71 protein-coding genes, 1 tRNA gene and 1 pseudogene (2 of these 73 cut by a window edge) are annotated in these 51928 nt (G+C 57.5%); 28 read left to right on the top strand and 45 right to left on the bottom strand.

What is annotated here, in order from left to right:
• Window positions 1-304, bottom strand: the 5' portion of a protein-coding gene (locus tag ACSQ87_RS12980) for a Dyp-type peroxidase (RefSeq protein WP_223432530.1). It extends 584 nt beyond the left edge of the window; the window shows 304 of its 888 coding nt (coding positions 1-304); the start codon lies at window positions 302-304; its stop codon lies beyond the left edge, outside the window.
• A gap of 334 nt (window positions 305-638) precedes the next feature.
• Here ACSQ87_RS12980 and ACSQ87_RS12975 point away from each other — a divergent pair, with 334 nt between their 5' ends.
• A complete protein-coding gene (locus ACSQ87_RS12975; RefSeq protein WP_223432531.1) occupies window positions 639-2264 on the top strand; it encodes an NADP-dependent glyceraldehyde-3-phosphate dehydrogenase in 1626 nt (541 codons plus the stop codon).
• Window positions 2265-2311: 47 nt separating this feature from the next.
• Window positions 2312-3352 (top strand): FUSC family protein, encoded by a 1041-nt coding sequence (locus ACSQ87_RS12970; RefSeq protein WP_223432532.1) that lies wholly within the window; start codon window positions 2312-2314, stop codon window positions 3350-3352.
• 14 nt (window positions 3353-3366) lie between these two features.
• Here the strand turns inward: ACSQ87_RS12970 and ACSQ87_RS12965 are convergent, their stop codons facing one another.
• Window positions 3367-4263, bottom strand: coding sequence for a DMT family transporter (locus tag ACSQ87_RS12965; protein ID WP_223432533.1), 897 nt, complete (start codon window positions 4261-4263; stop codon window positions 3367-3369).
• A 135-nt stretch (window positions 4264-4398) separates the two neighbouring features.
• Here ACSQ87_RS12965 and ACSQ87_RS12960 point away from each other — a divergent pair, with 135 nt between their 5' ends.
• Window positions 4399-4836, top strand: coding sequence for an Lrp/AsnC family transcriptional regulator (locus ACSQ87_RS12960; protein WP_008155029.1), 438 nt, complete (start codon window positions 4399-4401; stop codon window positions 4834-4836).
• 64 nt (window positions 4837-4900) lie between these two features.
• On the opposite strand, the gene ACSQ87_RS12955 is transcribed toward ACSQ87_RS12960, so the two are convergent.
• Window positions 4901-5572, bottom strand: a complete 672-nt coding sequence (locus ACSQ87_RS12955; RefSeq protein WP_223432534.1) for a Bax inhibitor-1/YccA family protein — start codon at window positions 5570-5572, stop codon at window positions 4901-4903.
• A 122-nt stretch (window positions 5573-5694) separates the two neighbouring features.
• On the opposite strand from ACSQ87_RS12955, the gene ACSQ87_RS12950 reads away from it, so the two are divergent.
• Both ACSQ87_RS12950 and ACSQ87_RS12945 read left to right on the top strand, forming a co-directional pair.
• Window positions 5695-5782, top strand: a tRNA-Ser gene (locus ACSQ87_RS12950).
• A gap of 204 nt (window positions 5783-5986) precedes the next feature.
• On the top strand, window positions 5987-6196 hold the full coding sequence (locus ACSQ87_RS12945; RefSeq protein WP_436273662.1) for a hypothetical protein: 210 nt from the start codon (window positions 5987-5989) through the stop codon (window positions 6194-6196).
• Between the two features lie 288 nt (window positions 6197-6484).
• Here ACSQ87_RS12945 and ACSQ87_RS12940 read toward each other — a convergent pair whose 3' ends face one another.
• Window positions 6485-6610 (bottom strand): hypothetical protein, encoded by a 126-nt coding sequence (locus tag ACSQ87_RS12940; RefSeq protein WP_436273661.1) that lies wholly within the window; start codon window positions 6608-6610, stop codon window positions 6485-6487.
• A 372-nt stretch (window positions 6611-6982) separates the two neighbouring features.
• Between ACSQ87_RS12940 and ACSQ87_RS12935 the strand changes: the two genes are divergently transcribed.
• Both ACSQ87_RS12935 and ACSQ87_RS12930 read left to right on the top strand, forming a co-directional pair.
• A complete protein-coding gene (locus ACSQ87_RS12935; RefSeq protein ID WP_436273660.1) occupies window positions 6983-7918 on the top strand; it encodes an AraC family transcriptional regulator in 936 nt (311 codons plus the stop codon).
• On the top strand, window positions 7879-8265 hold the full coding sequence (locus ACSQ87_RS12930; RefSeq protein WP_436273659.1) for a cupin domain-containing protein: 387 nt from the start codon (window positions 7879-7881) through the stop codon (window positions 8263-8265). The genes ACSQ87_RS12935 and ACSQ87_RS12930 overlap by 40 nt, the downstream gene beginning before the upstream one ends.
• A 108-nt stretch (window positions 8266-8373) precedes the next feature.
• Here ACSQ87_RS12930 and ACSQ87_RS12925 read toward each other — a convergent pair.
• The 8 genes and pseudogenes from ACSQ87_RS12925 to ACSQ87_RS12890 form a co-directional block, all read right to left on the bottom strand.
• Window positions 8374-8721 (bottom strand): annotated as a pseudogene (locus ACSQ87_RS12925) (SAM-dependent methyltransferase); the annotation flags it as partial.
• A 162-nt stretch (window positions 8722-8883) separates the two neighbouring features.
• Window positions 8884-9399, bottom strand: a complete 516-nt coding sequence (locus tag ACSQ87_RS12920; RefSeq protein ID WP_436273658.1) for a lysis system i-spanin subunit Rz — start codon at window positions 9397-9399, stop codon at window positions 8884-8886.
• Window positions 9396-9821 carry a cell wall hydrolase gene (locus ACSQ87_RS12915; protein WP_436273657.1) on the bottom strand — a complete coding sequence of 142 codons (426 nt, stop codon included), beginning with the start codon at window positions 9819-9821 and terminating at the stop codon, window positions 9396-9398. Before ACSQ87_RS12915 ends, ACSQ87_RS12920 begins: the two co-directional genes overlap by 4 nt.
• 58 nt (window positions 9822-9879) lie before the next feature.
• Entirely contained in the window at window positions 9880-10338 is a 459-nt protein-coding gene (locus tag ACSQ87_RS12910; RefSeq protein WP_436273656.1) for a phage tail assembly chaperone, read from the bottom strand.
• 12 nt (window positions 10339-10350) lie between these two features.
• Window positions 10351-11547, bottom strand: a complete 1197-nt coding sequence (locus ACSQ87_RS12905) for a hypothetical protein (protein ID WP_436273655.1) — start codon at window positions 11545-11547, stop codon at window positions 10351-10353.
• A gap of 3 nt (window positions 11548-11550) precedes the next feature.
• Window positions 11551-14760 carry a host specificity protein J gene (locus ACSQ87_RS12900; RefSeq protein WP_436273654.1) on the bottom strand — a complete coding sequence of 1070 codons (3210 nt, stop codon included), beginning with the start codon at window positions 14758-14760 and terminating at the stop codon, window positions 11551-11553.
• Window positions 14757-15377, bottom strand: coding sequence for a tail assembly protein (locus ACSQ87_RS12895; RefSeq protein WP_436273653.1), 621 nt, complete (start codon window positions 15375-15377; stop codon window positions 14757-14759). The genes ACSQ87_RS12900 and ACSQ87_RS12895 overlap by 4 nt, the downstream gene beginning before the upstream one ends.
• 54 nt (window positions 15378-15431) lie before the next feature.
• Complete coding sequence (locus tag ACSQ87_RS12890; RefSeq protein ID WP_436273652.1) at window positions 15432-15779, bottom strand: hypothetical protein; 348 nt, start codon at window positions 15777-15779, stop codon at window positions 15432-15434.
• Here ACSQ87_RS12890 and ACSQ87_RS12885 point away from each other — a divergent pair.
• Entirely contained in the window at window positions 15778-16461 is a 684-nt protein-coding gene (locus ACSQ87_RS12885; RefSeq protein ID WP_436273651.1) for a hypothetical protein, read from the top strand. The genes ACSQ87_RS12890 and ACSQ87_RS12885 overlap by 2 nt on opposite strands.
• A 137-nt stretch (window positions 16462-16598) precedes the next feature.
• Window positions 16599-17237 (top strand): hypothetical protein, encoded by a 639-nt coding sequence (locus tag ACSQ87_RS12880; protein WP_436273650.1) that lies wholly within the window; start codon window positions 16599-16601, stop codon window positions 17235-17237.
• A 19-nt stretch (window positions 17238-17256) separates the two neighbouring features.
• On the opposite strand, the gene ACSQ87_RS12875 is transcribed toward ACSQ87_RS12880, so the two are convergent.
• The 14 genes from ACSQ87_RS12875 to ACSQ87_RS12810 all read right to left on the bottom strand — a co-directional run bounded on the left by ACSQ87_RS12875 (window position 17257) and on the right by ACSQ87_RS12810 (window position 27340).
• Window positions 17257-17988 (bottom strand): C40 family peptidase, encoded by a 732-nt coding sequence (locus ACSQ87_RS12875; protein ID WP_436273649.1) that lies wholly within the window; start codon window positions 17986-17988, stop codon window positions 17257-17259.
• A gap of 2 nt (window positions 17989-17990) precedes the next feature.
• The gene (locus tag ACSQ87_RS12870; protein WP_150655827.1) at window positions 17991-18683 is read right to left on the bottom strand and encodes a phage minor tail protein L; all 693 of its coding nucleotides are present in this window, start codon (window positions 18681-18683) and stop codon (window positions 17991-17993) included.
• On the bottom strand, window positions 18680-19009 hold the full coding sequence (locus tag ACSQ87_RS12865) for a phage tail protein (protein ID WP_436273648.1): 330 nt from the start codon (window positions 19007-19009) through the stop codon (window positions 18680-18682). Before ACSQ87_RS12865 ends, ACSQ87_RS12870 begins: the two co-directional genes overlap by 4 nt.
• 9 nt (window positions 19010-19018) lie before the next feature.
• Window positions 19019-22027, bottom strand: coding sequence for a phage tail tape measure protein (locus ACSQ87_RS12860; RefSeq protein WP_436273647.1), 3009 nt, complete (start codon window positions 22025-22027; stop codon window positions 19019-19021).
• A 27-nt stretch (window positions 22028-22054) separates the two neighbouring features.
• On the bottom strand, window positions 22055-22321 hold the full coding sequence (locus ACSQ87_RS12855; protein WP_223429967.1) for a DUF1799 domain-containing protein: 267 nt from the start codon (window positions 22319-22321) through the stop codon (window positions 22055-22057).
• A 53-nt stretch (window positions 22322-22374) separates the two neighbouring features.
• A complete protein-coding gene (locus tag ACSQ87_RS12850) occupies window positions 22375-22758 on the bottom strand; it encodes a phage tail assembly chaperone (RefSeq protein WP_223429969.1) in 384 nt (127 codons plus the stop codon).
• A gap of 9 nt (window positions 22759-22767) precedes the next feature.
• Window positions 22768-23415, bottom strand: a complete 648-nt coding sequence (locus ACSQ87_RS12845; protein WP_436273646.1) for a phage tail protein — start codon at window positions 23413-23415, stop codon at window positions 22768-22770.
• Window positions 23416-23486: 71 nt separating this feature from the next.
• The gene (locus tag ACSQ87_RS12840) at window positions 23487-23903 is read right to left on the bottom strand and encodes a phage tail terminator-like protein (RefSeq protein ID WP_436273645.1); all 417 of its coding nucleotides are present in this window, start codon (window positions 23901-23903) and stop codon (window positions 23487-23489) included.
• The gene (locus ACSQ87_RS12835; RefSeq protein ID WP_223429973.1) at window positions 23900-24496 is read right to left on the bottom strand and encodes a hypothetical protein; all 597 of its coding nucleotides are present in this window, start codon (window positions 24494-24496) and stop codon (window positions 23900-23902) included. Before ACSQ87_RS12835 ends, ACSQ87_RS12840 begins: the two co-directional genes overlap by 4 nt.
• Window positions 24493-24864: a hypothetical protein gene (locus ACSQ87_RS12830; RefSeq protein ID WP_436273644.1), complete on the bottom strand. Its 372-nt coding sequence runs from the start codon at window positions 24862-24864 to the stop codon at window positions 24493-24495. The genes ACSQ87_RS12835 and ACSQ87_RS12830 overlap by 4 nt, the downstream gene beginning before the upstream one ends.
• A gap of 15 nt (window positions 24865-24879) precedes the next feature.
• Window positions 24880-25380, bottom strand: a complete 501-nt coding sequence (locus ACSQ87_RS12825; RefSeq protein ID WP_436273643.1) for a DnaT-like ssDNA-binding protein — start codon at window positions 25378-25380, stop codon at window positions 24880-24882.
• A 3-nt stretch (window positions 25381-25383) separates the two neighbouring features.
• Window positions 25384-25599, bottom strand: a complete 216-nt coding sequence (locus ACSQ87_RS12820) for a hypothetical protein (protein WP_046047652.1) — start codon at window positions 25597-25599, stop codon at window positions 25384-25386.
• Window positions 25600-25652: 53 nt separating this feature from the next.
• Window positions 25653-26621, bottom strand: a complete 969-nt coding sequence (locus ACSQ87_RS12815; RefSeq protein WP_046048554.1) for a major capsid protein — start codon at window positions 26619-26621, stop codon at window positions 25653-25655.
• 11 nt (window positions 26622-26632) lie between these two features.
• Window positions 26633-27340: a hypothetical protein gene (locus ACSQ87_RS12810; protein WP_436273642.1), complete on the bottom strand. Its 708-nt coding sequence runs from the start codon at window positions 27338-27340 to the stop codon at window positions 26633-26635.
• Between the two features lie 237 nt (window positions 27341-27577).
• On the opposite strand from ACSQ87_RS12810, the gene ACSQ87_RS12805 reads away from it, so the two are divergent.
• The gene (locus ACSQ87_RS12805; protein WP_436273641.1) at window positions 27578-28018 is read left to right on the top strand and encodes a hypothetical protein; all 441 of its coding nucleotides are present in this window, start codon (window positions 27578-27580) and stop codon (window positions 28016-28018) included.
• On the opposite strand, the gene ACSQ87_RS12800 is transcribed toward ACSQ87_RS12805, so the two are convergent.
• The 6 genes from ACSQ87_RS12800 to ACSQ87_RS12775 form a co-directional block, all read right to left on the bottom strand.
• Window positions 27992-29077 (bottom strand): minor capsid protein, encoded by a 1086-nt coding sequence (locus tag ACSQ87_RS12800; protein ID WP_436273640.1) that lies wholly within the window; start codon window positions 29075-29077, stop codon window positions 27992-27994. The two genes, ACSQ87_RS12805 and ACSQ87_RS12800, sit on opposite strands and share 27 nt — an antisense overlap.
• Window positions 29052-30512 carry a DUF4055 domain-containing protein gene (locus tag ACSQ87_RS12795; RefSeq protein WP_436273639.1) on the bottom strand — a complete coding sequence of 487 codons (1461 nt, stop codon included), beginning with the start codon at window positions 30510-30512 and terminating at the stop codon, window positions 29052-29054. Before ACSQ87_RS12795 ends, ACSQ87_RS12800 begins: the two co-directional genes overlap by 26 nt.
• The gene (locus tag ACSQ87_RS12790) at window positions 30509-31810 is read right to left on the bottom strand and encodes a terminase large subunit domain-containing protein (RefSeq protein ID WP_436273638.1); all 1302 of its coding nucleotides are present in this window, start codon (window positions 31808-31810) and stop codon (window positions 30509-30511) included. Before ACSQ87_RS12790 ends, ACSQ87_RS12795 begins: the two co-directional genes overlap by 4 nt.
• A complete protein-coding gene (locus ACSQ87_RS12785) occupies window positions 31797-32258 on the bottom strand; it encodes a DUF2280 domain-containing protein (protein WP_436273637.1) in 462 nt (153 codons plus the stop codon). The genes ACSQ87_RS12790 and ACSQ87_RS12785 overlap by 14 nt, the downstream gene beginning before the upstream one ends.
• 31 nt (window positions 32259-32289) lie before the next feature.
• Window positions 32290-32898 (bottom strand): putative metallopeptidase, encoded by a 609-nt coding sequence (locus ACSQ87_RS12780; RefSeq protein ID WP_436273636.1) that lies wholly within the window; start codon window positions 32896-32898, stop codon window positions 32290-32292.
• Window positions 32899-32998: 100 nt separating this feature from the next.
• Window positions 32999-33190, bottom strand: coding sequence for a hypothetical protein (locus ACSQ87_RS12775; RefSeq protein WP_436273635.1), 192 nt, complete (start codon window positions 33188-33190; stop codon window positions 32999-33001).
• A 119-nt stretch (window positions 33191-33309) separates the two neighbouring features.
• Between ACSQ87_RS12775 and ACSQ87_RS12770 the strand changes: the two genes are divergently transcribed.
• Complete coding sequence (locus ACSQ87_RS12770; protein ID WP_436273634.1) at window positions 33310-33798, top strand: DUF6530 family protein; 489 nt, start codon at window positions 33310-33312, stop codon at window positions 33796-33798.
• A gap of 23 nt (window positions 33799-33821) precedes the next feature.
• Here the strand turns inward: ACSQ87_RS12770 and ACSQ87_RS12765 are convergent, their stop codons facing one another.
• The 11 genes from ACSQ87_RS12765 to ACSQ87_RS12715 form a co-directional block, all read right to left on the bottom strand.
• Window positions 33822-34019, bottom strand: coding sequence for a hypothetical protein (locus ACSQ87_RS12765; RefSeq protein ID WP_436273633.1), 198 nt, complete (start codon window positions 34017-34019; stop codon window positions 33822-33824).
• Between the two features lie 53 nt (window positions 34020-34072).
• Entirely contained in the window at window positions 34073-34405 is a 333-nt protein-coding gene (locus tag ACSQ87_RS12760) for a phage holin, lambda family (protein WP_150634722.1), read from the bottom strand.
• A 770-nt stretch (window positions 34406-35175) separates the two neighbouring features.
• Window positions 35176-35535 (bottom strand): hypothetical protein, encoded by a 360-nt coding sequence (locus tag ACSQ87_RS12755; protein WP_223429990.1) that lies wholly within the window; start codon window positions 35533-35535, stop codon window positions 35176-35178.
• 165 nt (window positions 35536-35700) lie between these two features.
• Window positions 35701-36246 (bottom strand): hypothetical protein, encoded by a 546-nt coding sequence (locus ACSQ87_RS12750; protein WP_223429991.1) that lies wholly within the window; start codon window positions 36244-36246, stop codon window positions 35701-35703.
• Complete coding sequence (locus ACSQ87_RS12745) at window positions 36243-36863, bottom strand: recombination protein NinG (protein WP_436273632.1); 621 nt, start codon at window positions 36861-36863, stop codon at window positions 36243-36245. The genes ACSQ87_RS12750 and ACSQ87_RS12745 overlap by 4 nt, the downstream gene beginning before the upstream one ends.
• Window positions 36860-37447, bottom strand: coding sequence for a DUF1367 family protein (locus ACSQ87_RS12740; protein WP_129444647.1), 588 nt, complete (start codon window positions 37445-37447; stop codon window positions 36860-36862). The genes ACSQ87_RS12745 and ACSQ87_RS12740 overlap by 4 nt, the downstream gene beginning before the upstream one ends.
• On the bottom strand, window positions 37440-38228 hold the full coding sequence (locus ACSQ87_RS12735) for a hypothetical protein (protein ID WP_223429995.1): 789 nt from the start codon (window positions 38226-38228) through the stop codon (window positions 37440-37442). Before ACSQ87_RS12735 ends, ACSQ87_RS12740 begins: the two co-directional genes overlap by 8 nt.
• Window positions 38215-39186 carry a phage replication protein gene (locus tag ACSQ87_RS12730; RefSeq protein WP_223429997.1) on the bottom strand — a complete coding sequence of 324 codons (972 nt, stop codon included), beginning with the start codon at window positions 39184-39186 and terminating at the stop codon, window positions 38215-38217. The genes ACSQ87_RS12735 and ACSQ87_RS12730 overlap by 14 nt, the downstream gene beginning before the upstream one ends.
• Window position 39187: 1 nt before the next feature.
• Window positions 39188-39994, bottom strand: a complete 807-nt coding sequence (locus tag ACSQ87_RS12725) for a Rha family transcriptional regulator (RefSeq protein ID WP_223429998.1) — start codon at window positions 39992-39994, stop codon at window positions 39188-39190.
• 171 nt (window positions 39995-40165) lie between these two features.
• Complete coding sequence (locus tag ACSQ87_RS12720; protein ID WP_223429999.1) at window positions 40166-40588, bottom strand: phage regulatory CII family protein; 423 nt, start codon at window positions 40586-40588, stop codon at window positions 40166-40168.
• Between the two features lie 84 nt (window positions 40589-40672).
• On the bottom strand, window positions 40673-40876 hold the full coding sequence (locus tag ACSQ87_RS12715; RefSeq protein ID WP_223430000.1) for a Cro/CI family transcriptional regulator: 204 nt from the start codon (window positions 40874-40876) through the stop codon (window positions 40673-40675).
• 115 nt (window positions 40877-40991) lie between these two features.
• Here ACSQ87_RS12715 and ACSQ87_RS12710 point away from each other — a divergent pair, with 115 nt between their 5' ends.
• From ACSQ87_RS12710 to ACSQ87_RS12675, 8 genes are all read left to right on the top strand, one after another.
• The gene (locus ACSQ87_RS12710) at window positions 40992-41783 is read left to right on the top strand and encodes a LexA family transcriptional regulator (protein ID WP_223430001.1); all 792 of its coding nucleotides are present in this window, start codon (window positions 40992-40994) and stop codon (window positions 41781-41783) included.
• Window positions 41784-41855: 72 nt separating this feature from the next.
• On the top strand, window positions 41856-42197 hold the full coding sequence (locus ACSQ87_RS12705; RefSeq protein WP_223430002.1) for a hypothetical protein: 342 nt from the start codon (window positions 41856-41858) through the stop codon (window positions 42195-42197).
• Between the two features lie 146 nt (window positions 42198-42343).
• Window positions 42344-42547 carry a hypothetical protein gene (locus tag ACSQ87_RS12700; protein ID WP_223430003.1) on the top strand — a complete coding sequence of 68 codons (204 nt, stop codon included), beginning with the start codon at window positions 42344-42346 and terminating at the stop codon, window positions 42545-42547.
• A gap of 34 nt (window positions 42548-42581) precedes the next feature.
• Window positions 42582-42770 (top strand): hypothetical protein, encoded by a 189-nt coding sequence (locus ACSQ87_RS12695; protein WP_223430004.1) that lies wholly within the window; start codon window positions 42582-42584, stop codon window positions 42768-42770.
• A 268-nt stretch (window positions 42771-43038) separates the two neighbouring features.
• Window positions 43039-43590 (top strand): hypothetical protein, encoded by a 552-nt coding sequence (locus ACSQ87_RS12690; RefSeq protein ID WP_436273631.1) that lies wholly within the window; start codon window positions 43039-43041, stop codon window positions 43588-43590.
• Between the two features lie 89 nt (window positions 43591-43679).
• Window positions 43680-44444: a hypothetical protein gene (locus tag ACSQ87_RS12685; protein WP_223430006.1), complete on the top strand. Its 765-nt coding sequence runs from the start codon at window positions 43680-43682 to the stop codon at window positions 44442-44444.
• Between the two features lie 276 nt (window positions 44445-44720).
• The gene (locus ACSQ87_RS12680; protein WP_436273630.1) at window positions 44721-45134 is read left to right on the top strand and encodes a CBS domain-containing protein; all 414 of its coding nucleotides are present in this window, start codon (window positions 44721-44723) and stop codon (window positions 45132-45134) included.
• A 555-nt stretch (window positions 45135-45689) separates the two neighbouring features.
• On the top strand, window positions 45690-45890 hold the full coding sequence (locus ACSQ87_RS12675) for a hypothetical protein (protein WP_436273629.1): 201 nt from the start codon (window positions 45690-45692) through the stop codon (window positions 45888-45890).
• Here ACSQ87_RS12675 and ACSQ87_RS12670 read toward each other — a convergent pair.
• Together ACSQ87_RS12670 and ACSQ87_RS12665 are read right to left on the bottom strand one after the other, a co-directional pair.
• Complete coding sequence (locus tag ACSQ87_RS12670; protein WP_436273628.1) at window positions 45865-46392, bottom strand: hypothetical protein; 528 nt, start codon at window positions 46390-46392, stop codon at window positions 45865-45867. The genes ACSQ87_RS12675 and ACSQ87_RS12670 overlap by 26 nt on opposite strands.
• Window positions 46393-46998: 606 nt before the next feature.
• Complete coding sequence (locus ACSQ87_RS12665) at window positions 46999-47295, bottom strand: cupin domain-containing protein (protein WP_436273627.1); 297 nt, start codon at window positions 47293-47295, stop codon at window positions 46999-47001.
• 139 nt (window positions 47296-47434) lie between these two features.
• Here ACSQ87_RS12665 and ACSQ87_RS12660 point away from each other — a divergent pair, with 139 nt between their 5' ends.
• The 9 genes from ACSQ87_RS12660 to ACSQ87_RS12620 form a co-directional block, all read left to right on the top strand.
• The gene (locus tag ACSQ87_RS12660; protein ID WP_436273626.1) at window positions 47435-47686 is read left to right on the top strand and encodes a hypothetical protein; all 252 of its coding nucleotides are present in this window, start codon (window positions 47435-47437) and stop codon (window positions 47684-47686) included.
• 21 nt (window positions 47687-47707) lie between these two features.
• The gene (locus tag ACSQ87_RS12655) at window positions 47708-47956 is read left to right on the top strand and encodes a hypothetical protein (RefSeq protein ID WP_436273625.1); all 249 of its coding nucleotides are present in this window, start codon (window positions 47708-47710) and stop codon (window positions 47954-47956) included.
• The gene (locus ACSQ87_RS12650; protein WP_436273624.1) at window positions 47953-48186 is read left to right on the top strand and encodes a hypothetical protein; all 234 of its coding nucleotides are present in this window, start codon (window positions 47953-47955) and stop codon (window positions 48184-48186) included. Before ACSQ87_RS12655 ends, ACSQ87_RS12650 begins: the two co-directional genes overlap by 4 nt.
• Entirely contained in the window at window positions 48183-48377 is a 195-nt protein-coding gene (locus ACSQ87_RS12645) for a hypothetical protein (RefSeq protein ID WP_008075831.1), read from the top strand. The genes ACSQ87_RS12650 and ACSQ87_RS12645 overlap by 4 nt, the downstream gene beginning before the upstream one ends.
• Before the next feature lie 155 nt (window positions 48378-48532).
• Window positions 48533-49693, top strand: coding sequence for a hypothetical protein (locus tag ACSQ87_RS12640; RefSeq protein ID WP_436273623.1), 1161 nt, complete (start codon window positions 48533-48535; stop codon window positions 49691-49693).
• 53 nt (window positions 49694-49746) lie between these two features.
• Window positions 49747-50736: a RecT family recombinase gene (locus ACSQ87_RS12635; RefSeq protein WP_436273622.1), complete on the top strand. Its 990-nt coding sequence runs from the start codon at window positions 49747-49749 to the stop codon at window positions 50734-50736.
• A complete protein-coding gene (locus tag ACSQ87_RS12630) occupies window positions 50736-51398 on the top strand; it encodes a lambda exonuclease family protein (protein ID WP_436273621.1) in 663 nt (220 codons plus the stop codon). Before ACSQ87_RS12635 ends, ACSQ87_RS12630 begins: the two co-directional genes overlap by 1 nt.
• Before the next feature lie 2 nt (window positions 51399-51400).
• The gene (locus ACSQ87_RS12625; RefSeq protein ID WP_436273620.1) at window positions 51401-51643 is read left to right on the top strand and encodes a hypothetical protein; all 243 of its coding nucleotides are present in this window, start codon (window positions 51401-51403) and stop codon (window positions 51641-51643) included.
• Window positions 51640-51928: the 5' portion of a hypothetical protein gene (locus ACSQ87_RS12620; RefSeq protein WP_134420190.1), read on the top strand. It continues 173 nt past the right edge of the window; the window shows 289 of its 462 coding nt (coding positions 1-289); the start codon lies at window positions 51640-51642; its stop codon lies off the right edge, out of view. Before ACSQ87_RS12625 ends, ACSQ87_RS12620 begins: the two co-directional genes overlap by 4 nt.

Raw genomic sequence — 51928 nt, 5'->3', positions numbered from 1 at the left:
TGCTGCGATTGAGCAATTCGCCACGGTCGACACCGTGCAACCAGCACCAGAGCGCGTGCTGGGTCGACGGGTTGTCGACGCCGACACCGGTCAACGCTGGAAAGGCGCGCAGGCCTTCGATTTGCCCCTTGAGGGCCTTGACCAGGGATTCACCGAACCCGACCACTGCCGACTTCCCGTCCACCAGCCCCTTAAGATTCTCCAGCGCAGCCGGCAATGCAGCGGCGGATTCGAGTGCGAAGAACATATGACGGGCTTGAGGCGGAACTGGGGTGGCGAGAATGCCCGGCTGGTAGTAACTCATATGAACTCCTTTGAGAAAGAGCGTGAAGTTTAACCGCAGCATCGGTCGTTGTGTGTTTTCAGGTCAAAAGATCGCCCTGTAGCAGCTGCCGAGCCTGCGAGGCTGCGTTCGGCGGCGAAGCCGTCGTGAAATCGAATATCGCGGTGTGTCAGGAAAACCTTGCGTACCGGGTTTGCGACGGCTTCGCCGCCGAACGCAGCCTCGCAGGCTCGGCAGCTGCTACGACGACCCGCAACGTCGAGCCAAAAAATCATAAGATGAGCCATGACAAGCGAGTCCCAGGTCTGCTAAAACGATTCATCAGTGCATCACCCAATCCAGACGGGGTAGCGACATGACCACAGCACACATCCTTGGCAACCTGTTTCCCGACGCCACCGACATCCCGGAAAAATACCGTCTCGACGGCCAGACCGAGCAGCGTGAATACCTGGTCGACGGCGAGCTGAAAACCTGGTCCGGGCCCCTCGCCCAGGTCCGCAGCCCGGTGTACCTGACGGGTGAAAATGGCGATGAACAAGTGATCCTCGGCAGCACGCCGCTGCTCGACGCCGACACCGCATTGACCGCCCTCGATGCCGCCGTCCGCGCCTATGACCGTGGCCAGGGCCTGTGGCCGACGATGCGCGTGGCCGAGCGCATCCAGCACGTCGAAGCCTTCCTCGGACGCATGCGTGAACAGCGCGAAGCCGTGGTCAAGTTGCTGATGTGGGAAATCGGCAAGAACCTCAAGGACTCGGAGAAAGAGTTCGACCGCACCTGCGATTACATCGTCGACACCATCAACGCGCTCAAGGAACTCGACCGCCGCTCCAGCCGCTTCGAACTGGAACAGGACACCCTCGGCCAGATCCGCCGCGTACCGCTGGGTGTGGCGTTGTGCATGGGACCTTACAACTACCCGTTGAACGAAACCTTCACCACGCTGATTCCGGCGCTGATCATGGGCAACACCGTGGTGTTCAAACCGGCCAAGCTGGGTGTGCTGCTGATTCGTCCGTTGCTGGAAGCGTTCCGCGACAGCTTCCCGGCCGGGGTGATCAACGTGATCTACGGCAGCGGCCGCGAGACCGTCAGCGCGCTGATGGCCAGCGGCAAGATCGACATCTTCGCGTTTATCGGCACCAACAAGGCCGCCAGCGACCTGAAAAAACTCCATCCAAAACCGCACCGCTTGCGTGCGGCGTTGGGCCTGGACGCGAAAAACCCCGGCATCGTGCTGCCCGAGGTGGATCTGGACAACGCGGTCAGCGAAGCGCTTACCGGCTCGCTGTCGTTCAATGGTCAGCGCTGCACCGCGTTGAAAATCCTCTTCGTCCATGAAGACGTGGTCGAGGCGTTCATCGAGAAATTCAACGCCAGACTCGCCAGCCTCAAACCGGGCATGCCGTGGGACAGCGGCGTGGCGCTGACGCCGTTGCCCGAAGCGAGCAAAGTCGATTACCTGCACTCGCTGGTGGCGGATGCCGTCGGCAAAGGCGCCACCGTGGTCAACCCCAACGGCGGTGAAGCCCGCGCTTCGTTCTTCTACCCCGCCGTGCTGTACCCGGTGACGCCGCAGATGCGCGTCTATCAGGAAGAACAGTTCGGCCCGGTCGTGCCGATCGTGCCTTACCGGCATCTGGACACGGTGATCGATTACGTCCTGGAATCGGACTTCGGCCAGCAGCTGAGTATTTTCGGCACCAATCCGGTGGCGGTCGGCCGACTGGTGGATACCTTCGCCAACCAGGTCGGCCGGATCAACCTCAATGCCCAGTGCCAGCGCGGCCCGGACACTTTCCCGTTCAACGGCCGCAAGAACTCCGCCGAAGGTACGCTGTCGGTGCATGATGCGCTGCGGGTGTTTTCGATCCGGACACTGGTGGCGACCAAGTTCCAGGAAACCAACAAAGAACTCATCAGCGAGATCATCAGCGGACGCAGTTCGAGTTTCCTGACCACCGATTACATCTTCTGAGGAGACCGAGCCTGAGCACATTCAGAGCCAATCGACTGCCACCGCTTATGCGCCGAGTGCTGCGTCCGTTGCTGGACCCGTATCGGCGCTATCGCCACGCCCGGGTGATCCACGCGGTGCGCGTGTCGCTGGGATTGCTGGCAACGATCCTGCTGACCACCGGCATCAATCTGCCCCACGGTGAGTGGGCGTCGGTGACGATGCTGGTGGTGATCGGCGGTTTGCAGCACCACGGCAACATCGGAAAAAAAGCCGCCGAACGCGCCATCGGTACCTTGATCGGTGCCGGCGTCGGTTTGCTGCTGGTGGCGCAACAGGCGTGGCTCGGGATGCCGTGGCTGACCTATTTCGCGATGGCCGTGGTGTGCGGGTTCTTCTCGTACCACGCCATCGGCAAGGGCGGTTACACCGCGTTGCTCTCGGCGATTACCGTGTTTATCGTCGCAGGGCATGGCGACAACCCGATCACCGACGGGTTGTGGCGTGGGGTGGATATCCTGATCGGCATCGCCCTGGCCCTGGCGTTTTCTTTCGCCCTGCCGCTCTACGCGGTTTATTCCTGGCGCTACAACCTGGCCGACGCCTTGCGCGACTGCGCGACGATCTACGGGCGCATCATCAATGGCCAATCGGTCACCGATGACGAACACCATAAACTGGTGGGCCGCCTGAACACGGTGATGGTGCAACTGCGCTCGTTGATGCCGTCGGTGTCCAAGGAAGTGCGGATCTCCATGACCGAACTCGACGCCATTCAGCGTCATCTGCGGATGTGTGTCAGCACTTTGGAAATCCTCGGCAACACCCGGCCGGACGCCAGTGACCCCGATGCCATGGCCCATCTGCAATCGGCATTGAAAGCCGAGCATCGGCTGATTCGGGTGCAACTGATCGGTATGGCCCGGGCGCTGAAATCCGGGGCGTCCCAGCGGCTCAGTCGGCCCGTCGAACTGCCGTCGGATTCAAGCCTGACCGAGCCGGTTTACAATCCGCTGGACGGTTACCGGTTATTGGTCCGGCAATTAGCCGCCAACATCGGCGAGATGCGCCAGCGCCTGGCCAAGACGGCACCGCGCTGGAACATCTGACGTTTCTTTACGGCTTACTGCGTCGTCACCGTCCGACGAAACTTAAGGTTCCAACCCTGTTGCATGCCAGCAGCGGCCAACAGAATTGCGGCGACACCGATCCATTGCAGCGGCTCCAGGCGATGGCCGAAAGCGAACCAGTCGACAAAAATCGCTGCAATCGGGTAGATAAAGGACAGCGCACCTGTCAGTGCCGTCGGCAGTTTTTGAATGGCGCCGTAGAGCAGCACATACATCACGCCGGTGTGGACAATGCCCAGGGTTACCAGACTGGCCCACGCGCTCGGCGCTTGCGGCAGTGCCGAAAAGTGCGCGAATGGCGCGAGTAACAGCACGCCGGTGGTGACCTGGACCAACGCGATCAGATGCGGCGGTGTACCGGTCAGGCGCTTGATGATCAACGCGGCAATCGCGTAAAGAAATGCCGCCCCCAGCGCCAGCGCGATGCCCATCAGGTAATCATTGCCGCTCTCGCCCTGCCCGCCATGTGCGCTGACAATCGCCAGCATCCCGAGAAACGAGAGGCCCAGCCAGAACAGTTTCTGCAGGGTGATTTTTTCGTTGAGGAACAACGCGGCCAACCCCACCAACATGAACGGCTGAACGTTGTAAACCGCGGTGCCGATGGCAATCGAGGCGCGGGAGTAAGAAGCAAACAACAGCACCCAGTTGCCGACAATCGCCACGCCGCTGAGCACGGCCAGCAAGAACGTGGTGCGGGTCAGAATGCCGGGGCGCAGAAAGCCGAATGCCGCGCAAATCAGCAACAACGTGCCGGCGCCGAACACGCAACGCCAGAACACTACGTCCAGCACCGGCTGCCCGGACACCAGCACGAACCAGCCGATAGTCCCGGAAATCAGCATGGCGGCGGTCATTTCGAATGACCCGTGACGTATTGTTTTGTCCATCATCAGACTCCTGTGTTTGAGCCCAAAGTATGCCCATCCGCTGGGGGGCTTCTCCAGAGCAAAAAGCAGGCTAAACTCGGTTTCTGCCTTTTTTATCAAGGCGGTTTGAATTAATTGCCTAATAGGGGTTTCGCCATGACCGACGATATCGACCAAGTGCTGATCACGGCATTGATGGAAGACTCACGCCGCTCGCTCAAGGCCCTGGCGCAGATCAGCGGCCTGTCTTCGCCCAGCGTCGCCGAGCGTTTGCGCCGCCTCGAAGAGCGTGGCGTGCTCAAGGGTTACACCGTCGAGATCGACCCCAAATGCTTTGGCTATCAACTCCAGGCCATCGTCCGTATTCGTCCGCTGCCAGGCCAGTTGCAGGAAGTGGAACGGCAGATTCAGGCCATTCCCGAATTTACCGAGTGCGACAAAGTCACTGGTGACGACTGTTTCATCGCCCGCCTGCATGTGCGTTCGATGGAGCAACTGGACACCCTGCTCGACCGTCTAAACACCCACGCAGAAACCAACACGGCGATCGTCAAGAAAACCCCGGTCAAGCGCCGGCTGCCACCGATGGCGTGAGTTTTACCCAAATCGCAGGCAAGAAAAAACCCGCCGAAGCGGGTTTTTTCCTCAAGGCTGACAATTAGTCATCGCGGCTCATGATGCCGAACAGCTGCAACAAGCTGATGAACAGGTTGTAGATCGATACATACAGGCTAATGGTCGCCATGATGTAGTTGCGCTCGCCGCCGTGAATGATGGCGCTGGTCTGGAACAGAATGCAGACCGAGGAGAACAGCACGAAACCTGCGCTGATCGCCAGTTGCAGACCACTGATCTGGAAGAACAGGCTCGCCAGCGTCGCACCCAGCAGCACGAAGAAGCCTGCGGTGATGAAACCACCCAGGAAGCTCATGTCCTTGCGGGTAATCAGCACATAAGCCGACAGACCGCCGAACACCAGTGCCGTCATCGCAAACGCGGAACTGACCACTTCAGCGCCGCCCTGCATGCCCAGGTAACGGTTGAGGATCGGGCCGAGCAGAAAACCCATGAAACCGGTCAGGGCAAATGCCGACACCAGCCCCCAGGCCGAATCACGGAGTTTGTTGGTGAGGAAGAAAAGGCCGTAGAAACCGATCAGCACCACGAAAATGTTCGGGTAGCCGACACGCATCTGCTGAGCGACAAACGCCATCACGCCGCTGAATGCGAGGGTGAGAGCGAGTAAGCCGTAAGTGTTGCGCAGGACGCGGCTAACCTCTAGCTGCTCAGCCTGCACGCTGTTATTAACTGCGTAATCCTGTTCGCGCATGGCGACACTCCTGTTGGTTTGAAACGTTCAGTCGCAAAGATCATAACAGACGCTCTGTAACAAGCTATGCAGAGAGTTTGACAGTGTGTTTCATTCAGGTATTATGGCGCCCGCAACGCAACGGAGGTGTGGCCGAGTGGTTTAAGGCAACGGTCTTGAAAACCGTCGACTGTAACAGGTCCATGAGTTCGAATCCCATCGCCTCCGCCATCTTTATACGACAAAGCCCTGATTTTTTAGGGCTTTGTCGTTTCTGGGGTTTGGGAATCGGCGCAGCTTTTTAGAGGCGTTACAAAACTATTCGGTAACCGTTACAAAACTTTCCGGTTTTTCCCATCCTGCGGCGTCCTGCCGATCGTTAAATATCCTTCATGTAACGCGATGCTACGCTGTCCTCAAAACAGAGGATTTGCGATGCCACATTCAGACCTGCTCCCCTCCCTGCTGTACAAGATCAACGAAAACCAGCTCGCCCTAGAAGCCGCCATCATGGAGATTTCCAATTGGGTCGAGGCCCGCGGCTCGGCCGACGTCGCCGACAACGTACGCGGCGCCCTGGACACGATCGACAAAAATGAGGAGTTCATCAAGCTGACGCTCGCAGTCCTAATGACGCCTGAGTGACAGTTATCGGCCGAGGCTGTGTAAAAACGTTTTTCAGCGCGATTGGAGCCCAGTGTTGGACTGAAAATCGCGTTTCTACGCAAAATCCAGTTCGGCTGAGCAGCCGATAATTTTCAGATTTCGCATAGACGCGCAAACTTCAATTTTGACGAAGCGTTTTTACACACTCTGGGCCAAAAGCTGTCATTCAGCTGTGCCTACGAATTTGAGGACGATTCAAATTGGCTCTCGCCTCGTGTACGAAAAGTGCCTACGCGTCGATCATGCTGCGCTCCTCGGCGGTGTACATCACCGGCCCGGCGCGCTCCAGACGATGATTTCGTAGTCGAAGCGGTTTTCCCGCGCCGCCACGCGCTCCAGACGCATGGACAATGTCTGTTCGTTCAACTGCAGCCCCTTTTTCACCACGAACATCTGGCACCTTTGGCCAGATCGAGGCGCGACTCTGTCGAGCAACGCCGAGCATTTTAAATTCCTGCGACCAAGGCCATGGCTCGACCCGTACCTACCGCTCGCATAGCGTTGGCGGTTCCTTCCGCTGCAAGGGAGATATCCCGTGGCAAACGCCGACATTACCTTCATCCCAGATCCCTGCGCAAAGTCAGGTCATCGCTCAAGCGTTTGGAATCTAGAAGCACTGAGTGCATATCTCGCCGGAGGTGAATCGAAGCACAACGTCGAGTAGCCGCTTTGGGAGCAGACACTGACGTAACCACTCGATGGCTGTATCTTTGCCCTATCAGCGGGCTATCACCGACGCGACACCAGCTTTATCGGATATTACTCATGAATCCAAGCGAATCGAATACATCTACCGACTGGGTAGTGCGAAACTCCTCGCCCGGGCGGGTGGAGCGTATCGAGGCGTGGTTCGGTGGTTATGGCTACGATCCGCACCGCCACGATACCTACTCCATTGGACGCACCCTCTCCGGCGTGCAGAGCTTCCACTACAAGGGCACCATGCGCCATGGCATGCCTGGGAATACGCTCGTCCTGCATCCTGACGAGGTGCATGATTGCATGGCCGGTACCGAGGCAGGCTCCCGCTACCGCATGGCTTACGTTGATCCTGCTTTGATTCAGCAAGTACTTGGTGGTGAGCCATTGCCGTTCATTGTCGGCGGGCTTTCGAGCCATCCACGTTTGTATCGGGCGAGCGAATCCTTTATGCAGGCAATGGATCATCCATTGGACGCTATGGAAGAACAGGACGCGCTGTTCGACCTCGCCATGGCATTACGGGCGGTCGCGGGCAAACCGCGCGGACGCAAGCGTCTGGATTACCGCGCCACCGAACGAGCCAGGGAATTCATCCTAGAGCACCTTCACATGAGCATTACGTTGGAGATGCTCGAGCACGCCAGTGGGCGCGAGCGCTGGAGCCTTTCTCGAGACTTCAGGGTTTTGTATGGCACCAGCCCCTATCGGTTCGTGACTCTGCGGCGCCTGGACCAATTCCGCGGACTGGTCCTCAATGGGTTCACACTGGTGGATGCCGCGTTGGCGGCTGGCTTTCATGACCAGAGCCACATGACCCGCCACTTCACTCGCTGTTACGGAGTGCCGCCGTCGCGTTGGCTGGAGCGGTTGCTGGCACACCGACAACTTGCAGGATCGTACAAGAGTTGCGTGCTACCCCTTCGTTACGCTGACGCCTCCAACTTGATAGAGGATACGTCATGTCTCATTCCCAGAACGGACCGAAACTGCAAACTGTGAACCTGGTGCACAAGGCGTCGAGCATAGATAAACAATGGAGTCCTCGCATCGTCGCTGAGATGAACGACTACCAGTTCAAAGTCGTGCGCATCGAGGGAGAATTCATCTGGCATTCCCACCCGGAAACCGACGAGGCATTCCTCGTACTTGAGGGGGAACTACGTATCGACCTGCCTCATGGCAGCGTATTCGTCGGCCCGGGCGAACTGTTCGTCGTGCCTCGGGGCGTTGAGCATAGGACCGCCTCCGAAGCTGAAACCAAGCTAATGATGATCGAACCTCGAGGGATTCTTAATACCGGCCATGAAGGTGGAGAGCGCACGGCCCAAAACGACGTCTGGATATAAAAAGCTGGCGCCGTCTTGCACAGGGTTGGACGGCGCTCATCCTTTTCTGAACAGCGTTACCATGTCTTCTTGTATCGACCGTTTGCAGCCAAAATCGGCCTTACGCGTCTATGTTCCGGCCGTTTTGCACGTTAACCAAGCTCCCCAGAAAAGGCTGCTGAAGAAACGGGTAGCGTTCCCGAATCCTGCATCATTCAGCAGCTTTTGAACCGCTGCCTCGGAATGTGGTGGGTCGGCGCCTTGAAGGATTTTCCCAAGCTTGACCTTCACTTCGTCCGGGCTGGCTCCATGCTGGCGCCACCGTTGCCGTTGCCGTTGCCCCCAGGCTGCAAGCAGTAACGGCTGGCTGGCATACGCATAATGATTCCCCGCGACAATCAGCGGCGCACCCGATTTTAGATGAGCCAGAATGGATCGTAAAATTTGTCGCTTGGCTTCATCCCCATCGAGATGATGTCCTCAAATTAAGCTACGCCACCCTTAGAAATAATAAAAATCCATTAATTTTATGTACTGCACTCCTACAAGGAATGCGGGGCTCAAACCATCTTGCCTCTCTCAGACTGATTTCCGCTTTGTAACGACAGTCAGCTTTGGGTCGGTTGTAGCCCTTCAACTTCAGCGCGAAACTTCCCTTACATATGCCTGGCATGCCGCCAGCGCAATCAATCCTTGATCGCCGACGTCGGTGATTCCGATAATTCGTTGAGCATGCGCTGGGTCAAGTCGGGCGCGCGCTCCTCCATGAACCACGCCGCCGGTGCTGGTACCGGCTGGCACTGAACAGCTACTGGCTGAATCCGTGGCATCGAGAAGGACTGACAGCCGCAAATCAGAAGTGGCAAGGCGATCGCGCAGGCGAGCCTGATTGGTTTGAGCATCGCTCAGTTCCTTGTAATGGGTTTGCTCGCTGGCCGACAGGCGCTGCTCGAGTGCCAAGCGCTTTTCCTGCTCGCTGCGCACCTGGTCAGCGGCCGCGTTGCTGATGGCGGTCAGGTCGTCCTTGTGCAGGCCAGCCTGTTCGGCGAGATACTTTCCGTAGCGCCAGTCCTGAACCTTCCACACGCCGCCGGCGGTGATCAGCAGCAAAGCCAGCACGCCGGCCACGGCCAGCTTCAGCGCCGCGGCACTCACGGCACATCCTTGAAGAAGACGTGATGGCCGAGTTTCAGCGTCTGCTTGGCCTTCGCCGCCCAGTCCGGAGCCTTCGGCATGGTGGTCGCGTAGTAGTGCGTGGCGCCGCTAGTCGGATCGGGCACCTTTCCGGCCATCACCTGGTCAGCAGCGATCTGTGCTTGGGCCAGCTCGCGGAACGGGATCGACTTCGCGCCACTCAGGTAGGCGAAGTTGGGGTCGTTCTTGTTCCAGCAGCTGAATTGGTACGGCTTCTGGCACACACCGGCATAGCCCTCGCCCCACCACGATTTGGTTTTTCCATCATCCACTCGGTTGCGAATGGTCCAGGCTACGGCGATCTGGCCGGCAAGACTTTCTCCGCGAGCTTCCCCCCACAACGTGCGGGCAAGAATGTCTCGATCTTTTTCGGTGACAGGCATGCTTTTCTCCAGGCGAAAAAAAGCCCGCACTTGGCGGGCATCGGAGTCGCGGTCTCGGTTACGGGGAGGTCGGCCACGTCAGCTCTGGCAGACTGCACTCAGGGAAGCCATCAGCTGTTGGCAGATCGCGAAGCGCTTGACGATAATCCAATACGGCTTTGAGTTTGGTGGCTGTGAGTGTTGGTGTTGCGCCGGCCAGCAACTCGTCTTGATGCCTGATTATCATCCAGTCCGACGAATACAGAAGTTGTACGCGCCCATTCAAAAGGGCAGACACCTTGGCCGCGTATATTTCTTCGGGCGTTGGGACCGGGTCTGGATCTGGCAGCGGACGGTCGGTAAGCGTCCAGTCAGTCCCATTGAAGGTGCAGATTTGAGTGACGCTATCAAAGTCGGGTGGAGCAACTTCTGTAGAGTTTGCCGGGAGAAGAAAAACACCCGGCTCCAGTGGAGATTCAAAGGCGTCCGCTATCCCGACGAACTCCATGCTTTCTGGGTTAAAGGCGTAAACAATCATTTTTCTTTATCCTCAATATTTAATGCAAGGCAGAAACGCAATGTTCTTCATCCGCGTTTCTGAACCACCGCCCGCCGAGCCCGTGTTACCAGAAACCCAGTTAGCAACTGTGGTGCTGCCACCACCGGCGGCTGTAGTGAAGAAGGTCGCAGAACCATACGTGTGGGTGTGAGCAGGGAATTGATCTCCCTGCAGGCTACCGAACACACGACTAGGGTCGAGGCCAGAGCTGTTATCCCAGCCACGAACTACCCGGCCACGAGCATCGGGGACGTTGAACGTGGTTGAACCGTCACCCACACCAAATGGGCAGATAACCACGGTTGTTGTGGAGGTGGCCGTGGCGTTTGCAGACAGCGTGATGGTGCTGGCACCAACAGCAGCGATAGTCGCGCCAGCGGGAACACCGGGGCCGCTAATCGGCATGCCGACCCACATAGCTTGCGGACTGGCCACGCTTGAAATGCTGTTGCTGCCCGATGTAACCGTACCCGTTACTTGTGCCGTTATCGCGGCGAACAGCGTAGCGTAGGTGGTGCGCGATACTGCTGTACCGGACGCCGCCAGATATCCACTGGGCGGAGACATTGTTGCAAACCAATCGACGCGCCCTGGCTGACTAAGCAAAGTCGTCGCTTGACCCAGCGTCAGCGCGTGCTGGCTTTGCGTGGCGTTGGCCACTTGCTCGGCAGCCCCAGTGCAGAACAGCAAGATGTAAGAGCCGCCGCCAACGGAGCTGTTCCACTGAGCCCACGCCTCGCCGTTAGCAACAATTTCGCCACCCTGGAGAGCGGAGTGAGCCCCCCCGACGAGCGCTACGACACCAATACCATCATTGATGGTGCAGGGCCCAGTATTAGCGTTGGTCGCTTTGAAGCGGATCGGAACGCTTTCGCTACGGGCAGTAATGGCCGGCGTAAAGTTGCACACATAAGCATTGGCCGCTCCGGTATCGACAGCGAAAAAGCTCGCACTGACGGCATCCCGCAGTATGGAGTCAAGCGCCCCCATATCCAGCCAGGCTGTATTCGCGCTGTTACGCTTTTTCAAGCGATTCGTACCAGTGTCAGCCCAGACCTGGCATGGGAATGTCGTGCTTGGCGCTGCCGCTCCACTGCTTTGCGAGGCGAGCGCCTGCAGAGCGGCATTCATATCGGTTCTGAACGTTATGCCAGGCGCATTGGCAACGTCCATATCATGCTGCGACATAGGTCAGTATCCCTTTGAGATGTAGTCGATAGAGCGGCCCGACTGGGCGACTCCGCCGGAATTGCGGACGAAGACGGTGAAGCCGGTAGCCGTCTTTGCCGAGACGTCCAGGTAGTCGCCTGGGGAAAGCCCTTGCGCGGTCAGACTGACCGCAGGGGGGGCGTTGAACGGCGGCGAATAGCTGATGACCAACCCGCCCACGGGAACCGGAAGGTCATTTCCGCTATCAATGCGATCGGGCATGTCGATCACCACCTCAAGCTTGGAAACGTCGATCCAGTGCGAGGTCAGCTGTACGGATCCGCGCAGCTGGAAGTCGAACAGTCGCGCGCGATAGTCGCCGACAACAAACGGCTTCCAGGCCGACCACGTTTCTGGGTAAACGTCCGATGTGCGCACCCAGAGCGACAGCGAGGCGCCGCTAGGCGGATCACCATCAATGCCAAGCAGCACATCGAAGTCCACCACTGTGTCGATGTAGGTGCCGTCGTCATACAGCGCGGCCTCTACATCAGCGGTCAGTCGGCAGTCATAGACGTAGCCGAGATCCGCCGGCGCAGCGAAGCTGTACGTCGCCGACAGCAACGAGCCGCCGAACTTATCAATCTCGCCAAGCAGCGCATCAACATCCGTCACATCATCCACGAACCCAGCACCCGACAGCTTCAGTACCCCATCTGCAGCGGCTGCATTGACAGCCATCCCGGTGAAGGAAGGCGACTCGGTAATGGTCAGCACCACGTTGGACGGCAGAGTTGCCTGCGCATCCGACCAGACCTCGGTGATAGGCCCGCCGACTCCCGAGGAGTCGACCGCACGCGCCAGGTACTTGCCCGGCAGCAACGCCACCACGGACGACGTTGAGCGCCCCGCTACCTCGATCAGCGGCAAAGCGGCGTCCCAAGTGGCAGAGGTATTGCGTGCATGACGAATGGCGATACTGCCGCCAAGCTTCACGTCCAGCTCTGGAACGGGGTCCCATGCCAGCGTTGCTACGCTGCTGATGACATCCAGTCGGAGGCCGGACAACGCCTCTGGCGGCGCCAGCAGTGCCTGAGCGGTATAGGTCTGAATGGAAGCTAAGCCGGAAAGGCCGAGCACTGACTTAGACGTCACGCGAACCGACCATAACCCCGAGGATGCAGAATCGAAGTCGATGCTAGGCGTCGACACTTCCCCGACATATTCCCAGTTGCCCCCGGGCCTCATGACCTCCACCTGATAGCGCATGGCGCGGGCCGGCTGCGTCCAGCTGACCGACAGTCGCGCGGCAGCCAGACCGGTACCGGTGTCATACAGCGACTCAAGGAACGTCAGCTGTCCAACTGCATCTGGCTTGGTCAGGTTGACGATACTGGTCGGGTTGTCGACATCCGGTGTTCCGTACTCGACCTGGTTGAACTTGTCCGAGTCATACGCCACGGCGCTGATCGCGTACGTGCCATCGTCGCCTTCGCTGACACCAATGACGCGAAACTTCTGCGTCTCCAGTGCAGCTGTTGAGAACACCCATGGAGCAGAGGCCAGGGGCGCAGAGGCCAGCGGGGGTGATACCGTGATTGAAGCAGCCCCTGCCCCTACGGTTACCGCCGCTGTCGCACATGAGCCATCAGGCATGATCACCTTGATGAACCCAGCACCAGGCAACCCAATAGGCGCATCCAGCAGTAGCGTTGAAGCGGTGCTCCCCGCCAAAAGCCGCCCACCATTGCGTGCGCCAGCCCTGAATGCATCCGCCACATCAACCATGTCGCCAGGAAGCGAGATAGCCCCATCTGCACCAGGCGCAAAGGTGACCGCCTCGCTCTCGGCATACAGCAGCCAGCGACCCAGGCGTCGCGCCTGTCCGCGAGACGTGCAGCCAATCGCCACAACGTCGCTCTGCTGGATTCGCCCCCACTTAGCAATAAGGTCTGGACGCTCAACAATCTCGACCGATTGCTTGTATTGCTGGAGGGGATCATTCCAAGTGACGGCCGCAACGTTAAAGCGCTGATCCGATGCCACGGACTGATAGCTAAAATCGCCGCCAACCACGTTGGAGTTGTTGAACAGGTATCGACTAGAGCGCGGCGCGTCCTGCACGGCGGTCAGCGTCCCGCCCGCCCAGAAGCAAATAGCGCGGAACACGGAAACCATATCGTTTACCAGCTTCCAGGCGTCTTGCTGAGTAGTCAGCGCGAGGTTGCAGGTAAAGCGCGGCTCATACCCACCGTAACCGTTTGGAACCATCGCATCGCAATACTGGGCGATGTTGTACAGCGACCACTTATCGACCAGCGCCGTTTCGAGCAATCCCCCCAGCCCATAGCGGGTATTGGTCAGCATGTCGTACCAGACCCAAGCCGGATTGTCAGACCATGCACGCTTGAATGCGCCACTCCAGGAGCCGCTGTACGTACGCGTCGCGGGGTTGTAGTTGCTTGGAACCAGAATCTTGAGTCCGCGCACCATGAAGGACATGCGCGGAATGCTGGAGAACTGCTGAGCATCAATGCTGACGCCGCACAGCGCAGTATTCGGATAACGCAGCTTTTCATCCCATAGAAGCGTAAACGAGTCGAAGAACGTACGGTTCTGGACCGTAGAGCTGGTCGAATCGCCTCCCATTCGGGTTGCCCGGATATAGCGCGGTAGGCCGCCAGATACCGGCAAACGCAGATAGTACGAAAACTGCGTGCGGCTCATGGTTTTGCCATTGATCAAAAGGTCTTCGCACATCTGATACCAAGCGCCACTGCCAAGCTTGGCCTCCAGGCGAAAAATCGCGGAAGAGCCGCCCGTGTCGCCGTTCTGCGTGTTCTGCGAGAACAGCTGCGGAACGCCGACAGTCACGCGGACCGCATCTGCATCGGTGTCGGTGATGGCGCGCTCGATGGGAACCCATCCTTTAAGCTCGACACCGACGGACTGCTCGGCCTCAAGTCCGGTGATCGGCATATAGCTCTGCCACTGGGTGCCGGTGCGCGTATCGATGCTGACGCTGGAAAAGTTGTAGCTGCCGTCGGGGTTCTGCAGTGGCACATCGTCGAAGAAAATCCCCTGATGGCCACCGACGATGCCTTCTATCTCCCCTTCGCAGATTGCATGCAGCACCCGCACATGCTGACGTGAACGCAGGCTATCCGGGGCCTCTACCGCGGCGCGCGCGGAACCACTGGTGCTTCCGCCGCCCTTCCCGCCGCCCTTTCTACCGACAATTACTTCACTCATACCGGTAGAGCCTCCGACCAGGTGCCGACGGTAATAACGCTGGAGCCGACCAGCATCTGGCCGTAAACGACGGGCACAGGGAGGCCTTGCTGCGTCGAGTTGAACGCGCCGTTGAACAGGTAGCTGGGCTTGTTTTCAGTGACTGCTTGTTCTTGCTGGTCGGGCGATTTTGGTACCGGGGTGAGCATTTGAATCACGCCGCCAGCGGTCAGAGCGATACCCGTGCCAAGTAATGCTGAAGAAGCTGCAAGCGCGGCGGGAGTCGAACCCGGTACAAAAAAGGACGCTACTATCAGCACAACTCCAACAACAGTCTGAAGGATGCCGCCGCTCTTGCTTCCTGCAATGACTGGCACGATACGGATTTCAGTTGTCCCGCTCAGGGTGAATCCATCCTGATTGATATTCTCGCGATTGCGGAATATCGCGAAGCGCAGACCCAGCCGCGCAGAATCACGAATGAAATCTTCGAAGCCTGGAACTGTATGCTTCAGAGCGCTGAACGCCTCGTTGGTCGTTCCAGTTTCAAGCTGACGGAAATGTTCGCGGCCAAAGGCCTTGGCCAGGCTGCCGGACAGCAAAATCAGGGTCATGGCTTTGTTGTGGGCAGTGCTCATACTTTTCTCCGGTCCAAAAAAAACCGCCCGAAGGCGGTATGTCTTTTTAGTCACTCAAATGCACTTTTTTACTGCGCTTGAGACTCCTCCTCTCCCCGCTTGAATCCAGGCGATGCGCTGGAAGTGACTGACCGTTGCGCCTGTTGGGGTTTTTTCGATTTCAAGAAGCTCGTCAGTTTGGCCGATTCCTGGATTCGCCATTACCAGACGATAACCGGTTTCTGTTTCGGTCATCGTCGACCCAGCGTTCAAGTCCTGCCATTTAGGGAAGACACAAAGGCCATATTGCTTAGGTGATTTTTTGGTAGCTGACGTGAACACTGGCGCATCTGATTTCAAATCAGAAGGGGTTGTGCACCCAGCCAGCGCGATCAACAGCACAGCTCCCATCAAAATCCGCATGATTCTTCCTCATCCTGAAAAGGGGGAGACTGTAGCATCGGTGTTCAAAAACGGGAAAATCGGTATTGACGCTTGCTTGGCATGTTTTAAAGTGCCGGGTTTGCAGAAGTCTCACTCACTGCCTAAAGATTACGAACCGCGACCACTTAGAACAGAGGACAACAACTTGGCAATGCACCGTTTCTATCACATCGACCGCGAAAGACAATTAACGGAAGGTAAGGTAATCAACCTGGATGATCGCGGGTTGTCTCGGTTCGGCTCTGTCTACTGGGATGCCATCAGCACAAAGCCGTTCGAAGCCTTGAACGATGCGGAGCAACGGGAGTGCTTACTCGAACAAATTAAGCAAGAGCCGAATTTCTCGTTATACGCTTCCCGAATGCAAGCTTTTTTTGGGGCCAATACGCTCGAAGACGCCAAACGATTCGCAGAAAAAATCGTGCCTAAACCAGTTGAGAAAATCCCAATTTTTGAGGTGTTTGCCTCAACATTTTGGACGCTTGACATGAACTGGCTTGATTACGTGTCAGATCCAGAAACGCGTATTCGCAACTTGCGAGATTACTGGTATGCCACGATATCCAACCACAACCCGAGCACAGGAGAGCGCAAGCCACCACATCTTGAGGTGATGATGGCATTGCCAATCACCATTGGGAGAATAGTTGAGTGGATTTGACTACTCCCGCAAACCTTAAAGAACCCGGTGCTTACCGACCATTTTCTAGCTGTACGAATCCCCAGTAACGCCACCAAAGCAATGGATAGTAGCTTCTTGCTGTCCGGATTGGGCGCTAATGGAAATGGAGAGCCGTGATGCTCGTTGTGTCGCACTTTGAATTGGATGAAGCTGCTAGTCGTACCCAGCCGTGGGGGAAAACTGAATATGCAGAGAATGCAGAGAATGCAGGCCAGTACTACAGCTTCCGAGAAAAACCGGAGCTCATACGGGAAGTGCTTGAGGACCTCAAACCACACGAAGATCAAAGAGCCGTACAGCGCTTCTACGAGCTTTTGGAATGGTTAAACCAGCCAAGCGCTTTCTTTGAAACCAATGATTGTGCACTCCGTCCTCCGGCGGATAACACACACCCTCAGTTTCAATTCTCCAAGCGAGTTAGCGGAAGGCTTGAGTTTTTCTTTCGCGACCTCAAAGCCAATACCGATAAAGCTAAATCCCAATGGCTGTATAGAATGCTAAGCCTTCACCTCCAGGTAGAAAGGCCCGACTTTTATAACGCCATCTTTGATATTTCCGGCGCTCCGACGGATTACATCGACTTGCCCGGGAGCGAGCGTGAGCGTACAGGGGTGCGATTCAGTATCGGATTCAATGCGTATGGAAACGGGGATACTGATGCTTGGAACAACCTTGATATCGCTATGCAAGGTCTCTTTGAAGCTTTCAAGGGGATAGACGTAGGGCTCGATGGGGCGATATTGAAATTCCCGTAGCCCTACCAATTTAAATGCATCAATTAGTTTCATGGCGTGCTCCTGTGCCTATGTATCTTAGGATATGCGTCGTGCGCTCGCGGTAGGCAGCACCATAAACTTCGCGGCAGCTCAGTCGGCTGTATAGGTGATGCAGCAGCACATCACCGTCCAGCCAGATTGCCCCGTGACATGGTGTCGGGCTGCCGATCGCCATCAAGATGACGTCGCCATTACTTGGTGTGTCGACCTCAACGAACCCGGCCTTGGTGAAGTTCTCGACGTACAGATTCTCGCCGCTGTGCCACCAATCATCCTTGCGGTAGAAATCCATCAGCGTGACACCACGCTCTTGGCGGTAGTAGTCGCGGATAAGGGTGTAACAGTCGATGACGCCATGGACGAACACGCGACCTTCCAGCGGCATTTCGCCAGCGGCCGGCATTTCTTGCCAGGTCGCAGCGCCATCCTTCAGGCCAACGATCCACCAAGCCATGCGACCGACCGCATGACTGGCGATATCGTGCAGGCTCGGCTCGGGGCCGGCGTCCGGGTGCGAGTGCACGACCGCGACGATGTCGCCCAGGTCTTCGGCGGCGACGTAGTCCTCTGGATGGAGGATGAAGTGATCCGGCTCTTCCGACTGATTGCGGCACAGCACATAGGAAGGCTTTCCGCGAACGCTGACGACCAAGCCGACAGACTCGCGAGGATACTCCGCACGCGCATGCGCCTCGGCGTCAGTCCGGCACTTATTGAATACTTCACTCATGGTCACAACCTCGGTACGCGGGCAATGCCCGGGAAGCCGCCGAAAGGAAGCTCGCCATTTGCGCCAAAACGTTTCTTGCAGCCCCTCATGGTCCGACTGCATTGATCCTTGGCGGGATCGCTGGTGGGGTTGTCGGCATAGTCAGCCACCGGGCCACCGCCATAGCCGCATTCGCCCGAGCGGTACGCCCACAGACAAGTGCCGGCCACCACTTGCCGACGCGGAAGCTTGACGCCCTGCAGGTCGAGCGGTGAGCCAAGCTCGAACTCGATCGCGGTCGGCGTTTCGTTGGCCTTGCGCGTAATGATCCAGGTTTCGACCGGGTACTCTTCGGCTGGGTTTGCAGTTGGGTTGCCGGCGGAGAAGTTCACCGCGTCCAGATATTTCACCAGCGTGCGGCGGCGTTTGAGTTTCACTGCAAGCAGGTCTTCATACTGCCGACACAATGCAGAAATAGTCCCGCCGAAGTTGCCGACCTGGAGCTTTGGCCGGGCCGGCGATCCCTGGCTCGGCGTAGCGAACTCGGTACCGTTGAGCGGCCAAGGCGTGTAGACGTTCCCCTGCCAGACCACTGAATTCAACATTTCGTTGGTTCCGGCGTGAAAGCGGATCGTCTGGCCAGGCAACACCAGCTCGAAGCCTTCCCAGATCGACATGCCGTTAGCGAGCGCGAGCTGACCCTGAAGAGCACTCATTCGTAGACCTCCTCAAAGGTTCCAGACAGGCCGTCAACGCCTTTGGCGATGTTGGTACGGACCCACTCGCGGCAGACATACTTTCCAGCCGTTTGACCGGAGTGTGTGTAATCGAAGGCTTCAATTGCGCCTCGGGCTTTGAGGAAGGCATCAATAGCCTCAATCTCCGCCTTTGGTCTCTTGAACGTCAGTGCGAACTTGCGCGGCTGTCGGTTGATACCGGTTCCCTGCCGCTGTTCGTACCCATCACTGAACTTGATGACCTTGACCGTTGGGGTGATCGTCTTGGTGGCGTCGTAGGTCGGAACCCATGTGAATGTCGGCATGACGCCTCCTTAAGCGAGTTGCCCGCCGTTACGGCGCTGCCGAGCGATTTCCTGCTGTGCGACAACCTTCATCGCCTCAGCCAGTTTCGCCGGATCTGGGATTGTGCTGGCACCGTTATCAGCCGCATCGATGTAGAAGGTCATGGTGATGGGTGTTGCGCTGCTTCCGCCGCGAATGCCCAGGCGCCCTTGCGAATCGCGGGCCAGAGGGACGATCGCCTCGGGACCGGCCTCACCAGCAATGCCCGTCTTTCCGTTGGCCATGCCGAACGCTGTAGGTTTGCTGACGATACTGTTGGTGAAGGCGGCGCCATCGGCAAACATCTGCACGCCGCCGGACCACGCACCACCCTTCGCTTGCGGGAAGTAGGTCGACGAGTAGCCGGCCTGTGATGCCCCAAGGTTCGACGACGTCGCGCCAGCAGAGCCAGAAGCAAGTCCGTTGCCGCTACCACCGAAATAGGCGCTAGCAGCTGTGGTTGCCAAGCCGAAGAGCCCGCTGAGCGCGGAGGAACTGGCCTGCCGAGTAGCGATGCGCGCCATATCGGCGAGTATCGACTTGGCGAAGTCGCCAAACGACAGCTTCCCAGTCATGGCGAACTGGACAATGGCGTCTTCCATGGAGCTGAACGCATTGGTGAACAGGCTCTTCGTCTGCCCGGCCACGTCGTGCGTCGACTCCAGGTAGTTCTCCCAGGCCGACGATGCCCCGGCGCTCCAGCTGCCTTGCGCGCTGGTCATGTCGTCGTAGTTGGCGACCACCGTGTTGCGCAGATCCTGCTGGCTCTGTGCGACGGCTTTCAGCTTGGCGTTGTACTCATCGAGGCTCATGCCTCGCGAGCCATCGCCGTACTGGTTGGCCAGATCGATGCGCTGGGCGTTGGCCTTGTCGTCGATGCCGTTCTGCTGCTCTGTCAGCGATCGCTGGCGATCACCCTGCCCAAGACCAGAAGCCGCACGCAATCCCTGCTGTCGAAGTGTCTCGACCTGTTGTTGGAGAGCGCTGGTGTACGTGTTGACCGCCAATGTCTGCTTGCGCAGTCGACCGTCTTCGTTGGTGGCAATGATCGACAGCTCACTGTCACTGTCCTGTTGCGCCTTGACCATGGCGGACCGTGCATCCGAGATTTTTTGATCGATCTGGATGGCCTGCGCCGCAGTTGTCCCTTTCTTGGTCTTGGCCGCTTCGAGCGCGTCGATTTCGGACTGATAGCTCTGAGCGACTTCTTCGGCTTGCTGCTTCAGCAGGCTGACACGTTGCTCGGTGTAGCTGGCCTGGGAGATCACCCCTGCCCGCTGCGATGCTTCGAGCTCCTTGTCCGCGTTTTTGTAATAGGCCAGGGTTTCGGCCAGTACATTCTTCGCGTTGTTGAAGCTGGTCAGGTCGACGCTACCGCCGGCAGCCTTCGGATCCTTGAATTTGTCGTTGAGGTTCGCCATGTTCTTGGCGACGGCTGCCGGATCGAGTCGTGAGTCCTTCGGATCAACCTTGCGAATATCGTCGAGTTGCTTTTTGTAGTCCTTGATGGTTTCGGCGCGTTTCTGCTCATTGCTCAGTGACGACTTGGTCAGCGCGTCAACTTTCGACATCGCAGTAACTGCATCGCGCTGTGCTTTGGCCTGCTCACCGTCGTACTTGGCAATGTCTGCTTCGGCGGACTTCTGGTTCTCCAGCATGTTTAGCCGGTTACGGTAGAGATCGATCATCTCCTGCTTGTTTTGAAACAGTCCAACATCGCCTGACTCTGCTCGAGCGAGATCACGCTGGGCCTGCTCAATATCGGAGCCTATGTTGCTGCGACCGATGTTTTTCAGGTTGTCAGCCGCGCGAGCGACAGCGTTGTAACCCTTCTCCCAGAAGCTCAGGTTTTCGAGGATTCTCGGCGTGCGCTCGTTGATGGCATCCGCGTATTGCTCGGTCGCCAGTTTCACGGCACCCGCATGGTCGCCCTGCTCTTCCAATGCCGCGATCTGCGAGTAAACCGAGGCTGTCAGATAGTGATATTGCTCATTCAGCGCGGCAGACGCCTTCACTGGCTCGTCTGCCAGCTTGGAAAACTCGGCAACAGTTTCGCTGACGGCTTTGCCGGTAGCCTCTTGCATGGAGACTGCGGCCCTGGTGATGTCGCCAAAGCTTTCGCCGGCGATCTTGCCATTGCCAGCCAGTAATGCGAGCACTTCTGCCGCTTGACCGGTGGTGCCGACAGTTGCACTGACTTGGCGGGCAAGCTCGCCCATTTGGCCCGCACTGACGCCGGCGAAATTCCCGGTCAGAACCAGCGATTTGTTGTATGCGTCCTGCTCTTCGCTGCCCTTGTAATAGGCAACCCCCAGCGATGCAACTGCTGCCGTGATCAAAGCGATAGGCGCAAGGATTGTCAGCAGACTGGCGGCGGAAGCCCCAGCGCCCGCACCAAGCTGAGCGACAGCCCGGACGCCGCTCCCCCAATCCCCTGAAGACAGTGCATTGCCCAACTGAACAACGTTTTCCTGGGCTTGACGGGTGCCGAGGCGAAGCTTGTCGAACCCGGTGGCGGTTTTTTCGAGTTTGGCGTAGTCCTTGTCGATCTTGCTCAGTGACGAGTTGTACTGGTCCTGACTGATGCGGCCGGCATCGAGGTGTTTGCCAAGTTGCTCAACCTGAGTGTCCAGCTTGGACATTGCCGCCTTAGCCGGATCGATTGCGCCAAGCAGGCTGTTCAGCGCCTTCTGCTCATCCAGTGTCGACTTGGCCAGGGCCACCTGCTGCTTATCCAGCTGCGCAGTGATCTTGGTAAATTCTGCCTCGCCATAAGCGCCGGTCTTGGTGAGTTTCGCCAGGCTCTCACGCTGCTTAGCCAGTTCCTGCGTGGTGGTCGCGCCTTTCGACAGCGACTTCTCCAACGCCTCCATCTCTTTCATCAGGCCGACGGCGGACTGCTCGGCGCGATCACCGGCCTTGGTCAGCTTGTCGAGATCGGTCGCAGCGTTGGCGGCATCAGCCGAATCGACCTTGATGCCGAGTTCTGCAATGTTCATCGACTCACCTTGAATAAGTGCCCGTGATTACGGGCTGTTGTCGCGCGCGTCGGCCATTACCGCGATGGCTTCCGACTCCATGACGCGGATGTCCTGAAACACGCCGGGGCGATCCTTCGCCGGTACGCCGACGAGCCGCATCACATTTGGAAGGACGCCATAATCGAGACCGGTTGCGCCGCATGCGCCTGTACGCCACTGAGTCCACATCGAATCCATGACGAGAAACGACTTCCAGTTGTCAGGCCAGACCTCGAAGGAGTCATCGACATCCGACGGAGAAAGGCCAAACACTGAAAGAACGCCGGCCTCAGCGGTCGGCTCGTACAGTGCGCGCGCGGCATCGGTTAGTTTCCCAGGCGGGCCTTCCCAAAGGCTTCGCTGTAGGCCTTAACCACTTCATCCGATACGCCGATGCAGCTCCTCACCAGAGCAGTGATCGACTCGTCGTTGAGCTCATCGTCGAAGCCCCACGACACGACCAAGTCCTTGATTTGATCAGCGCCCTGCTCGACTTCGGCCGCGGTTACTTCGGAAAGGGAGGGCTGTGTACCCTTGAAGCGCTCGCCGATGGCCTCCGCCTTTTCCTTCCATGAGTCGAACAGCTCAGCCAGCGCCGTACGGTCGCGGTACTTGAACGTGAACGGCACCATTGCAGGCGTGCCGCCAACCTGCGGAATGGAAACATCAACGGTGAACGTCGGTTTCGGCGCGATGGAAAACTTTGCCATGAGGATTCCTTACGACAGGTAGCGGGTAGGTGCTGCTTGCAGCGCCAGGGAGACGGTGCGAGTCAGCAGGTTGTTGCGGGAGACCGCCGGCTGCAGAGAGAACGATGTGTAGGCGCCGTAATACAACTTGTCGGTACCTGGCAGATTCAGGCGAGCGGCTTGCATTGACTTCGCGGAATCGGCGGCCGTAACGACGGCTACATAGGGCAGAGACGGGTCATCGGCGACAGTCAGCACCATGCTGGCGGCGGATTTGTCGGTCGGGAGCTGGCGGCCTTGCTGGTCTTCAAGGAAGACGATGTCGGCGTAGTTCTGCTCGCCGCCGGAGAAGGCCACATCGGTGATCTGAGGGATTTGAGCCCAAGTCAGTACCTTCGTCAGCGTACCCGCGCCGGAGCCGGCAGGGAAGATCTGAGTGCTGGTGGTGTCGATCGCTTCCAGGGTGGTCGCGGTCGCTGTCGCTGTCTTGACGCGGACCACTTTGCCGTTGAGGGGCGTCCAACCAGAAGCGATTTGCACGATGTCCCCGGTAACCAGGGTGGCGCCTACGGTGGTGCAAATAGCTTCGGAGGCGTTGGAGATGGCGGTGAACGAGAGCGGAGCGGCGTAGGTAGCGGCATGCTCGAACGTCGCACCATTCGGGAGTTTGTAGCCCATGGGGGTTTCCTCTTTGCAGAAATGACAAAACCCGCTCAATGGCGGGTTCTGGGTTTGCCCAACGGGCTAATTCAGTTGGTGTCGGCTCGGTACAAGAACGAAACCGGCACTGTATAGGTGGTGTCGTCTGGAATGCCGGGGCCTGGATCAACCGGCGTCATCGTCATGACGGTCAGCGCACCCTTGGTGTTCCGCTCGTACAGCGGGAACAGCGCGGCGATCTGGTCCGCCAGCGCACCGGCCGCACCGCGGTACTTGCTCGACGGCGTCACGATGCTGACCTGAAACACGCCGGTGTACAGCTTGTGGTCACCGCCGAGCGTGTTGCTGGCGGTGTCCGCTGGCAGAGTGAAGGCCTTCAGGTAGGTCTCGCCGTCGACTGGTTTGTAGGCCTCGTTCTCGCCAACGACCTTCAGCGGTACCGGCAACGTTTTCGCCCAGTTGATCAGCTTGGCTTCGTAGATCGAAGCGATGAGGTTATGGCTCATACCTGATTGTTCCTGATGGCTTCATCGACGATCTGCTGGAAGCGGGCCACGGTGATTCTCACCATTCCGCCTGGAGCCTGTTGCGAGTGCCCGTATTCCAAAGGAATCGCGTACGGCAGGTTGTTGATGAGGTACGCAGTCTGGCCGGCAGTGAAGTCGCTGACCGCGGAAACCAGAGCGGCGATAGTCTCTTGCCCGCTAGGGTCAACCTCGTCAAACGTGACGTTCTCGACGACATTAATTGAGAGGTGCCAGTTAGCCCGGAACCGCCCACCGACGTAGCCTTCCGGCGCAACGATATCCATGCCGTCGTTCAGCTTGCGGCCGGCCTTAAGTCGTCCCGCCTTTGTCAGATTGGTTGGATCACTGCGCAGGTCACTGTTGTGATCGTCCACGGCCTTGTTGTACTGACGGGCCACAGCGTTCTGCGCCCAGATCTCAGGGTTGCCCACCGGTGACATCCGGATGACGCTGCTGCCGACCTCGATGATGATCTCGCGCAGGCTGGCGTCGATGGCCTCCGTGGCTTGAGCCGCGAACTCGGCGAGGCTCAGCGCGAAGCTTCCAGACTGGCCGGAACCTGCGCGACTCATGATCTCACCTGCAGCTCGTACAGAATCGGCGTGCCGGCCGGATTGATCTCTTTCAGTGGCGGGACGATTGACCAGGTGCGACCTTGGACAATGACCTTGTTCAGCAGATCCGGCGCCCATGCCAGCCCCTGCGCGGCGATCTTGAGCTTCTTGTCGCCCTGCTTGATGAGGCTATTGTTCTGGAATTCTTGGCCGGTGAAGTCGAGCAGGATGCCTTGGGTGGTCTGCTCGATGACGGTGTCCGGCGGCGCGGTACCGGCGTCCGGATCGTACTCGCCGACGGTAATCGCCCTGATGGTCACGAGCTGGCCGAACTCTGTGATCATCTCCAGAGCCATCACGGCCATTTCGTCGTAGAAGGTGGCCATAAAAGCTCCGTTTAGCTATGCGCGGACGGCGAACAGGCCCCGCTTCTGTAGGTAGTCAGCGAACTGCGTGGCGCTCGGCCGATCAGGCGCCGCCGGTAACAGTCGGCCGCTGGTGTTGGAAATCGTCGCGTATTCGCGAGTTACCGCGCCTTCGACACGCTCCAGGGTGATTGCGCCTTTGCGCTTCTCTACTGGGTCGATATCGTCCTGATGAATCTCGGCGGCCAAGGCCATCTGGCCGTACTGAATCCGTGCAGGGAGGTAGTTGTCGGGCTTGATCTGCTGATCCAGCTCGACACCTCGGCGCGGCCAGGCCAGAGCCTGATCGCTGTCCGTCTTGCGCCCCTTCCAGGTCTTGCCATCCATCGCCAAGGCGGCCCGACGAAGTAGCGCTTCTTGCGCGGGCTCGTCCGCAGGGATGGTCACGCCAAACTTGCCGGCGTACATGACCAGGTCCGCGGCGCTCGCGTAGCTCTCGGCGTCTGACTTGCCGGTGCCGTCCTCGATGATGAGCATGGGTCAGTCCTTGGGTTTGTTCAGGTCAGCGCCTGCCTTCGCAGGTGCGGCGCGGTACTCAGCCTTCAGCGTAGCCTTCGGCGGCTTTTCGACTTCGCCGCCACGGTCTTCCGTGACATTGGCATCGATGATGATCAGGCCTTCCTTTTTGGCGATTGCCTTCACATCATCTTCGTAGCGGTGAAACGGGCCCGGCAGATACCAGATGTTATCAGTCATCACTGTCACTCCGCTGCGCCAGGGCATTATTCCCCGGCACAGTCATCAGGTGGTTACTTGGAGGCGTCGCCGATCAGAGCAACACCGGCGGTGTCCTTGATGCTGGCTGCGGTTTTGTCCCAGTTGGTGCCGGTGGCGAGGGCGGCGCTGGATGGCGACTTGCCGCCGTTTGCGACATCCCAGGTGTAACCCTTAATGCCGAGACCAAAGGTGTAGTCCACCTGGATGGTCGTGGTGATGCGCTCGTTACCGTTGTTGGTCTGTACGTTCGAGATGATGTCTCGGTTGTCGTGCACCAGCGCTGCGCCAGCGGCCAGACCCAGGATGATTTCCTTGTTCGGCGTGCCGGCCTGAGCGAGAGCCGGCGCATCGGTGACGATCGAGGTCTTGCCGAGGATGTCGACTACGCGAACGTTACCGGCCTGGAACAGGTTGTTCGGGTTGGCGAGGCCTTGGCCGACCAGCTTGTGCCAGGTGGTGCCCTGCATGACTTGAGCAACCAGGTTCTGGCTGGCATCGCCGAACTTCGCATGCGCGCTGTTCAGGCCGGACTGGGAGATACCCAGAGTGGCCGACACATCGTTTACCGCTGCTGCTTGCGCGGTGATGGCTGCTACCAGTGCAGCGATCGCGGTGTTGAGCTGATCTTTCAGCAGCACTTCAGCGAACGCGCGGCTAGCGACTTCAACGCCTTGAGCGGTTGGACGCTGCAGCCAGGTCATTTGCGACGGCTCGTAACGAATCGGACCGAACCCGCCCGCGACTTTTACGGTGGTGTCTTGCAGTTCGGTCAGGTCGACCGGAGTCACCGCGGCGTTGGCGCCGTAGCGGTTCACGCGACGCTGAGCTGCACCGAGGTTCTGGAAGAACGACTCTTGCAGGAAGTCACCGGTGAAGCCGTTCGGCGACAGCACAATCGCGCCGTTGCTGGCTGCGTTGAACGCCTCCAGCATTTGATCCAGCGTCTCGAGAGTCGCTGGCATGATGTAATCGTTGAAAACCTGCATTTGAGACAGGGACATGGGTCAAATCCTTAATTTAGGGGGAGATCAGAGAACCGAGAGGCGATTGCCGCCGTGCGCTCCGCTTTGGTACCGCCGATGTTTCCTTTTGCGGCCCCGCCGCCACCTCCAGCACCCCCGGCCCCGCCGCCAGATGCCTTACTACCCGCGATCAACGGCGCGAACGCCGTGTCGTTTGCGAATTCTGCTTTCAGCTCATCCAGCGTTGCCGCCGAGAGCTTGCCCTGCTGGTCGAGAACGACCACAACAGGCTTCCCGTCGCGCTGCTCGACGCTCAGACGGCGTTCGATGTGCGGCAACAGGGCTTTGGCGCTACCCGGGATTGCCAGGGCAGACGCGATATCAGTAGCGGTACGGCCGACAGTCAGATCCCGGATCTGCGCACTCAGCGTTCCACGTTCTTGTTCCAGCGTGCCGTTCAGCTCAGCTTCGCGGCGGTTGTACTTCTCGGACCAGGAGCGTTCGAGTTCTTCGACGTTGCCGGACTTCCGGGCATTCTCTTCGCGCTCTAGGCGGGCCTGGTCTTCGGCGTCCTTGCGAGCCTTGTCGGCGGCCTTCTTCTCGTCCAGCAACTCCTGAACTTTGGACTTCAGGCCGGAGACATCCTCAGGCTGTGGCAGACCTTCAATGCCGAGTACGAACTTGCCGTCCTTCTCGGTGTAAAGAGCGCGCACGGCTTCGTCGACACCATCCAGGCTGTCCAGTTGGAATTTCAGCATTTGTTGTCTCCCAGAGACGTTGGTGCAGGCCCTGCCTGCGAGAAAAACGCCATCAAGACGTTTGAGTTACGATCAATCGAGTGTTTAATGCGGGCCTTTTTTACAAGGAAAGAATCGAGCATGAGAAACGGATCGCCCGTACCTCAAACATCCATCGGCCAGAGTGGTAGTCCCACAAACTGGGGCCCTGTATTGATTTGTTTAATTACGGCCACTTTCACGCTAGGAGGTACAGTCTTGCCATCCTTCATGGATGGACGCAAAGAAGCCGGCAAGCTGACCCAAGAAAAAGAAGCTGCTTGCATCAAAAGAATCGATGACCAAGAAGCAAACTTTAGAGCTTTGGCGAAGGATTTTTCCGTTTCTATGGGGCGCTTTGATGTCGAACTCCATGATGGAACTCGGGGAATGAGAGTCCTCATTCCTCAAGCCGCAGAGCTTTCGGATAACGGTCGAAAAATTGCCGTTTATTCCAATCGAGCGATGAACGAAACCACGGTAGACCTAGTTACTGCTATCGCCGAAGCGGTCTATGGTTCAGTGGAGACCGTTAAAGAAACCTCAGAAAAACTTGATCGATTGATTCCTCAATGGACTGAACGGTACTTCCAGGAACTAGACGCCATTGCATCTAAAAGAGCCGAATGCACATCAAAGACCAGCGCGGACAAACGCTAGAGGTTCCATTGTCTTCATCTCGGCGAGAGTCAGTGGCGAAAAATTGCGATCAAGCTGCAGCTCAGAGAATCGCTCGATACTCAGGCCGCCTTCGCGGAAAAGCTTGGCGCGGACCGGGCCGATGGCCTTGTCCTGAAACGCCGCCGGCTGCAACTTGAGCCAGTCGTAATAGCTGAGGTCTGCCCTCACCTGCTGAGGACCACCGTCGCCGATGGATGCTCGCGTAGCGTCCTTGGCGAACAGAGCGCTGAAGCGAGTCACCGCCACCACCGTCGAGCGGCAGTTGATGTGGATCGGCGGCCTTGGCCCTTCCGTCAGCTTGAAGCGCTGCTTGTCGAGCGACCTACATTGGCTGGTGGTCTTCGTATCCAGGGTGCTGACCCACTCCACCGCCTGCACAACGTCGGAGTTCTCTTTCAGCGTCTCCATGCGCGCCTGGGTGGCTACGTGCTGCACCGCCGTCCGTACCACGGAGCCGGCGTTGCGGTTGGTCGTAGCCAGGATGCCGTCGTTGTACTGAAGCGCCTTGGTCCCTCGAATGTTCTTGATGATCTGGAAGTTCGTCTGGCCTTCGAAGAAGCCCTGCCGAATTGCGCCAGTGAGGCGTTGTCGCTCGGTAGCAGTGAAACCATCAATGAATGACTTGAGCAGCTTGCCGCCATCCGCGCCGCGTACGCTGAGCGGGTTGGTTAGGATGGCGGCCCTGATTGCAGCAGCACCCGGCACCGCCGCATCAAACGAGACGCCCACCGGTGCCGCCCGGGTCAGGCTGGTTGCTTCAAACTCGGCCTCGTAATTGGCGATGTCGATCAGGTCGAGGTTCAGCTTATCGCTGTAGCGGTTGAAGATGCCCAGCAGCAGGCTATCGACTTCGCTCAGCAGTCGCTCCAGCCGAGCAACGGTGTAATCCGTCAGGTCGGCCCGAGTGAGTCGCTCGCGGATCGAGCGGTCAATCTCCTTGAGGAATGGCCCGAACTTAACGACCTCTCCCGACTTCAGTTGCTCGAGGAAAACAGCGTGCCGAATCGTGGCATCAAGGATCGCTTGGTTTGCCGCCATTCGGGATTACCTCGTCGTCATCCAGGTCGATCACCGGATTCTCTGTTTCCAGTTCGTCGCGGATCTGGTCGTCTGTCTTCTCGGGATCGATAACCCCGCGATCGCGCAGGTACTGCCAGAAGTCGCCCGCCGGCAACTTGCCGCCCTGCACTGCGTTGAACAGTGCGGACAGGATCGTTGCGTCCAGGGTGATCTGGCTGAAGTCCTGATTGAGCTTGTAGAGGGTTTCGCCGGGAGCGTTCACGAACTCAGCCATCCAGACCAGGCACTGGTTGTAGGCCTCGCTGACGTTGCTCACCACCAGAGACAGGATACTGTGTTCCGCGGCGCTGTCGTTGTCAGCCTGGGTCGCGGTCTTCACCGCGCTGCCTCGCTCGATCAGTCGGGCGCCGAGCGACACCATGTCCTCTTTCTTGCCGTCCATTGCCTCTTTGGCCACGGTGTTCGGCTGGGCCTGCCAAACGCCGCAAGAACCGTTGACCGGAAGCAGCCAAGGCGCACGGGAGCCGAGGAAGATGCCACCCTTCTCCATGTGATCGCGCCACTGCTCATCGAGCCCCGCCATCCACGGTTGAGGCTGGCCAACCAAGTAGGCCGCCTCTTCATAGTCCGCACTATTGCGGTAATGTCCGATGTTGACTTCAGCCATGTCGTAAAGCGGCGAATCGTCGATGCTGGTGTCGTTGTTCTCGCTGCCCAGAAACTGGAACGGGATCACTCGCCACGGCTGACCGAGGCCATTCAGTGGAGTGAAGGGCGCGATGATCATTGCCGTTTCACTGGAACCCTCTTCCCACACTTCCTGCGTATAGACACCGGCGGCATCCAGACGCAGCACACGAAACTGAACAACCTGTTCGCTGCCAAACCCGTCATCGGTGTCGACATCGACCGTCTCACGCAGCACGACCAGGCTCAGCAGATGCTGGCCGCCGACTTGGCGAGTCTTCCAGTTGATGATCGACTCAGCCGAGTAGCTGGCAACGCTTGCCCGAGCCCGGCCCGCTTGTTCGTCTGCTTTGCTCACCGAGCCGGCCACGACAGCCGCGTAATCCACCAGAAGCCCGTGACGACCGACTTCGAGCAGATGCCCGATGACCGATTGCGACTGCTGGTAGATGCTCACGCCTTGGCCGTCGATGTCCTTCGACACGTAGTCGAGAGCGACGGGAACGGTCAGCGTCGGCCAGGTGCGGAACACTGCACCCACCAGGCTGTGTTTCGTCCGGCCCGTGGCGTTGTAGAACACGGCGCGCTTCTTGTACGCGTCGTAGCGATCCTTGTTGTCCTTGCTGGTGTCCGTGGCATTCGGTCTAGGCAGGTACTGATCACCAGCAGCCTTAATGGTTTCCGAACCCTTACAGACGTCGCGCACCAAGCGCCAGCGGTACTGTGCCGCCTTGTACTCGGGACGGGTAAAAGTTACGTCCGTCATCGGGCGACTCCCATTTTCATTGAGGTGACCGGTTTAATGATCGGGTACTCGCGATGGATGAAGTAACCGCCGCCGTCGTTGGCGTGGTCGTTGCCCTGGCTCTTGTCCGGCTCGCCGTTGGGCGCCCAAATTTGCTGCTCAAGGCCGTCGGCGTAAGTCGGGCATGTGAACGGGTTGACCAGGTAACGCCGCTCGCCCTGCGCGTTGCAGAACATGGCGTTCATCGCGTTGATCCGATCCTTGACTGGCGGGTTGGCCGCCGGCGCGATGACTGTGAAGCCCGCCTGCTTGAGCATGGCGATATCGGTGACGCTGGCGTTGACCGACTTGCGCGAATCACCCGAGGCGTCCGGGTAGATCCGAATCTCGCAGGACTTCTTGTAGTCGTTGCCGGTGTGCTCCCAGTAGCGTTCCTTGATGCGACGGATCATGTCCGGCGTGTCGTAGCCATCCATCAGCTCATCGACTGCCCGAGGAAGACCCTGCTCCCGCTTGACGTGAGTGATCGCCGCCATCTTGCCGACGTTGAAGTCCATTCCGATGAACAGTGGCTCGCCCGGCTGCACAGTGTCGAAGCACTGATTCAGCTTGCGGTCGTACGTGTGGTAGATCGACCCAGATGTCAGGTTGACGAACTGGCCGTTCAGGTAGGCGAGGATCAGCTGCGGCGGATACGACTCCATCAGCGATTCGATGTAATCACCTGGCAGATTCAGCTCGTTGTCGAACGTGCTGGCCTGCACCAGACCGTACATCTCATTCAGCTTCGGCTTATCGCGGAGCTGCTTCACGAACTGCAAGAAGACGAACTTGAAGCCCTCCGGCGTCGTAGTTACATCCACCCCGTTCTTCAGCCCGGATAGGTTGTAACGCATCCGGGCGATGATCTTGCGCCAGGCTTGCTGCGCCTTGATCGACGTCAGCACGTCCAGCTCATCGACCAGCGCGTGGCCGATCTTGAAGCCGACAATCGTCTGCGGCTTCTCCATCGACCGGCAAATCACAGTGCCGCGATACTGCCGGCCGCTGTAAATGTGAACCTCGTGGTTCGCCTGGTTGATCTTGGTCTTCAGCCCCCAGTCATGGGCAACCTCTTCCACCGTCGGATAGAAGATGTCCCGGATCTGCGGGTAAGTCGGGGCGAAGTAACCAGCGTTGACGCCGGGCCACTCCATGAAGTGTTTGCACAGCGCCGAGCATCCCACCCAGGTCTTGCCTGAGCCGAACCCTGCAACGAATGCACGGAATTTGTGAGGCAGCGTGAGGAAGTGAGCCTGCGGAACGTTAAGGCTCGGCATTCGGCTTCCTCGCATCGACCACGTCTACCTGAATGCGGGTAGGGATTGCTGGCTCGTCGTCAGGTTCATCCTTGCGGTTCCGGTTGACGTAGATGTCACCGACTTCCTTTGCGGCCTGCTCCAACACCTGCATGGCCAAAGCGATGTTCTTCATCGTCTCGGCCTTCTCGACGAACCTCCCCAAGGCTCGGAGCCGGAACGCACGGTTGGCGATCGGGATCTCAGCAGTCTCTTCTCGGAAGCGCTTGCGGGTGTCATGAAAGAGAGTCTGCCACTTCAACGCCAGGCCCTTCCCGGACATCTTGGTGGGGTCGTGTGTTTCCACCTGTTGGCGACTCAGCACGACGCCGAATTCGTTCTTGACGGATTCAACCACCTGCGAAGGTGTGTCGAAGCACGCCAGAGCCTGAACGATGAAGCTCTTCACCTCATTTTTCAGGGCTGCCATAAGTTCTCATCCGTCCAGAGCCTGTCCAGAATCAGGCCGACTTGAGCAGACAGGTTCCGCAGGCCCTCGATATGTTCAATTTCCCCACCTCGGCAGGACTGTTTGCAGCATCCACCAACGCTTGGACGTCAGGGCTCGCACCGTAGCGTCGGACCACACCGACGAACTCTTCGACGTCGTGGCCGCGCATCTCGATCTTGGGTGCGCCTTCCTTGGTGAAGGCTGGCTGACCGTATTTGTCTTTGGCGTGGGCCAGGTGATACAGCTCATGCTCAACCAAGGCACAGAAGTCGGTGTCGCTGCACTGCGAGCAGTAGTCAGCAGCCAAGGTGATGATGAAAGCCGGCACGTCGCCAAACCAATCACGCATCTGTTGCTCCATCCGGGCTTTCTGCCAGCCACCGGCGCGGAACGCTACCTGTTCGGCCTGACCCAGGACTGTGCGGCCTTGCTTCTCAAAGCTCGACGATGCCCACATGACCCGGATGTCTGCATCCAGTAGATGGGCATGGTCTTCGTTGTGAATGCTGCCGGTATCGGCAAGGATCTCGGCTTGAAGCCATTCCCATGCTTCAGGCGCAGATCGAAGGGTCATCCAAGGCGATTCGAGCAAGTCAGCCGGCGGCATTGGTCTGCTCATATGCTACAACCCTTGAAATTATGTCCAAGTGCCACCATTTAGCAATGGCTGGCCAAGGAGGGCTCTCTAATTGTCGCGCTCTTTGGCCCGCGCATTTCTTTCAGCCAAACGAGTAAGCAACATGCCAATCAAATGCAATAACCCGGATTTTCTCATCAACATAATCAGGCAGAAGCACCCTGACGTTGTAGAGAGGCATCCGACTGCGACCCAGCACCAATTCACGTTCATCTGCGGCCTGATCATGAACCTTTTCAATACTGGCTCTGTGAACTTCCAGGGTAATAGCCATGAAAGCCGCACTGCCTTCGATATCGTCGCCGTTATCGACATGATCAATCGACCTGCTTGATCAACCCGTGCCGCACTCAACTGCGGCACACCTACCCCATCACCCTAGGTTCGTTAACCATGCCCATTGAAGAGTTTGCAGCGAAGGATAATTACGCCGTTTCGCCACTGCTTCCCAATCATCTCGATCACCAGCCTGTCTACGCCATGCCATACAAGAAGTTTGATGGCTGGCGCGCAGGCGAAACCGACACCAGATACCTCTCCATAGGGATTTCACAGTGGAGCGCTAATGAGGTTTCGCTAAAGATCATGCGCTATAAGGAGCAATGGTCCCGCCAGTCCGAGGAGTTGCCACTGCATCGAGTAATCGACTCGTCAATTTTTCTGGCTAAGGTTCTCCTTGACCGTGATAAGCAAAGCGTCGAAATCGAGCGAAACCTCTTTACCAATCAACCCGAAGGATTTCGGATACAGGAAGAACCAGTTGCAGCCCAAGACAAAAGTCAGTTTGATAGCTTCTTGAATGGGAACGAGGAGGCCCTGAGAGATCGATTCAATAAGCTGTATCAAATGCTCAGTAACCTCAAGGCTCAGGGCAAGCTCTGATCTAATTTGCTCGGCGCTCTCCACTACGTCGTTCCGCTCACCATGATGCTCGTCTGCACCTGGGCGTGCCCGTGCAAGAGAGACACGACCAGCCCTTGAGGGAGGCCGGCGGCCTTGGCAGCGTCAAGGGCTTTGGCGATGGCGCTATCAAGCTCAGTAATCGCCTGATTGATGGCAGGGCTCAGCGGTAATGCGTGATGCAGGCGGGTGACGTTGGTCATGCCCCTCTCCAATGTTGCGACACAATTTGATGATTCGCGAAACGTGTCGCGGACTACTCAGGCTTGCGGCTCGGCAACTTGAAGTCCGTCACCCGATCAGCGATGTTGCGGATCTTCTCCACACCCAGGAAGCCGACCCAGCCACCCGCAAAGGTAGCCATGCTCTGGGGTAAGCCGAAGAAATCCAGGCCGCTGATGATGGTCAGAGTCAGACCGCCACAGATCGCGCCTTCAACCAGCATCTGGCGTCGAGTGCCCCCGCCGTAAGTGATGCGCAGCACCGCCATGGCGCAGGACAACGCAGCCGCGTAGAGGATTGGCGAGTGCTGGCTCAACCACGCAAGCGCAATCGCCCAGGTGTCTGGTTTGTCTGGCATGTTTGGCATCTCGGTTCCTCCCCGTCAGGGAGTTAGGAATACGGCAGGCCGTGACCTGCGGATTTGAATCAGCCCCAGCAGCACTCCCAGCTCAGAGCGATGGGTGTGGTGGAGCCGAAAACGAAAAAGCCCCGCACGATGGCGAGGCTCAAATAAAGAGTTTTGAATCATTCAGACCGGAGGCAAGAGCAATTTACTCGCACCCATACTAGGCTCAACAGGTGATAGCCAGTGGCCATGAGGTCCGCCGTGAAGCTCTCGAATTTTATTATCCGCTACAGCTTCAACGGGTACCGCGTCGTGTTCGTCTACCCCTCGACAACCATGACAGAGGCGGATGCTTGCTACCTCTCCTTGCTTCACTCTGGCAGCAATCTTGGTTCAGGTCCGCCATGCGGCGGAACAATCAGAGCAATGCGAGATTTCGTGAGATTAAGCGGCATCACCGAAGTTACTTGGCACCGATCTTTGTAAATTCTGACTGGCGCGAAAGGCCCCCGCTTAATGCGAGGCCCGAAATAGGTGCGAGGGTCTTTCCCCTCCAGTCCGCCAAAGACCTTCTCTGCGTCGACGCCCTTTTGCATCGATCTCGCAGTCCAGTCTCACGCCACCCTGGAGCATGTACTGCCAGGGTGCGCGGGCTGCCGGTGTTTTCTCGTGTCACTGCACTTACCGGCTAGCAGTGCCCAGGCCTTCCCGAGGGCTGCCCTGGCTGCAGTGGTTTTCTTTAGGCCATAAAAAACCCCGCACTTGGCGAGGTCTCGACATTTCGTTACGTCTTACGCGCGATTTACGCAACCAGGACGTGCGGTATCAATAACTAGGTCGCCTTCGACACGGTAGCCGATCGCACCAAACAGAAATGAACGATTTAGCGATGTCATCACGACGTCCGTGAGGCCGACCGCACATTTGTCCTGCTGGATAGCTTCATCCATTGCCGTTTTGAGATTCGGAAGACCTATCGGGAAAAGGATAACTGGCACATAGTCTTCACCAGTGACGCGCGAACCTTTGATGAACTTCGATGAGTTCAAGTTGAAATTTTTGGTGCTCGCGACGGTCATATCCGCAACACGAATCGTGCAACCTGAAGCGATGACAGTGCTCAGGAGAATAGCAATGGCGGCTTTTTTCATGGTTCCCTCCGTAAATGATGGTAGCAATATATAGCAATGAGCCATCGCCGGACATGAAACGCAGCCACAAAAAAGCCCAACTCAAATGGCTGGGCTCTTTGCATCACTCCTAAACGCGTAGGAATGACAGGATGGGTACATATTGGCTCATTGGCTCAATCACCGTCAAGCCGCATTTGCCACTAATAGGCCTTCATCGTCGAGAATGTGTTGAGCCTCAATCAAAGCCTCGTCCACTTCCCTCTCCAGGCCCTTGCGAATGTCCCGACGCCACCGCTCTTGCGTCTTGATCGGATGAGGCTCGTCAGCCCAGTTGTCCATCTCGTACCACCCGGCAGGCAGCACATTGGTCGAGCGTTTGCCATCTACGCCCGGCAGCTTCGGCAGTGCCCAAGTGACGACCGCGCAATGCAGGAATCGCTCGGGCGCCGGTGAGCGCATCACCTTGGTCAGTTCGGCAATGGCGGCATGTTTGCGGTCAGTGTGCGTCGAGAACTTCGCTACCAGCACGCGCCAGTGAGCTGCCGACAGGGATTTGTGCAGACGACCGAACACCCAGCAGTCAGTGAGGAATGCTGCCTCCTTGCCGACGATCTCGCCCTTTTGCTTGGCGCATTGCACCTTTGGCTCGAAGTCGCAGCCGCCGGCAGAGGTGATCGTTTCGGCGGCGAGCGCCCGAACGACTGCGGATACCACGTTGCGATAGGTCATGCTGCTGCCCCCTTAAATTCCCTGGTCTTCGCCCGATACTCGGCCTTGATGGTTTTCAGTTCTTCGATGGTGTAGCGCTTGGGCTCATGCGGCCCCTCCAGCCAATCCACCTTGTCGGCGCCGATGCGCTTCACCAGCTCGATGCGGTAGTTCACGATGTCGCCCGACTTGTGCGTATTGCAGGGCGAGCATTGCCGGTGGCAGTTCAGAGGCTCGAAGCGCAGCGCCGGATTGCTCCCCACCGTCCGGTAATGCCCGGCGTCGTACTTGCCCAGGTGGTGCCGACCGCAACTGATGCAAGGCAGCTCGGCGTCGCGCTCACGCACCCAGGCGTTGAAAGCGACCTGCGTATCCTTGAGGTGGTCGGCCCGGCTCTTCAGCTTCTCCTTGCGGACCTTGATCTCGCGGCGCTCGACATCAGCCAAAGCTTTGCGCGCTCGCACCTGATTCGCCGGTGCGTGGGCAATGGCGCAAGCGATCTCCCCGCACACGGCCTGGAAGTCGCGAGCCGGGGTGAACATGGCCTTGCACACTTTGCAGCGCTTCTTGCGGCGTTCGCGAGCCTGGATGACTCCAGACTTCAACGGCGTGGTGCGCTTCAATTCTGTCCGCTTCATGCGTAACTCCCCAACTGATCAGCCGCAGAAAGCGCGTCAGCTTCATTCTCAAAGTGTGCAGACAGCACCAACCGCCAGCAGGCGTTGAACACGTCGCGGTAAAGCGGCTCGAAAGCGGTATCGTCCATGTTTGCCCAACTGATCGACTTGGCCTCTTTGCGGATCCCCTCGGGTGTGTGCACCAGGTGGAAATGGCCGGCCTCGATCGTCACCCACTCACGGAAAGCTTCGCGGCTCTTGTCTACTGCCGGGAAACGCTCAGCGCGAGCCGACTCAAGGCCGGTGATGTAAGCGGCGACCGCGTGCGACAGTTGCCCCGGTTTCCCGCTCTGCGCTTCGAAGAACTTGGCCAGCCCCTGAATGCCACGCATCTCTTGGCGCGGGATCAACCCACCGACCGGCTCCCAGTACTCCCACGCTAGGTCGAGCATCGAGAAGAACTTGCCGTGGAACTTACCGTTGCGCATGCGGGTGAACTTGCCGTGAATGATCTGGCCTGCCTTCCACTTCTGGACGGTTTCACGATCAGCTTCGGTGGCCGGCACCAACCCCTGGGCGGTGCGGATCAATGCGAGCTCAGCCATTGGACGCCCTCCCCGACACCAGTTCATCGACCTGCTTCAGCAGCAGGGCCCGGCGATTTGCCAACTCATTGGCAGCCTCCATCCGCATTTCGTCCTTCCTTGCGGCGGTAGCCGCTCGCATCTCCATCATCGAATCCTTCACACCCATGATTTTTTCGCGAACTGCTGGCGTCGGTCGGGTCACTTCACCGGTGATCAAACCAGCCAGGGCGCGACCATCTTCAGTGACCGGCACCACACTCAAGTCGGCCAGATAAAGCTGCCCGCGCTCCTGGGGAATGCGCTGCATCTGCACGGCCTTGGTGATCGCCGCGGTGCGCCGGTTCGCGTCAAACCCTACGGACACATGCCAGTTCACCGGTTTCACGTCGTCTCGGGCCTGGACGACAAATCGCTCGTAAGCGCTGATGAACGCCATGCGGGCGCCGATCTTGTCGCCGGCATCGAGGACGGGCTTCGCCGCCGCCAAGGCGAGCTGGATTTCATCGGTCAGCACCACGGTTTCGAACTCGTCGTTCGTGGTCATGGCGATAGCCCATGCTTCGTCCTTGCCCGGGCGGCCATCTTCGGCCTGAATGCGTTGCAGGACTGCGGCCAGGGTCAGCTTTCCGGTCAGTTCCCGGCGGCAGGACTGCAGCGCCTTGCGGATATCGGCCGGGGCAAATACAGCCAAGTCTTCGGCCATCAGTTCGGCAGCAGTGGCGCTGATGGTCTGGCCCAGGGTTTCGGCGGTAGCGCAAATGGCGCCGGCCAGTTGTGCGCGATCATCAGAGGAAAGCATTGCGCGACCCTCCCTCACGGATGTTTCGGGCAGCTTCCTGCGCGGCGTTGATGTTGGCCTGGGTATCTTCCAGTTGGCGGGCAGTGCGGCCGTTGATTTGCGTCTGGGTGACCCACTGCGTGTGGTAGCTCTCGGCGTTAGCCAGCAGCTCGCTGACGCTGTGGCACTTGCGGATCAGTTGGGCATCGCTGATCCCGACGTAGTACGCGGCAACGCTGTGGGCGACGTCGATACCGAGGCGGCCGATCAGCAAACCAACCTGCCCTCCCACCTTGGCGTTCCAGACCGGCCATGCCTTGTACCGCTTGCGGTAGGACATGGCGTAGTTGGCCCAAGTCTTGAACGTCTTGCAGGTCTGGTCTTTAGGGCCCGGCATGTCGGCAGGGATTTCTACCCGTGGCGCCTCGGTGCGATCCACGACCAGCACCAGACCGCCGGAGCGGCTCGGCTTGTCCGAGCTGTCCTGCAAATCCTGATTACTGGTTACCTGATTGGTACCTTGATTATTGGTACCCTGATTTGTCGGAGATTTTTCCGACCCTTGCCCGGATTTTTTTCCGACCTTGCTCGGAGATTTATCCGAGGTAGATCGGATTTTTTTCCGACCCTCAATAGCATCAGAGGTCGGATATTTTTCCGACCCATCCAGTTTACGATTCCACTCTTTGGCCTTCTCGGTCAGGCGGATCAGCGTGATGCTGGAAGTGCTCGACAGCTCGATCAGACCGGCATCACGCAGGGCTTTCAGTAGGCGGTAAGCGGTGTCCGGTTTATCTGTGAGCAGCGGCAGTTCGTCAACGATCTTGCTCTTGCTCAGCGCGAAGTAAATTCCGGTATCCGTCTTGATTGGATTGGCCCAGCTCGGGCTCTCGTAGACGAAGGCGAACAGCAGGGCTTGCTGAGAATTCAGCCCCCACTCCAGCGCTTTCACCTGATTGATCGTGACGGTGTATTGCATGTCAGGCCTTCCCGACCAGTTTGGCCAGTTGGAGGAAACGATCGACGTACCAGTGTGGCTGCGTCTCGCGGGGGGATTGGGGGCTGGTGAGGTTTTTGCCGTAGGCCAGGCCTTTCTCAGTCACCGACCAGAAGCCGACGTATTCCTGCTTGGAGTTACGGCGCTGCATCTCCTTGAGGAATCCGTGAGCTTCCAGCAGCTTGTTAAAGGCTGGCGCCGACGTGCGCAGGTCGAAGTCTTTGATCAGTGCGGTGACGGCCTTGGTCGGCATGGAACTGCCGCCGGTAGCGTCCGGCGCAGCGTCGATGGCGTAGCCAGGGAGGAACTTGGCGTCGAGACCGTTGTTCGCGGCGATCTTGGCCAGCATCAGCATTTGACTGGATGGCGCCGGCTTCAGGAGACGTGTGAAGCACTCAAGAATCGCCAGCTCACCGACGACTTTGGTTCCGCTGAGCAGGACTTGCTCACGGGCGCCCTGCTGCTGTTCAAGCTCGCGCCAGCGGCGTATCACCTTCATCCGCATCGGTGCGCTGTAGCCAGTGAGCAGGCAGTCAGTGTGCTCGCGATCAAGCAAATACTCAGTCTGCTCGCGGTTCATGCTGTCCCGATAGATATGAGCAAAAGCGCTCACATCTTCTCCAAGCTCTGTTGCCATGGACTGGATGTCACGCTTCACATCTGGGTGACGCTTGCCCGTGACATTTGCAATTTCGCGGGAAGACATCGTGGTACGCGACACGTTTTCGGAATTAACAAAACGTGTCGCGACATTGGAAGAAGTATTGCTTGAATTGGGTTGGCTCTGCATAATCGGCCTCACAAAGTGTTAATGAATTAGCCGACCTCGACCGTCGGCTTTTTTGTGCCTGGGGTTTCCTTCAGCTACTCCTAAATAGTGGGCAGGCAGTGCTCCAAATCCGGAAAACCCGCTGAATATTTCTCGGCTCTTACGGACCAAAACATTCCGCATGCGAAAACATCAGGCTGCCTTCACTGATGCATCCATCACGTCCAGGCTCTGCCGAACATGGTTTATTTCTTGGCGGATCAGGGTTTTCTCGATGGTGTTGACGCGGTCATCGTCGAGTGCCTGGTGAACTGCGATAGTCAGATCCGCCACTTCCTTGCCGACGTTGATCAGCGACTTGGTCAGCGCTTGAGGCTTGGGTGCGGTCTTAGCGACCAGGCCGAAACCAAACTCATTGGCCAGGGTCAGCAGCGGGCGCATGTCGCCGGTGTGCAGCAAGATCCCGAACAGATGCTCCACGGTCAGGTGGTGAGCATCGTTATCCGGGTTTGCGCGCTGAAGAAGACCTACATGCGGAACGCCCATCTTTGCCGCCAGTGCTTTTGCCTCGTTGTCCAGAACAGCGCTCTGGCAGGCCCGCAGGAAATCTTCCATTCGTAAAACCTCAAATTTGTTTCCGTGGCGCCCTGCCAGCGGGTGGGCGAAAATTTATTCAGTGGATCGGCAGCGCTTATTTCTTCAGGCGGCAGATCGCTTCGGACGCGCAGGAATCGGACGAATCTCGTTCGCCTCAAGATGGCCGTCACTAAAAATGGTGATTTCGATGCTTCTACCGGACCGGACCATTTGCGAAATAGCGCTCTGGTTCACGCCGAGAGCAGCAGCAAGCGCGGCTTGGGTGCCGTACTCTTCTAGATATTTGCTCAAAGGAATCTTTTTCATGGAATTTCCACGGCCTGTTATACGCCATGGATAGTAGCAGCGCTGCTTTTTATCAGCAACAAATTACTAGCTGTGCTATTTGCAGAAATATCAGTTCTGCTAATATTCTTTCGACATGAAAACACGTCGCCCCCTAACCTCCGAAGAGGTGGCCGAGAGCACTAGGCTTAAGGCTATTTATGAACAGCGAAAGGCTGCTGCTAAAGCGGCCGGACGCAACCTCACGCAAGCCGATGTAGCCGAGGCATGCGGATGGTCTGGACAAAGTGCGTTCAGCCAGTACGCAACAGGAAAGGTACCGCTGAACGTAGAGGCCCTCCTAAAGCTGGCCAAAGCCTTGGACTTCGATGTAAAGGAGGTAAGTCCACGATTAATGTGGTCCTTAGGACACGAAATAATGCACTCAATGCTCCGGCCAAGCGACCAGATGTCGGATATTAAGCCTTGGGACGACGACACGCCCCTGGATGACGACGAGGTCTACGTCCCCTTCTTGCGCGAAGTCGAACTGTCGGCCGGATCAGGCCGTTTCGTGATTGAGGAAAGTGACAAATCCCGGCTTCGCTTCTTCAAAAAAGACCTGCGTCACAACAATGTGCAGTTCAGCAACGCGAAATGCGTGGTGGTGAGCGGCAACAGCATGCTGCCAGTGCTGCGCGACGGCGCCACGGTAGGCGTGAACGTCGGAAAGAACTCGCTTGGCGATATCGTCGACGGCGACATGTACGCGATCAACCACAACGGCCAGCTCCGCGTGAAGCAGGTCTACCGCCTGCCCACTGGCATTCGTCTGCGCAGCTTCAATCGTGATGAGCACCCGGACGAGGACTACACCTTCCGGGAGATCCAGGAGCAGCAGATCGCGATTCTTGGACACGTGTTCTGGTGGGCGATGTACTCCAGATAGACTCAGCTCGTCGACGAGAACTGTCGGTTTGTGGAGTTGAGGAATTTTGATCAGCATTGCAAGGAGAGCGATATGCCGGTAGTAGCCGTACTGAATGACGAGTCAAACCTTGGTGAAATTCTTGCAGCACTGAAAGCTTACGGCGTGGTGCTGGCTAACCACTACACTCGCCCCGGAGCATCGGACCTTACGCGCGAGCTCAGAATTGCATTGGGTCCGAGGGCTGACGAGAACCAGCTTTTTTGCCATGATCTGCCTCTGCCAATAGATGGCGAACCATGGTGGACCAGCGTATTAGTCCTGCCTCCTCGATATCACTTTCAATACCGTGAAACTATTGCCTTGGCTGCAAGAGCGCTGAGCGCTGCAAATGAATCGAAGGAAAAGAGCGTTTTTCTCTACCATGAACCGTAGACGCTAACGGGACCTGGAAAGCGTGAAGTCGGGAAGGATTGTGAGGGGTAAAATCGTGCAGTCCGCGATCTTTGGCCGCGTGATCTAGCGGGCGATGTACTCGCGCTAACAATTGACAGAGCGATGCCCTGCCGAAGGGTTACTGAATGCCGAAGAAAAAGCCGGAAAGTAAAACAGCGGCGTCCGCAGCTGAAATTGAGCGCTCTATCCAAGCCCTGAACAAAATGGCTGAACGCCTTTGGGGAGATGGTCGAGAGACCGAGGCGAAAGCCCTCCTTGATGCCTTGGACTCTCTAAACCGGGCGCTGGACCGAATCAGGATTGGCGAAAGTCGCAGGGTTCTTCATTGAAGACCGTCTTGGTTCTGGAACGAGGAATGACGGCATGGCGCACTCACTTCAATACCAGATAACCGAATCCGTTCGCGTCGTTGAGATCGAAGTGGGGAAACTGCTCGATTTGGCAGCAATGCTGAGAGACGCTGGAAATGATGTCCTGGCAATGGCTGTCTCGAACCAGGCAAATAAGCTGCTTGAGGCTGCGGTAGCGCTGAGAATCGCGATGGCGGGCTGACTGCTTATGCTGATGAGGTGATAGCGGGAAGGATTGTGCGGGGTAAGGCTGAGCCAGCCATTAAAGCTACTAGCGAGGGATAGCAGTGAAAGTCGAATGGGCTGAGATTGTAAAGGGTACTGAGAGACCTGTAGGTATAGGCGTCACAGGAGCGCACCGATGCACTCTTCGCGTCGACGGAAACTTAGTTGCTGCGATTCTGAAAAGAGGCCCCAGAGAGCAAATAATTGCCGAGGCTTTTTGTGGCATGCTCCTGAGGGCGTGGGGTTTGACTGTACCCTCTTCTTATCTCGTCGATCTTGAAGGCGAGTTAGCTTTCGCCAGTGCCGATACAGGTTATCCCAACCTATCTCAGCGTTTAGGCATCGACGCCCTTCACCCCGGCTCACCGGAATATGATGCAGCCTTGGGTATGGCGTGCAATTTGATTTGCAGTCTTCCGTCCGCACCTCTTGCAGCAACGGCAGATGAGGCTATCGATAACAGGGACCGCAATCTCGGAAACGTTCTCTGGGATGGTGTGACAGAAGCCTGGATTGATCATGCCCATGCGCTAGGGAATGCAGAAGGGTTTATGCAAGATGTGAACAAATTGTGCTTGATGGCCAATGCCTCAGGCGTGGGAGAGTCATTTAGCCAGTCAGCAATAGCATCGTGGATGATGCTGGACAGAAAGGCACCGCAATTGGTCGCATCTTGTTTAGTCACCGTCGCAGATCTTGAGAAGCCTATCACCGAACTATCCGCAAGGTTGGCGTCGATGGGGAATCGGTTGCTGAGTCGCTTTCCAGCTGCCGATGACCTACTATCACGCGCATGAAAACCTTATCGAAGTCATCGAGTTCGGTCGCACTTCATCCTTGGAGGCCTCTTTTTTGGGAGCCTGTTTCAGGGACTGGGGAGCGTCTAATGGCGGGCGTAGTTTTTTGCTATGACGGCCAATGGGAAGCCGTAAGAATTATCCGCGACGACGTGCTCGCAGCGCTTTATGGCCAAGATGCCGCAAACGGCGCCATAAACTTGATCGAGTTTGGACTGAAGCTCTTTGGCGAAGCAGCCAAATCAGCCGCGTCGCTTGAGAGGCTGGGTGTTTCAATATCAGGCCTATACGCTGGCGAGGAAAGAACTACAGAGGCCCAATCAAGAGCAGAGCTTCTGCGCACTGCGGCCCTACTGTACTCAAGCTTGGCGAACCTTGATAAATTCGACTCCGCTCAAGAACAGGACATCCCTCTTTCTGAAGAAGTGACAAAACGATTTAGTACGGAAATTCGGGATCTGGTAGTTAGAGATCACCCAAATCTTGAAGATTATTTCGGGCGCCATGCAGTTCTTTTTTCTGGCGGCGATAAGGTGCGATTCGGATTCGTTTCTCCGCGAGCCGCATTGCATTTCAATGTGGTGACCCCCATCAGACCGGGTCCGAGCTTAAGAGACGCAAGGGCACGGATATTTGAACTTCAGCGCTGCCGGGAAATTACGGGAATTGATAAAGCAGTTTTGATATCGGCAGTTCCTCGATCAGATGACCCGACATTAGGGGTTCGGCAGCGCCAAAACATTCAGCTCTTGAATGAGGAAATTGCCGGCGAGGCAAGATCTGTAAACGTCGGATATATCCCCGTAACATCGGCATCAGCTGGGGCAGAGCAAGTGGTTCTTTTAGGTGCGTAACTATTGAATCAAAAAGATGCCCGGCCTAGCGCCGGGCTTCTTTTTTGTGATCGGCTTTCACTCCAGTCCGCTAATGCGTCAACGCAGGGAGCGGACGATGAGCTCTTCTTCAGAGCAGCGATCAAAACAGTCCTCACCAGCCGCTATCGATAGGGCACCGCTTTGTCTTGCGTCGACCAGTGGGGGCGAAACGGTATGAACTCCTTTCGTCCTCTATCAGTCGAAATAAATGGCACCCCCTTGCCCACTGAATCATCACTTAAAAGGAGTCTTTTCATGAAGATTTCGGAAGTAATGACGAAGGACGTTAAAACAGCCAAACCCAGCCACACAATCCAAGAAGCAGCCAGCCTCATGGCCAAGATCGACAGCGGCGCCATTATGATCGAGGAGCAAGAACGCCTGATTGGTATGATCACGGACCGAGACATCGCCATCAGAGGCGTAGCCATAGGACTCGCGGGGGACACCCCGATCAGCAAAATAATGAGTGGTGGCGTCCGCTACTGCTTTGAGGATGAGGACGTTGAACATGTGGCAAAAAACATGGCCGACATTCAGCTCCGCCGCTTGCCTGTACTCAACCGTGACAAGCGCCTAGTTGGCGTGGTGTCGCTAGGGAACATTGCCAGCGCTAGATCGCAAACCGCTTCTGCTACGGTTCTACGTGGAGTGGCACAGGCCCATTAACAGTTTTTCTGACATGGCTAAAGCCTGGCCCAGCGCCGGGCTTTTTCGTATCTGCGACATGCTTTTCACGAAGCGCTCACAGAACGCAGCGCAGATTGGACAGACAAAAGGATTTGACCCCATACAAAGAGCCCGCCATGTGCGGGCTTTTTTGTGCCCGCATGAAAATATATTAGCAGTGCTATTTACTTGATTTAGTAGCAGTGCTACTTTTGCTCCATCGCAACCGGCACCCAATCAGGGGCCAGCTGCGAAGGGTCGAGAGATCTTCCGTTCTTTAGCTTCACCGCTTCACCTTGCCGGATCACCACCGGCCCAGATTCAAAGGCAGCGATGAACCGGCCTCAACGGTTCAGAGGGTTGGCAACTGACCCAGGCGTGCAGCGTAAAACGCCAAGAACAGTTATCCAGCGGGAGAACAAGCCGAAAGGCCCGCGGCTGGAAGAACAATTTGAGATAGGCCAGTGACCGACGCCAGCAGCGGGTCACGGCGGAAAGCATCACTGAAGCTCGTTCACCGAGCGGGCTTTGGGATGACAACCGAGGGAAACAGATATGAAATTTGAAAAAGAAATGGTGGTGATTGCCCCGTTGGACCTGCCGAACAGCAGGGACCAACAGCCGACTATGGCGGATCTTAAAAAAGTCTCACCAGGTGCACCGATAAGAAACTTCGATAGTGGTCCGGCCGTTCCAAGTCGAGATTGGCGCTACCATCAACATATTGATCCTAACCTAAAAGAACCGGATCGTTAACAAATCCTATCCGGCGCTCCAAGCGTATCGGGCTGTCGGTCAAGATTTCTGTTTCAACAACCCAAACTCCACCCGTCCCTATGCGCATCTGAGGTGTATTGGCCCAATAGCCCTTGGCCTGCCCCTCATGCAGCTCCATGAAAGATATCTGTTGTTGAAGGGTGTGATCTTGAAATATAGAAAAATCACCCCGATGAATCTTCGCGTCCTGATTGACGATCGATGCCTCATAGATAACGCCAGACGTATTGATGTAATGCCCAAGCCTCCGGGCATCCTCGTGACTTTCGAAAAGGAAGCACGCCTCAAATCGAGACACTTTTTCAGGGTGGTATTGGTTTCTGACGCTCTCGAAAATCAGCTCTCTGGCCAAGTTAAGAAAATGACCTTCCGGACCTCTCGGACCAACTGAGTAAGCCTTCAAGTTTCGACCGAAATTTCCTGGCAGTACAACAGTTCCTTCTCCAAGCATGGTGGGAGCAATATGAAAATACTTTGTCATAGGTTGTTCTCGCAGTCGTAGGGACCGCGAGACTACCACGGCCCGGCGTGGGTAAATATCCGGGCACCTATTTCTGCCAGAACGTCAGCGCCACGACAGCCTGTCGTTAACTGCCCGATCCTCTCTATGAGAGCGCATCGGGGTGTGATCTGAATCCTGCCGCCAAGCAGCACAGCTTCCATCCAGCGAGATCCGGAGGAATGAACTCGGGTCGATGCAGGGATTGGCACCTGCCAGATCACACCCCGATGCGGACGAAACTGCGGCCTATAACCGCCCACCTGCATCACAACCAACTACCGAGGAATGCTCGGAGTTGCCCACGTCACGGAGGATGCGCCATGAAGTAGCTGAACGATTCACCCCGCGTGGAGCAGCAAGCCTGAAGGCTGCGCCCAACACTCATTCAGGCAGCGGACAGCAGGTCGTTGATGTCACCGCGCATCGGCCGGAATTCCGGTAGGCCACCCCAGCGCGAAGACAACTTGATGCTGCAAGTCCAGGCCGTCGCCAGTAGCGAGCCTGGGCGAGTTACCGCAGGCGAGTCCGAGGGCATAGCTGGCCAGACTCGACACGTCCCGGGCAGTGCCGGGCGCCTGCGGCCCCTCAAATATCAATAATGACTAAGGTCCCATGACTTCCGGTTAACACCGCGTGCGGAACACCGGCTTCGGCCAAGTATATCTGCCCCTCCCCTACGGAGATGGCTTCACCTTCAACACCCAGCAGCAGTTGTCCTGAAATGACTAACAAGCCTTCGGTGTAGTCATGCACCTCTGCCGCAGAGGGCATTTCATCCATGCGTAGAACTTTGATATTGGAGTTGCCTACCCGCCCAAGCACGGTGGACTTCCAGGCTTGAGGCAAAGCCTTCGAAATCAAATCAAGATCCAGCAGTGACATAGAAATTTCCTTATTTATCCCTGCCCTCATTTATACCCTCCGACACCACCCGCATGCACTCCCCTCCGCGCCCAACGGCAACCAGCGGAACGGATGAGTGCAGCCGAGTTTTGTTGGATCAACCACAGAGGTATTTGCGATGCGCCCAGTTATGACTCGAATCGGCAATTCCCGCTCCGGCTTCAAGAGCGCTGGTAAAGCGCTGTTCCATCACTGGGGTGTAGACACGATTGAAGCTGAAACGGGCTTTGGAAACTTCACCGTGGCGGTCGTCGAGTTTCCGGACGGCCGTGTCGACATCTTTCCCCCGGCGAACATTCTGTTCCTCGATGTGCAGGATCAGGCCCAGGCGGTAATCGACACCTTCACCGGCGAAGCGAAAGACGCTTAACCCACCACCCTGGAGGCGACCATGGCAACCAGCTATGCAGATGGTGCGCAGGCTCGAGAGTGGGACAGGCGTTACGACGCTTGGGGCCGCGAGAAGAAATCGCAGCCTGACGAGTTCCACGACTACGAAGCTGCCGAGCAGATGCGTACCCAGGCGCTGGCTGATCGTGCCGCCCGTGCAATTGAAGAGCGCAAAAGCCTGAAGCAGCGCATTGCCGCAACCATGGCGCAAATGGAAATGGTGTGCCCGCCAAAAGGAGGCGCAGCGTGAACACTGAAGAACGCGATCACCAGACGGCTGTCACCTGGATCGAAGGCGAGATCAACAACATGATCCGCGATTTGGGCAAATCGAACGCCAGCTCGGCGGCGACATCAGTAATCACGTTGGCCTACCTGCTGCGCGTCATCGACGACGGTGAGCAGCGTCACTATAGGGCGCGCATCGACCAGATCTGCGCCACCTATAACGAATCGATCCGGCAAGGAGCTGCAGCATGACGACCCCTCCAGTTAAATCACTGATCGACGAGCAGCTCGACGAGATCGAATCGAAGCTGGTCCTGCTGGGTTTCGGCCTGCCGTTCAACGAGGTGATTGGCAAGTCTCGTGAAGCTCTGGTCGCCAGCCTGCCTCGCCGTCTGGCGGCAACCATGAAAGGCGGCCGGATCGCGGTGAGGGTTCGGCCATGACTTCCTATCAGCGCGCAAAACGCTTTTGGTTCTGGCGCGGTTCAGCCATCGCCCTGCTCTTCTTCACGGCCTGGATGCTGGCAAGCGCCTACCCCGGCCAGATCACTCAATAACCCACACCTTCAAAGCTGCGCACCGCGCCGCAAGGAACTGTCATGTCCGCAAATACTAAACAAGCACTCGCACAAGAACCGCTCGAAGCTAGCGAAAGCGACGATGTACAAAAATCTGTAGCCCCTGCGGTAGCCGTCACCGATATCGCCGAATATCGGCCGCACGAAGAACAGATCGTTCGTCTGGAGACCACTTACGCGAAGCTGGTCGTTGACTGCTCGACCAGCGAAGGTTTGGCGAATGCGAAGGAAGTTCGCGTTGATATCCGCGACGTGCGCTACGCCCTGGCGAACACCACCAAGACGGCACTCGTGCCCTATCAGCAGAAAGTCAAAGATGCCCAGGCTCGCGTCAACCAGGTTAAGGAGTTCGGCGAGACGCTGAAAGATCGTGTGCTGGCAATTGAAACGCCTGTCGACGAAGCAATTAAGGCCGAGGAAAAACGCGCAGCTGACGCCAAAGCCGAGCGCGAGCGTGTCGAGGCTGAACGTGTCGAAGCCATCCGGGCAAAGATTACCCGCTTCAGCTCTGTCGCTGCCGCATATGCAAGCCGTAGCGCTGCCGATGTGGCGGCCATTCTGCAAGACGTCAAAGAATCGGTGATCCTACCCGAAGAATATGCCGAGTTCGAAGCTGAAGGCACCATCGCCCGCGACAACGCTATTGATCAGCTTGAAACGCTGCACAAGTCTGCCGTTGAACGAGAAGAGGCTGCCGCCAAGCTGCTGGCCCAGCAGAAAGAACTTGATGAGCTGCGCGAGAAGCAACGCATTGCCGACGCTGAAGCTGAGGAGTTGCGCAAGCAGCGTGCCGAGGAGGACCGCAAGCGCTTGAAGCAACAGCAGGACGAACTGGACCAGCAGCGCCGCGACATGGAAGCACAGCAACGCCAACAGCGTGAGCAACAGGAAGAGCAACAGCGCCAGCAGCGCGAACGCGACGCACAGTATCAACGTGACCAGGAAGAGCTGGCCCGTCTGCGCGCCCAGGCTGCCGCACCCGCTCCAACCACTTCAGTAGCTGCGCCCGCGGTCACAGATAAGGTCGAAGTCGCACCTATTAGCGCACATGCGGTCGCCGACGAATCCGACGATGCGACTACGACCGCGCCATCGGTTGACGACATTGTCGAGGTTGTAGCCCTGGGCTTCGACGTGGACCTCGACACTGCTCGCGCTTGGCTTCGCGCCATCCGCTTCTAATCCCCCTTTCCATCGAATGGTCGACCCACTCCTTGTCGGCCACGGAGAGCGCAATGACCGATTCAGACACCCAAGCACCAACCGGCCTCGCCACCTACCACGATCCATCGCACAACGCGGCAGCACTCATTCTCGATCCAGGCACCATGAAGTCGATGAGCGACCTCGCGCTGATGATGTCGAAGGGCGTAACAACAGTCCCCAAGCATCTGAAGGGCAATCAAGCTGACTGCATGGCGGTAGTGCTGCAAGCAATGCAGTGGCAGATGAACCCATTCGCTGTTGCGCAGAAGACGTTCATCGTCAACGGTGGCGCATTGAGCTATGAAGCTCAGCTCGTTAACGCGGTGATCACCGCCAAGGCCCCAGTCAAGGGTCGACTGAACTTCGAATGGTTCGGATCCTGGGAAAACGTCATCGGGAAGATGCGCGAAGTCACCAGCAAGACCAAGAAGGACGAGGACACTGGCGAGTTCAAGAAGTATCGCGTTCCGGCCTGGAGCTTTGACGACGAGAGAGGCCTCGGGATCAAGGTCTGGGCAACCTTCAAAGGCGAAGACGAGCCACGCATCCTGGAACTTCTGCTCACCCAGGTCCGCACTCGGAACTCTACGCTTTGGGCGGAAGATCCAAAGCAGCAGATTGCCTATTTGGTGACTAAAAAATGGGCGCGACTCTTCTGCCCTGACGTCATCCTCGGCGTCTACACGCCCGATGAATTCGAAGACTCGTACGGCGGCGAAATCGATATCACCCCTGCGAAGCAGGCTTCAAACACCGCTGCCGCTGCTGGTGTGTCGTTCGGCCCGAAATCCCCGTCGCCGGAAATCGACGGAGTATTCGCAGACCTTTTGGTCGTCGCGAAGCGGCAGGACATCGAAGCCTATGCGAAAGCCTGGGCAGGTCTCAAGCCTAAGCAGCGCGCAGCGATCGGCCTGGAATGCCACGAAGCGCTCAAGAACATGGCGGCAACCGTTGATGGCGACTTTACCGATATGACTGGCAACAACGACGGCCTGCCTCAGGTCGAGGAAGCGGCGTAGTGAGAACGGAACTTCAGGGCACTGAAAAGTGGCATGCAGACCGATCTGGCCGAGTGACAGCCAGTCGGTTTAAAGATGTGATTGCCTGGGGGAAGCCTGACAAAAATGGGAAGCGCGAGCCTATGGGAGCGCGCACCTCATACATGCGCGAACTGTGCTTTGAGCGACTGGCAAAGAAGTCCAAGCACAACGTCAGCAGCGCTTCCATGAAGTGGGGTCACACCGAAGAACAAAAGGCTCAGGACGCCTACGAGATGTTGACCGGCAACATCGTCATACCGTCAGAGTTCATCGTCCACCCGAAGTACGACTGGCTCGGCTGCTCGCCAGACGGCCTGATCAACGATGACGGCGGCACCGAGTCGAAGTGCCCCTTCAATGAGGCGATACACGTCAGGACATGGCTCGAAGGTATGCCCGAGGAACACATGCCGCAGGTCCAGGGCTGCATGTTCGTTACGGGACGGAAATGGTGGGACTTTCTGTCCTTCGATTCTCGTCAAGATGAAGAGTGCCAGCTCTACATCGAGACGATTCACCGCGACGAAGACTACATCGCCAACCTGCACAAAGAGCTGGTCCAGTTCAATCTGGAACTGAATCGCATGGTTGATGAGGTCGCGGACAAGGCCAGGGCGCAAGCCCATCGTTTAGGAGCCTGATCATGATCAGCAACCACCTCAACTTGGTCGAGCAGCAGCGGCAGAACGCGGAATCAATTTCCAATCGGACCGCCGAATTTCTGGCTGCCGGCGGGCAAATCGCCCAACTGAAAAGCCCGCCGCGCAATCCGCTGCCGCCTGCCCGATCACAGAAAATCGACCCCGGCACGGTCCTCAAGAGAAAGCCTAAGGCGTTGACAGCCGCTGATCGAAAGGCTCTCCGGTTAATGGCGGACTCACTATGAGTAAAAGGAAACCTCACAACCTCAAGGCTCGCATCGACCGATCGTGTCGTTCTCTGCTGGCCACCAACCACGTTGCAGTGGTGAACATCGACCCCAGCGGTCACCAGGGCATGATCAATTACAAGTCGCTGAAGAACATTGCTCCCGGGAAGATTGGCCAGGCCGTGTGTGGCATCCCCCATCGATGGACGATCTACCTCAGCGCGCTCTGTATTGATGCCCGCGGCGACCGCTACAGCAAGTCGATTGAGGTGGCACCGGACGGCGTCTATCTCTCAGATCACT

This window comes from Pseudomonas sp. LjRoot277, assembly GCF_964253845.1.
Lineage (GTDB): Bacteria > Pseudomonadota > Gammaproteobacteria > Pseudomonadales > Pseudomonadaceae > Aquipseudomonas.
Note: the sequence above shows the minus strand (reverse complement) of the source record. Positions and strands in the feature narration are given on the sequence as shown.

What these genes read in the sequence shown, in the direction of transcription:
- ACSQ87_RS12975 (WP_223432531.1), top strand. Translation starts at nt 639, where the DNA reads ATGACCACAGCACACATCCTTGGCAACCTGTTTCCCGACGCCACCGAC.
- ACSQ87_RS12970 (WP_223432532.1), top strand. Translation starts at nt 2,312, where the DNA reads ATGCGCCGAGTGCTGCGTCCGTTGCTGGACCCGTATCGGCGCTATCGC.
- ACSQ87_RS12965 (WP_223432533.1), bottom strand. Translation starts at nt 4,263, where the DNA reads ATGGACAAAACAATACGTCACGGGTCATTCGAAATGACCGCCGCCATG.
- ACSQ87_RS12960 (WP_008155029.1), top strand. Translation starts at nt 4,399, where the DNA reads ATGACCGACGATATCGACCAAGTGCTGATCACGGCATTGATGGAAGAC.
- ACSQ87_RS12955 (WP_223432534.1), bottom strand. Translation starts at nt 5,572, where the DNA reads ATGCGCGAACAGGATTACGCAGTTAATAACAGCGTGCAGGCTGAGCAG.
- ACSQ87_RS12945 (WP_436273662.1), top strand. Translation starts at nt 5,987, where the DNA reads ATGCCACATTCAGACCTGCTCCCCTCCCTGCTGTACAAGATCAACGAA.
- ACSQ87_RS12940 (WP_436273661.1), bottom strand. Translation starts at nt 6,610, where the DNA reads ATGTTCGTGGTGAAAAAGGGGCTGCAGTTGAACGAACAGACATTGTCC.
- ACSQ87_RS12935 (WP_436273660.1), top strand. Translation starts at nt 6,983, where the DNA reads ATGAATCCAAGCGAATCGAATACATCTACCGACTGGGTAGTGCGAAAC.
- ACSQ87_RS12930 (WP_436273659.1), top strand. Translation starts at nt 7,879, where the DNA reads ATGTCTCATTCCCAGAACGGACCGAAACTGCAAACTGTGAACCTGGTG.
- ACSQ87_RS12915 (WP_436273657.1), bottom strand. Translation starts at nt 9,821, where the DNA reads ATGCCTGTCACCGAAAAAGATCGAGACATTCTTGCCCGCACGTTGTGG.
- ACSQ87_RS12910 (WP_436273656.1), bottom strand. Translation starts at nt 10,338, where the DNA reads ATGATTGTTTACGCCTTTAACCCAGAAAGCATGGAGTTCGTCGGGATA.
- ACSQ87_RS12905 (WP_436273655.1), bottom strand. Translation starts at nt 11,547, where the DNA reads ATGTCGCAGCATGATATGGACGTTGCCAATGCGCCTGGCATAACGTTC.
- ACSQ87_RS12900 (WP_436273654.1), bottom strand. Translation starts at nt 14,760, where the DNA reads ATGAGTGAAGTAATTGTCGGTAGAAAGGGCGGCGGGAAGGGCGGCGGA.
- ACSQ87_RS12895 (WP_436273653.1), bottom strand. Translation starts at nt 15,377, where the DNA reads ATGAGCACTGCCCACAACAAAGCCATGACCCTGATTTTGCTGTCCGGC.
- ACSQ87_RS12885 (WP_436273651.1), top strand. Translation starts at nt 15,778, where the DNA reads ATGATTCTTCCTCATCCTGAAAAGGGGGAGACTGTAGCATCGGTGTTC.
- ACSQ87_RS12890 (WP_436273652.1), bottom strand. Translation starts at nt 15,779, where the DNA reads ATGCGGATTTTGATGGGAGCTGTGCTGTTGATCGCGCTGGCTGGGTGC.
- ACSQ87_RS12880 (WP_436273650.1), top strand. Translation starts at nt 16,599, where the DNA reads ATGCTCGTTGTGTCGCACTTTGAATTGGATGAAGCTGCTAGTCGTACC.
- ACSQ87_RS12875 (WP_436273649.1), bottom strand. Translation starts at nt 17,988, where the DNA reads ATGAGTGAAGTATTCAATAAGTGCCGGACTGACGCCGAGGCGCATGCG.
- ACSQ87_RS12870 (WP_150655827.1), bottom strand. Translation starts at nt 18,683, where the DNA reads ATGAGTGCTCTTCAGGGTCAGCTCGCGCTCGCTAACGGCATGTCGATC.
- ACSQ87_RS12865 (WP_436273648.1), bottom strand. Translation starts at nt 19,009, where the DNA reads ATGCCGACATTCACATGGGTTCCGACCTACGACGCCACCAAGACGATC.
- ACSQ87_RS12860 (WP_436273647.1), bottom strand. Translation starts at nt 22,027, where the DNA reads ATGAACATTGCAGAACTCGGCATCAAGGTCGATTCGGCTGATGCCGCC.
- ACSQ87_RS12850 (WP_223429969.1), bottom strand. Translation starts at nt 22,758, where the DNA reads ATGGCAAAGTTTTCCATCGCGCCGAAACCGACGTTCACCGTTGATGTT.
- ACSQ87_RS12845 (WP_436273646.1), bottom strand. Translation starts at nt 23,415, where the DNA reads ATGGGCTACAAACTCCCGAATGGTGCGACGTTCGAGCATGCCGCTACC.
- ACSQ87_RS12840 (WP_436273645.1), bottom strand. Translation starts at nt 23,903, where the DNA reads ATGAGCCATAACCTCATCGCTTCGATCTACGAAGCCAAGCTGATCAAC.
- ACSQ87_RS12835 (WP_223429973.1), bottom strand. Translation starts at nt 24,496, where the DNA reads ATGAGTCGCGCAGGTTCCGGCCAGTCTGGAAGCTTCGCGCTGAGCCTC.
- ACSQ87_RS12830 (WP_436273644.1), bottom strand. Translation starts at nt 24,864, where the DNA reads ATGGCCACCTTCTACGACGAAATGGCCGTGATGGCTCTGGAGATGATC.
- ACSQ87_RS12825 (WP_436273643.1), bottom strand. Translation starts at nt 25,380, where the DNA reads ATGCTCATCATCGAGGACGGCACCGGCAAGTCAGACGCCGAGAGCTAC.
- ACSQ87_RS12820 (WP_046047652.1), bottom strand. Translation starts at nt 25,599, where the DNA reads ATGACTGATAACATCTGGTATCTGCCGGGCCCGTTTCACCGCTACGAA.
- ACSQ87_RS12815 (WP_046048554.1), bottom strand. Translation starts at nt 26,621, where the DNA reads ATGTCCCTGTCTCAAATGCAGGTTTTCAACGATTACATCATGCCAGCG.
- ACSQ87_RS12810 (WP_436273642.1), bottom strand. Translation starts at nt 27,340, where the DNA reads ATGCTGAAATTCCAACTGGACAGCCTGGATGGTGTCGACGAAGCCGTG.
- ACSQ87_RS12800 (WP_436273640.1), bottom strand. Translation starts at nt 29,077, where the DNA reads ATGGCGGCAAACCAAGCGATCCTTGATGCCACGATTCGGCACGCTGTT.
- ACSQ87_RS12795 (WP_436273639.1), bottom strand. Translation starts at nt 30,512, where the DNA reads ATGACGGACGTAACTTTTACCCGTCCCGAGTACAAGGCGGCACAGTAC.
- ACSQ87_RS12790 (WP_436273638.1), bottom strand. Translation starts at nt 31,810, where the DNA reads ATGCCGAGCCTTAACGTTCCGCAGGCTCACTTCCTCACGCTGCCTCAC.
- ACSQ87_RS12785 (WP_436273637.1), bottom strand. Translation starts at nt 32,258, where the DNA reads ATGGCAGCCCTGAAAAATGAGGTGAAGAGCTTCATCGTTCAGGCTCTG.
- ACSQ87_RS12780 (WP_436273636.1), bottom strand. Translation starts at nt 32,898, where the DNA reads ATGAGCAGACCAATGCCGCCGGCTGACTTGCTCGAATCGCCTTGGATG.
- ACSQ87_RS12775 (WP_436273635.1), bottom strand. Translation starts at nt 33,190, where the DNA reads ATGGCTATTACCCTGGAAGTTCACAGAGCCAGTATTGAAAAGGTTCAT.
- ACSQ87_RS12770 (WP_436273634.1), top strand. Translation starts at nt 33,310, where the DNA reads ATGCCCATTGAAGAGTTTGCAGCGAAGGATAATTACGCCGTTTCGCCA.
- ACSQ87_RS12765 (WP_436273633.1), bottom strand. Translation starts at nt 34,019, where the DNA reads ATGACCAACGTCACCCGCCTGCATCACGCATTACCGCTGAGCCCTGCC.
- ACSQ87_RS12760 (WP_150634722.1), bottom strand. Translation starts at nt 34,405, where the DNA reads ATGCCAAACATGCCAGACAAACCAGACACCTGGGCGATTGCGCTTGCG.
- ACSQ87_RS12755 (WP_223429990.1), bottom strand. Translation starts at nt 35,535, where the DNA reads ATGAAAAAAGCCGCCATTGCTATTCTCCTGAGCACTGTCATCGCTTCA.
- ACSQ87_RS12750 (WP_223429991.1), bottom strand. Translation starts at nt 36,246, where the DNA reads ATGACCTATCGCAACGTGGTATCCGCAGTCGTTCGGGCGCTCGCCGCC.
- ACSQ87_RS12745 (WP_436273632.1), bottom strand. Translation starts at nt 36,863, where the DNA reads ATGAAGCGGACAGAATTGAAGCGCACCACGCCGTTGAAGTCTGGAGTC.
- ACSQ87_RS12740 (WP_129444647.1), bottom strand. Translation starts at nt 37,447, where the DNA reads ATGGCTGAGCTCGCATTGATCCGCACCGCCCAGGGGTTGGTGCCGGCC.
- ACSQ87_RS12735 (WP_223429995.1), bottom strand. Translation starts at nt 38,228, where the DNA reads ATGCTTTCCTCTGATGATCGCGCACAACTGGCCGGCGCCATTTGCGCT.
- ACSQ87_RS12730 (WP_223429997.1), bottom strand. Translation starts at nt 39,186, where the DNA reads ATGCAATACACCGTCACGATCAATCAGGTGAAAGCGCTGGAGTGGGGG.
- ACSQ87_RS12725 (WP_223429998.1), bottom strand. Translation starts at nt 39,994, where the DNA reads ATGCAGAGCCAACCCAATTCAAGCAATACTTCTTCCAATGTCGCGACA.
- ACSQ87_RS12720 (WP_223429999.1), bottom strand. Translation starts at nt 40,588, where the DNA reads ATGGAAGATTTCCTGCGGGCCTGCCAGAGCGCTGTTCTGGACAACGAG.
- ACSQ87_RS12715 (WP_223430000.1), bottom strand. Translation starts at nt 40,876, where the DNA reads ATGAAAAAGATTCCTTTGAGCAAATATCTAGAAGAGTACGGCACCCAA.
- ACSQ87_RS12710 (WP_223430001.1), top strand. Translation starts at nt 40,992, where the DNA reads ATGAAAACACGTCGCCCCCTAACCTCCGAAGAGGTGGCCGAGAGCACT.
- ACSQ87_RS12705 (WP_223430002.1), top strand. Translation starts at nt 41,856, where the DNA reads ATGCCGGTAGTAGCCGTACTGAATGACGAGTCAAACCTTGGTGAAATT.
- ACSQ87_RS12700 (WP_223430003.1), top strand. Translation starts at nt 42,344, where the DNA reads ATGCCGAAGAAAAAGCCGGAAAGTAAAACAGCGGCGTCCGCAGCTGAA.
- ACSQ87_RS12695 (WP_223430004.1), top strand. Translation starts at nt 42,582, where the DNA reads ATGGCGCACTCACTTCAATACCAGATAACCGAATCCGTTCGCGTCGTT.
- ACSQ87_RS12685 (WP_223430006.1), top strand. Translation starts at nt 43,680, where the DNA reads ATGGCGGGCGTAGTTTTTTGCTATGACGGCCAATGGGAAGCCGTAAGA.
- ACSQ87_RS12680 (WP_436273630.1), top strand. Translation starts at nt 44,721, where the DNA reads ATGAAGATTTCGGAAGTAATGACGAAGGACGTTAAAACAGCCAAACCC.
- ACSQ87_RS12675 (WP_436273629.1), top strand. Translation starts at nt 45,690, where the DNA reads ATGAAATTTGAAAAAGAAATGGTGGTGATTGCCCCGTTGGACCTGCCG.
- ACSQ87_RS12670 (WP_436273628.1), bottom strand. Translation starts at nt 46,392, where the DNA reads ATGACAAAGTATTTTCATATTGCTCCCACCATGCTTGGAGAAGGAACT.
- ACSQ87_RS12665 (WP_436273627.1), bottom strand. Translation starts at nt 47,295, where the DNA reads ATGTCACTGCTGGATCTTGATTTGATTTCGAAGGCTTTGCCTCAAGCC.
- ACSQ87_RS12660 (WP_436273626.1), top strand. Translation starts at nt 47,435, where the DNA reads ATGCGCCCAGTTATGACTCGAATCGGCAATTCCCGCTCCGGCTTCAAG.
- ACSQ87_RS12655 (WP_436273625.1), top strand. Translation starts at nt 47,708, where the DNA reads ATGGCAACCAGCTATGCAGATGGTGCGCAGGCTCGAGAGTGGGACAGG.
- ACSQ87_RS12645 (WP_008075831.1), top strand. Translation starts at nt 48,183, where the DNA reads ATGACGACCCCTCCAGTTAAATCACTGATCGACGAGCAGCTCGACGAG.
- ACSQ87_RS12640 (WP_436273623.1), top strand. Translation starts at nt 48,533, where the DNA reads ATGTCCGCAAATACTAAACAAGCACTCGCACAAGAACCGCTCGAAGCT.
- ACSQ87_RS12635 (WP_436273622.1), top strand. Translation starts at nt 49,747, where the DNA reads ATGACCGATTCAGACACCCAAGCACCAACCGGCCTCGCCACCTACCAC.
- ACSQ87_RS12625 (WP_436273620.1), top strand. Translation starts at nt 51,401, where the DNA reads ATGATCAGCAACCACCTCAACTTGGTCGAGCAGCAGCGGCAGAACGCG.